General features: G+C 38.4%; 51 protein-coding genes, 1 tRNA gene, 1 pseudogene and 1 riboswitch (1 of these 54 running past the window's edge). Of the genes and pseudogenes, 30 read left to right on the forward strand and 23 right to left on the reverse strand.

Annotation, left to right across the window (positions count from 1 at the left end; genetic code table 11):
- Positions 1–425 precede the first annotated feature (425 nt).
- The 14 genes from JK139_RS10890 to JK139_RS10955 all read left to right on the forward strand — a co-directional run bounded on the left by JK139_RS10890 (position 426) and on the right by JK139_RS10955 (position 13,998).
- Positions 426–1,361: a GDP-L-fucose synthase family protein gene (locus JK139_RS10890; RefSeq protein ID WP_218331293.1), complete on the forward strand. Its 936-nt coding sequence runs from the start codon at positions 426–428 to the stop codon at positions 1,359–1,361.
- Between the two features lie 44 nt (positions 1,362–1,405).
- Positions 1,406–2,473 (forward strand): dTDP-glucose 4,6-dehydratase, encoded by a 1,068-nt coding sequence (rfbB, locus tag JK139_RS10895; RefSeq protein ID WP_074418310.1) that lies wholly within the window; start codon positions 1,406–1,408, stop codon positions 2,471–2,473.
- A gap of 11 nt (positions 2,474–2,484) precedes the next feature.
- Entirely contained in the window at positions 2,485–3,042 is a 558-nt protein-coding gene (gene rfbC / locus JK139_RS10900) for a dTDP-4-dehydrorhamnose 3,5-epimerase (protein WP_074418309.1), read from the forward strand.
- Between the two features lie 121 nt (positions 3,043–3,163).
- Positions 3,164–4,033, forward strand: a complete 870-nt coding sequence (rfbA, locus tag JK139_RS10905; protein ID WP_074418308.1) for a glucose-1-phosphate thymidylyltransferase RfbA — start codon at positions 3,164–3,166, stop codon at positions 4,031–4,033.
- Between the two features lie 81 nt (positions 4,034–4,114).
- Positions 4,115–5,005 carry a MerR family transcriptional regulator gene (locus tag JK139_RS10910; RefSeq protein ID WP_074419372.1) on the forward strand — a complete coding sequence of 297 codons (891 nt, stop codon included), beginning with the start codon at positions 4,115–4,117 and terminating at the stop codon, positions 5,003–5,005.
- 441 nt (positions 5,006–5,446) lie between these two features.
- Positions 5,447–5,947: an RNA polymerase sigma factor gene (locus tag JK139_RS10915; protein ID WP_074419375.1), complete on the forward strand. Its 501-nt coding sequence runs from the start codon at positions 5,447–5,449 to the stop codon at positions 5,945–5,947.
- Positions 5,948–5,972: 25 nt separating this feature from the next.
- On the forward strand, positions 5,973–7,448 hold the full coding sequence (locus tag JK139_RS10920) for a phytoene desaturase family protein (RefSeq protein ID WP_074419371.1): 1,476 nt from the start codon (positions 5,973–5,975) through the stop codon (positions 7,446–7,448).
- Between the two features lie 51 nt (positions 7,449–7,499).
- Positions 7,500–8,336: a phytoene/squalene synthase family protein gene (locus tag JK139_RS10925; RefSeq protein ID WP_074418304.1), complete on the forward strand. Its 837-nt coding sequence runs from the start codon at positions 7,500–7,502 to the stop codon at positions 8,334–8,336.
- An 82-nt stretch (positions 8,337–8,418) separates the two neighbouring features.
- The gene (gene idi / locus JK139_RS10930; RefSeq protein WP_074418303.1) at positions 8,419–8,949 is read left to right on the forward strand and encodes an isopentenyl-diphosphate Delta-isomerase; all 531 of its coding nucleotides are present in this window, start codon (positions 8,419–8,421) and stop codon (positions 8,947–8,949) included.
- 9 nt (positions 8,950–8,958) lie between these two features.
- Entirely contained in the window at positions 8,959–10,467 is a 1,509-nt protein-coding gene (crtD, locus tag JK139_RS10935; RefSeq protein WP_074419370.1) for a 1-hydroxycarotenoid 3,4-desaturase CrtD, read from the forward strand.
- Positions 10,457–11,143 carry a carotenoid biosynthesis protein gene (locus JK139_RS10940; protein WP_074418301.1) on the forward strand — a complete coding sequence of 229 codons (687 nt, stop codon included), beginning with the start codon at positions 10,457–10,459 and terminating at the stop codon, positions 11,141–11,143. Before crtD ends, JK139_RS10940 begins: the two co-directional genes overlap by 11 nt.
- Positions 11,140–11,649, forward strand: a complete 510-nt coding sequence (locus JK139_RS10945) for a sterol desaturase family protein (protein WP_074418300.1) — start codon at positions 11,140–11,142, stop codon at positions 11,647–11,649. The genes JK139_RS10940 and JK139_RS10945 overlap by 4 nt, the downstream gene beginning before the upstream one ends.
- A 6-nt stretch (positions 11,650–11,655) precedes the next feature.
- Positions 11,656–12,819, forward strand: coding sequence for a lycopene cyclase family protein (locus tag JK139_RS10950; protein ID WP_081298665.1), 1,164 nt, complete (start codon positions 11,656–11,658; stop codon positions 12,817–12,819).
- A gap of 165 nt (positions 12,820–12,984) precedes the next feature.
- Positions 12,985–13,998, forward strand: a complete 1,014-nt coding sequence (locus JK139_RS10955) for a YncE family protein (protein ID WP_074419369.1) — start codon at positions 12,985–12,987, stop codon at positions 13,996–13,998.
- A 277-nt stretch (positions 13,999–14,275) separates the two neighbouring features.
- Here the strand turns inward: JK139_RS10955 and hsdR are convergent, their stop codons facing one another.
- From hsdR to JK139_RS11045, 18 genes are all read right to left on the reverse strand, one after another.
- A complete protein-coding gene (gene hsdR, locus JK139_RS10960; RefSeq protein ID WP_218331294.1) occupies positions 14,276–16,735 on the reverse strand; it encodes an EcoAI/FtnUII family type I restriction enzme subunit R in 2,460 nt (819 codons plus the stop codon).
- Between the two features lie 30 nt (positions 16,736–16,765).
- A complete protein-coding gene (locus tag JK139_RS10965; RefSeq protein ID WP_218331295.1) occupies positions 16,766–17,134 on the reverse strand; it encodes a four helix bundle protein in 369 nt (122 codons plus the stop codon).
- Positions 17,135–17,164: 30 nt separating this feature from the next.
- Positions 17,165–18,046 (reverse strand): protein adenylyltransferase Fic, encoded by an 882-nt coding sequence (gene fic / locus JK139_RS15890; protein ID WP_074419366.1) that lies wholly within the window; start codon positions 18,044–18,046, stop codon positions 17,165–17,167.
- A gap of 102 nt (positions 18,047–18,148) precedes the next feature.
- Entirely contained in the window at positions 18,149–19,120 is a 972-nt protein-coding gene (rhuM, locus tag JK139_RS10975; RefSeq protein ID WP_074419365.1) for a RhuM family protein, read from the reverse strand.
- An 11-nt stretch (positions 19,121–19,131) separates the two neighbouring features.
- On the reverse strand, positions 19,132–20,421 hold the full coding sequence (locus JK139_RS10980) for a restriction endonuclease subunit S (RefSeq protein WP_179853199.1): 1,290 nt from the start codon (positions 20,419–20,421) through the stop codon (positions 19,132–19,134).
- Positions 20,418–21,293, reverse strand: a complete 876-nt coding sequence (gene rhuM, locus JK139_RS10985; protein WP_074419364.1) for a RhuM family protein — start codon at positions 21,291–21,293, stop codon at positions 20,418–20,420. Before rhuM (JK139_RS10985) ends, JK139_RS10980 begins: the two co-directional genes overlap by 4 nt.
- Position 21,294: 1 nt before the next feature.
- Positions 21,295–22,749 (reverse strand): type I restriction-modification system subunit M, encoded by a 1,455-nt coding sequence (locus JK139_RS10990; protein WP_074419363.1) that lies wholly within the window; start codon positions 22,747–22,749, stop codon positions 21,295–21,297.
- A 249-nt stretch (positions 22,750–22,998) separates the two neighbouring features.
- Positions 22,999–23,070 (reverse strand) — tRNA-Arg (locus tag JK139_RS10995).
- A 160-nt stretch (positions 23,071–23,230) separates the two neighbouring features.
- A complete protein-coding gene (locus JK139_RS11000) occupies positions 23,231–23,809 on the reverse strand; it encodes a MarC family protein (protein ID WP_075051813.1) in 579 nt (192 codons plus the stop codon).
- Positions 23,810–23,846: 37 nt separating this feature from the next.
- Positions 23,847–24,449, reverse strand: coding sequence for an alpha-ribazole phosphatase (gene cobC, locus JK139_RS11005; RefSeq protein ID WP_218331296.1), 603 nt, complete (start codon positions 24,447–24,449; stop codon positions 23,847–23,849).
- A gap of 9 nt (positions 24,450–24,458) precedes the next feature.
- Positions 24,459–25,235, reverse strand: a complete 777-nt coding sequence (locus JK139_RS11010; RefSeq protein WP_218331297.1) for an adenosylcobinamide-GDP ribazoletransferase — start codon at positions 25,233–25,235, stop codon at positions 24,459–24,461.
- A 22-nt stretch (positions 25,236–25,257) separates the two neighbouring features.
- The gene (gene cobT / locus JK139_RS11015) at positions 25,258–26,970 is read right to left on the reverse strand and encodes a nicotinate-nucleotide--dimethylbenzimidazole phosphoribosyltransferase (RefSeq protein ID WP_228733207.1); all 1,713 of its coding nucleotides are present in this window, start codon (positions 26,968–26,970) and stop codon (positions 25,258–25,260) included.
- The gene (locus JK139_RS11020) at positions 26,957–27,700 is read right to left on the reverse strand and encodes a Dph6-related ATP pyrophosphatase (protein WP_218331298.1); all 744 of its coding nucleotides are present in this window, start codon (positions 27,698–27,700) and stop codon (positions 26,957–26,959) included. The genes cobT and JK139_RS11020 overlap by 14 nt, the downstream gene beginning before the upstream one ends.
- Complete coding sequence (gene cobU / locus JK139_RS11025; protein WP_218331299.1) at positions 27,700–28,215, reverse strand: bifunctional adenosylcobinamide kinase/adenosylcobinamide-phosphate guanylyltransferase; 516 nt, start codon at positions 28,213–28,215, stop codon at positions 27,700–27,702. The genes JK139_RS11020 and cobU overlap by 1 nt, the downstream gene beginning before the upstream one ends.
- Positions 28,212–28,427, reverse strand: a complete 216-nt coding sequence (locus JK139_RS11030; protein WP_068244382.1) for a cysteine-rich CWC family protein — start codon at positions 28,425–28,427, stop codon at positions 28,212–28,214. The genes cobU and JK139_RS11030 overlap by 4 nt, the downstream gene beginning before the upstream one ends.
- A complete protein-coding gene (locus tag JK139_RS11035; RefSeq protein WP_218331300.1) occupies positions 28,414–29,361 on the reverse strand; it encodes an ABC transporter substrate-binding protein in 948 nt (315 codons plus the stop codon). Before JK139_RS11035 ends, JK139_RS11030 begins: the two co-directional genes overlap by 14 nt.
- A 51-nt stretch (positions 29,362–29,412) precedes the next feature.
- A complete protein-coding gene (locus JK139_RS11040; protein ID WP_218331301.1) occupies positions 29,413–30,018 on the reverse strand; it encodes a DUF6580 family putative transport protein in 606 nt (201 codons plus the stop codon).
- Positions 30,019–30,033: 15 nt separating this feature from the next.
- On the reverse strand, positions 30,034–31,968 hold the full coding sequence (locus JK139_RS11045; protein WP_218331302.1) for a TonB-dependent receptor plug domain-containing protein: 1,935 nt from the start codon (positions 31,966–31,968) through the stop codon (positions 30,034–30,036).
- A 133-nt stretch (positions 31,969–32,101) separates the two neighbouring features.
- A riboswitch (cobalamin riboswitch) is annotated at positions 32,102–32,292 on the reverse strand.
- Positions 32,293–32,448: 156 nt separating this feature from the next.
- Between JK139_RS11045 and JK139_RS15895 the strand changes: the two are divergent.
- The 7 genes and pseudogenes from JK139_RS15895 (at position 32,449) to JK139_RS11075 (ending at position 39,937) form a co-directional block, all read left to right on the forward strand.
- Positions 32,449–32,609, forward strand: a pseudogene (locus JK139_RS15895) (TMEM175 family protein).
- Between the two features lie 91 nt (positions 32,610–32,700).
- On the forward strand, positions 32,701–32,982 hold the full coding sequence (locus JK139_RS15550) for a hypothetical protein (RefSeq protein ID WP_228733209.1): 282 nt from the start codon (positions 32,701–32,703) through the stop codon (positions 32,980–32,982).
- A 192-nt stretch (positions 32,983–33,174) separates the two neighbouring features.
- On the forward strand, positions 33,175–34,518 hold the full coding sequence (locus JK139_RS11055; protein ID WP_218331303.1) for an APC family permease: 1,344 nt from the start codon (positions 33,175–33,177) through the stop codon (positions 34,516–34,518).
- Between the two features lie 17 nt (positions 34,519–34,535).
- On the forward strand, positions 34,536–35,723 hold the full coding sequence (locus JK139_RS11060; RefSeq protein ID WP_218331304.1) for a trans-sulfuration enzyme family protein: 1,188 nt from the start codon (positions 34,536–34,538) through the stop codon (positions 35,721–35,723).
- A 205-nt stretch (positions 35,724–35,928) separates the two neighbouring features.
- Positions 35,929–37,392 (forward strand): TolC family protein, encoded by a 1,464-nt coding sequence (locus JK139_RS11065; protein WP_074420490.1) that lies wholly within the window; start codon positions 35,929–35,931, stop codon positions 37,390–37,392.
- 60 nt (positions 37,393–37,452) lie between these two features.
- Positions 37,453–38,811, forward strand: a complete 1,359-nt coding sequence (locus JK139_RS11070) for an efflux RND transporter periplasmic adaptor subunit (protein ID WP_074420491.1) — start codon at positions 37,453–37,455, stop codon at positions 38,809–38,811.
- Positions 38,812–38,926: 115 nt separating this feature from the next.
- A complete protein-coding gene (locus tag JK139_RS11075) occupies positions 38,927–39,937 on the forward strand; it encodes an NAD(P)H-dependent glycerol-3-phosphate dehydrogenase (RefSeq protein ID WP_074421089.1) in 1,011 nt (336 codons plus the stop codon).
- A gap of 8 nt (positions 39,938–39,945) precedes the next feature.
- Here the strand turns inward: JK139_RS11075 and hemW are convergent, their stop codons facing one another.
- On the reverse strand, positions 39,946–41,085 hold the full coding sequence (hemW, locus tag JK139_RS11080) for a radical SAM family heme chaperone HemW (protein ID WP_218331305.1): 1,140 nt from the start codon (positions 41,083–41,085) through the stop codon (positions 39,946–39,948).
- 136 nt (positions 41,086–41,221) lie between these two features.
- Between hemW and JK139_RS11085 the strand changes: the two genes are divergently transcribed.
- The 7 genes from JK139_RS11085 to porN all read left to right on the forward strand — a co-directional run bounded on the left by JK139_RS11085 (position 41,222) and on the right by porN (position 50,368).
- Positions 41,222–42,271: a DUF4271 domain-containing protein gene (locus tag JK139_RS11085; protein ID WP_218331306.1), complete on the forward strand. Its 1,050-nt coding sequence runs from the start codon at positions 41,222–41,224 to the stop codon at positions 42,269–42,271.
- Positions 42,272–42,303: 32 nt separating this feature from the next.
- Positions 42,304–43,107 (forward strand): uroporphyrinogen-III synthase, encoded by an 804-nt coding sequence (locus tag JK139_RS11090; RefSeq protein WP_074421087.1) that lies wholly within the window; start codon positions 42,304–42,306, stop codon positions 43,105–43,107.
- Between the two features lie 113 nt (positions 43,108–43,220).
- Complete coding sequence (locus JK139_RS11095) at positions 43,221–45,266, forward strand: thioredoxin domain-containing protein (protein ID WP_218331307.1); 2,046 nt, start codon at positions 43,221–43,223, stop codon at positions 45,264–45,266.
- Between the two features lie 170 nt (positions 45,267–45,436).
- A complete protein-coding gene (porK, locus tag JK139_RS11100; protein ID WP_074418197.1) occupies positions 45,437–46,729 on the forward strand; it encodes a T9SS ring complex lipoprotein PorK/GldK in 1,293 nt (430 codons plus the stop codon).
- A 124-nt stretch (positions 46,730–46,853) separates the two neighbouring features.
- Entirely contained in the window at positions 46,854–47,621 is a 768-nt protein-coding gene (gene porL / locus JK139_RS11105) for a type IX secretion system motor protein PorL/GldL (protein ID WP_074418198.1), read from the forward strand.
- A 64-nt stretch (positions 47,622–47,685) separates the two neighbouring features.
- Positions 47,686–49,221, forward strand: coding sequence for a type IX secretion system motor protein PorM/GldM (porM, locus tag JK139_RS11110; protein ID WP_074418199.1), 1,536 nt, complete (start codon positions 47,686–47,688; stop codon positions 49,219–49,221).
- 10 nt (positions 49,222–49,231) lie between these two features.
- Positions 49,232–50,368, forward strand: a complete 1,137-nt coding sequence (gene porN, locus JK139_RS11115) for a type IX secretion system ring subunit PorN/GldN (protein ID WP_218331308.1) — start codon at positions 49,232–49,234, stop codon at positions 50,366–50,368.
- Between the two features lie 200 nt (positions 50,369–50,568).
- Here the strand turns inward: porN and uvrC are convergent, their stop codons facing one another.
- The 4 genes from uvrC to JK139_RS11135 all read right to left on the reverse strand — a co-directional run bounded on the left by uvrC (position 50,569) and on the right by JK139_RS11135 (position 55,124).
- Complete coding sequence (uvrC, locus tag JK139_RS11120; RefSeq protein ID WP_218331309.1) at positions 50,569–52,380, reverse strand: excinuclease ABC subunit UvrC; 1,812 nt, start codon at positions 52,378–52,380, stop codon at positions 50,569–50,571.
- A 1-nt stretch (position 52,381) separates the two neighbouring features.
- Positions 52,382–52,975 carry a hypothetical protein gene (locus JK139_RS11125; protein WP_074420825.1) on the reverse strand — a complete coding sequence of 198 codons (594 nt, stop codon included), beginning with the start codon at positions 52,973–52,975 and terminating at the stop codon, positions 52,382–52,384.
- A 74-nt stretch (positions 52,976–53,049) separates the two neighbouring features.
- Positions 53,050–54,534, reverse strand: coding sequence for an outer membrane beta-barrel protein (locus JK139_RS11130; protein WP_074420824.1), 1,485 nt, complete (start codon positions 54,532–54,534; stop codon positions 53,050–53,052).
- Between the two features lie 11 nt (positions 54,535–54,545).
- Positions 54,546–55,124: an RNA polymerase sigma factor gene (locus JK139_RS11135; protein WP_068244327.1), complete on the reverse strand. Its 579-nt coding sequence runs from the start codon at positions 55,122–55,124 to the stop codon at positions 54,546–54,548.
- A 184-nt stretch (positions 55,125–55,308) separates the two neighbouring features.
- On the opposite strand from JK139_RS11135, the gene JK139_RS11140 reads away from it, so the two are divergent.
- Both JK139_RS11140 and JK139_RS11145 read left to right on the forward strand, forming a co-directional pair.
- The gene (locus JK139_RS11140) at positions 55,309–55,668 is read left to right on the forward strand and encodes a hypothetical protein (protein ID WP_074420823.1); all 360 of its coding nucleotides are present in this window, start codon (positions 55,309–55,311) and stop codon (positions 55,666–55,668) included.
- Between the two features lie 30 nt (positions 55,669–55,698).
- Positions 55,699–57,671: the 5' portion of a TonB-dependent receptor gene (locus JK139_RS11145; protein WP_074420822.1), read on the forward strand. 544 nt of this gene lie beyond the right edge of the window; only the first 1,973 of its 2,517 coding nucleotides appear in the window; its start codon is at positions 55,699–55,701; its stop codon lies beyond the right edge, outside the window.

The following is a 57,671-nucleotide window of genomic DNA, read 5'->3' on the forward strand; positions in this document are numbered from 1 at the left end:
AGCAAAAGAAAAATTAGGATGGACCCCCACCTATACATTGGCAGAAATGGTAACTGAAATGGTAGCAGCCGATGTAGCATTGTTTAAACGTGAACAGTTTTTAAAGGAACAGGGTTTTAGGGTGAATAATGAATTTGAATAGGGAGTTGGGTGTTGGTCTTTGGCTGGTTGCAAGGCGTTCATGGCCTGTACGAATGATGGACTGATTTGTGGATGATGCTGAGATTTACCACCCACTCTGTGCCCTTTGCGTAACACTCAGCACTCTTTGTGGTTATATTTTGGCAAGTTGGTCTTTAGTTGTTGGTCTTTGGCGTGTTGGGATTTGGTATATTAGATAGAGAATACAGAAAATAGCGGATGATATCTTGCTAAACAAATCACCGAAACGAAACATATTTATCCAAAACGAATGCAATTATAATATGCATAGTACATCAAAAATTTATGTGGTAGGTCATCGTGGAATGGTAGGTAGTGCCATTGTTCGGGCATTACAGGCGGGCGGGTACATCAACATCATTACCCGTACCTCAAGGGAACTGGATTTGCGAAATCAGCAGGCGGTATTTAATTTTTTTGCGCAGGAAAAGCCGGAATATGTTTTTCTGGCTGCCGCAAAAGTAGGCGGCATTGTAGCCAACAATACCTACCGCGCCCAATTTGTGTATGAGAATTTGATGATAGAAGCCAATATTATTCATGCGGCTTATTTACATGGGGTAACCAAGTTGTTGTTTCTGGGTTCTTCCTGCATTTATCCCAAAATGGCACCACAGCCTTTGAAGGAGGAATATTTATTATCGGGGTATTTAGAGCCAACCAATCAGCCTTATGCCATTGCAAAAATTGCAGGAATAGAAATGTGCGATGCATACCGGGCGCAATATGGCTGCAACTTTATTTCAGCCATGCCCACCAATTTATACGGTCCTAATGATAATTATGATTTAAATACCTCGCATGTTCTGCCGGCATTATTACGCAAATTCATTACCGCTACCCGGAAACAGCAGGCAGAAGTGGTATTGTGGGGAACCGGAACCCCCAAAAGAGAGTTTTTGCATGTAGATGATCTGGCCGATGCCTGTTTGTTTTTAATGCAGCACTATAATGAACCGGGTTTGGTGAATGTAGGCTGGGGAAAAGATATTACCATTGCCGAATTGGCCCATCATATTCAACACATCACCGGTTACAAAGGCAGCATTCGGTTCGATACCTCGAAACCCGATGGTACGCCAAGGAAACTGATGGATGTATCCAAACTGAACCGTCTGGGCTGGAAGGCACATATTTCATTGGAAGAAGGGATTAAAATGGTGTATGCCTTGGTGAAAGACGAGCCATGGGAAGCATAGTTGTATTTTAAAACTGTATTATTTCACGAAAGGATTACAATAGCATGTACACTAAAAATATTATGATTACCGGAGGGGCAGGCTTTATCGGCTCGCATGTGGTGCGCTTATTTGTGACCAAATATCCGGAGTACCGCATCATTAACGCCGATGCGTTGACGTATGCCGGTAATTTAGCCAATCTGAAAGATATAGAACACTACGCCAATTATCAGTTTGAAAAAGTAGATATACTCGATGCGGCTGCTTTAGAGGCATTGTTCACACAATGGGGCATTACCGATGTGATACATCTGGCGGCTGAATCGCATGTAGACCGCTCTATTCTTTCACCCATGGATTTTGTGTACACCAATGTAGTGGGTACGGTTAATTTATTGAATACGGCTAAAAAGCACTGGGTGGCTCATTGGGATAATCATTTGTTTTACCATGTTTCAACCGATGAGGTATTTGGTGCGCTGGGCGAAACCGGGTTGTTCTCTGAAACTACGCCTTATCATCCCAATTCGCCGTATTCGGCCAGTAAAGCCGCTTCCGATCATTTTGTAAGGGCCTATGCCGAAACCTATGGTTTAAATACCATTATTTCCAATTGCTCTAACAACTATGGGCCATATCATTTCCCGGAAAAACTGATTCCATTATTCATTCATAACATTATTCAACGCAAACCCCTTCCCGTTTATGGCGATGGTTTGTATACCCGCGACTGGTTGTATGTAAAAGACCATGCACTCGCTATTGACTTGTTATTCCATAAAGGAAAAATCAATGATACCTATACCATTGGCGGATTTAATGAATGGAAGAATATTGATTTGGTAAAACTACTTTGTAGCCTGATGGATGAAAAGCTGCAACGTGCCCCTGGTGAAAGTGAACAACTGATTACACATATCAAAGACCGCCCCGGGCACGATAGGCGGTATGCTATCGACGCTACTAAAATCAACAAAGAACTAGGCTGGAAGCCTACCGTAACTTTTGAGGAAGGACTGAATGAAACCATTGACTGGTACCTGAACAATGGCGAATGGTTACAACAGGTAACCAGTGGTGCTTATCAGCAGTATTATGAAACCATGTACACTAAACGACACCAACATTAAAACATGGATGTATGAAGACAACGCCTACCCCTTTGCGGGATTGCTATTTGATAGAAAACACTGTGTTTAAAGATGAGCGGGGTTATTTTTTTGAAAGTTTTAATCAGCAAACTTTTTTTAAACAAACCGGTTTAAATATTTGCTTTGTGCAAGACAATCAGTCGGCCTCCTTAAAAGGTGTTTTGCGGGGGCTGCATTTTCAGAAAGGGGCGCAGGCACAGGCCAAATTGGTGCGGGTATTGGAAGGTTCTGTACTGGATGTAGCGGTAGACCTGCGCAAAGATTCACCCAGCTTTGGGCAGTATTTTGCCGTGGAGTTATCGGCCGATAATCATTTGCAGTTGTTTGTGCCCCGTGGCTTTGCCCATGGATTTGTAGTATTGAGTGAACGGGCGGTATTTTTTTATAAATGTGATAATTATTACAACAAAGCGGCAGAAGGGGGCATTCGATACAATGATGTGCAATTGCAGATTGACTGGCAGATACCTGCTGACGCATTGATTATTTCAGAAAAAGACAGGATTTTGCCTATGTGGGAGGATGCGATAGCTACTTGTGGATTTTGAGCAAAGGAATAGTTGCAAACGCCGGATTGTTGTTTCGGTCGTTTAAACAGATGGCAGCAACCAAAATGCAGTTACCATACTCTAAAACCGGAACCATTCTTTACAATAAAATTGTTACAATATGAAAGGTATTGTTTTGGCAGGCGGCAGCGGTACCCGTTTGTACCCCATTACCAAAGGCATTAGCAAACAACTGATGCCGGTGTATGATAAGCCCATGATTTATTATCCGCTTTCTGTTTTAATGCTGGCTGGTATTCGCGAAATTTTAATTATTACTACGCCGGAAGACAGTCCGCAGTTCCAGCGTTTACTCGGCGATGGTAAAGAAATTGGCTGTGCTTTTTCGTATGCCGTGCAGGAAGTGCCCAACGGGTTGGCACAGGCGTTTGTAATAGGTGCCGATTTTATTGGGCAGGATAAAGTAGCATTAGTATTGGGTGATAACATTTTTTACGGATCGGGATTTAGCAAGCTGCTGCAATCATTCAATGATGTGGAAGGTGCCGCAGTATTTGCTTATGAGGTGCAGGATCCGGAAAGGTATGGTGTAGTGGCCTTTGATGCGCAGCAAAAGGCCTTATCGATAGAGGAAAAGCCACAACATCCCAAGTCTAATTACGCCGTCCCCGGCTTATATTTTTATGATAATGAAGTAGTACACATTGCCAAAAACATTGCTCCTTCGCCCCGTGGTGAATATGAAATTACCGATGTAAACCGGGTGTATTTGGAAAAAGGTAAATTACAGGTAGGCATTATGAACAGAGGTACTGCCTGGTTAGATACCGGCACTTTTGATTCGTATAGCGATGCCTGTGAGTTTGTTCGGGTAATTGAAAAAAGACAAAGTAAAAAAATTGGCTGTATAGAAGAAGTAGCCTTTCGGATGGGCTTTATTACAGAAGCTCAGCTGGTAGCCCTGGCAGCCCAATATGCTAAGAGCGGGTATGGCGCCTATTTATTGCAAGTGGCCCGTTCTGCCCGGTAAAAGAAAATCCCGGCCGGAATACTGTTGAATATTTATATTTGAAAAAGTAAACAATTTTTTTTCGGCCTTGTTGTACATACTATGAATGCGTTTACTATAAAAGATTTAGAGAACCTGTCGGGTATTAAAGCGCATACTATCCGTATTTGGGAGCAGCGCTATAATTTTTTAAAGCCACAGCGCACTGAAACCAATATACGATTGTACAGCAATGAGGAACTGCGCACTTTGCTAAACATTGCTTTGTTAAATAAGTACGGTTTTAAAATATCGCATATTGACCGTATGAATCCCGCTGAAATCAACGACAAAATATTGTCGCTGGCACATATTCAGGCACAGCAGGAACGGATAGTGAATGAACTCATTGGTCACATGATTTATCTGAATTTAGAAGAATTTGAGGCAGTATTAGATAATTACATCATGACCAAGGGTATTGAAAAATCCATTACCCAGATTATTTTTCCTTTTTTGGAACGGATTGGTATTCTTTGGTTAACCAATCACATTAATCCGGCGCAGGAACATTTGGTAACCAATGTTATCCGGCAAAAATTAATAGTAGGCATTGAAAGCACACACAGCCATTTACAGCTCAATAAAACTGCCTTATTGTTTTTACCTGAAGGTGAACATCATGAGCTGGGTTTATTGTTCATGTATTATTTAATGAAAAGTAGAGGTGTTAAAATTTATTATTTAGGAGCCAATGTGCCCATTAAAGATATGGCTTATGTAGTTCAGGTAAAGCAACCCAATTTAATGTATACGCATTTAACTTCTGTTACCCATCATTTCAATCTTGAGAAAATGCTGCATCATATTCATAAGGAAATGCCTCAAATACCGGTAATAATATCCGGACAATTGGTGCAGCAGTATAAGAAGAAAGTACCTGACAATATATGTCTTAAAAAATCGCTGACAGAAGTAATGGAATACATTGCTACCATTGGAAAAACTGAGTAATCCTGTTTCCTATAGCACTGAAGGCCATTACCGTTGTAGTGGCTTTTTTATTGCCTGCAACAGCCTAAACAATGCATCTATTATAATGCTGCTGCACCGGCAAACGGTATGGGTTCATTGGCTCTTATTGAAGCGCATACCCATCCAAACAGATATGCAGCACGTATCTATAACCGAAAACATTGGGTACACTGTGTTTGCAGGGTAGCCGGCCATCCAAAAACCGGCATCATGTTGATTTAACAAAACCTTCAAATGGTGCAGCCGTGTTTAAAATGGGTAAATACAGTGTATAACCCGCTCATTCTGTTATACTTAAAAAACCTACTGGAATGGTGCACTGTTTTGTTTTATCTTTTACAAAAAATATTAAACAAAATATTTGGCAGTACGAAAAATATTTGTTTAACTTTACAACATCATAATTTAAACAATCAGGTTATGTCAATAGTAGAATTCAATCAAATGCTGGTTAATAACGCAGAGTTTTTAAAACCCTTTGCCATTACGTTAACCAAAGACAATGAGCAGGCCAAAGACCTGTTTCAGGAAACCCTGTACCGTGCGTTGGCTAATCAGGATAAATACAATGTTGGCACCAACATTAAAGCCTGGTTGTATACCATTATGCGCAATATTTTCATCAATAATTACCGGAGAAAAGCCAAGCAGCAAACCATATTCGATAGCACGCCCAATGAATTTTTATTGAACATCAATCAGGGTGCAGTGAGCAATGATGCACTTTCCAAAATCAATATGAAAGAAGTACAGGCCGCTATTCATCACTTGCCCGAAATCTTTCGCAATCCCTTTATGTTGTATTATGATGGATTTAAATACCACGAAATAGCTGATATATTGCATGAACCGCTGGGTACCATTAAAAGCAGAATACATTTTGCCCGTAAATTATTGAAAGAGCAAATTGAAAGGCATTAATTCGGTGTTATCTTAGTATCCTCTCATGAAGAAAAAAGCACTTGTTATAGGAGCCGGCTTTGCAGGCATGTCGGCCGCCAGTTTTATGGCGCGTTCCGGTTGGGAAGTAACCTTATTGGAAAAGCACAGTGGTCCGGGTGGCAGGGCGCGGCAAATGCACTGCGAAGGGTTTGTGTTTGATATGGGCCCCAGTTGGTATTGGATGCCCGATGTGTTTGAGCGGTATTTTGCTCAGTTTGGTAAAAAGGTAAGCGATTACTATTACTTAGAACGATTAGACCCCTCGTACCGGGTAGTTTGGAAAGATGGCCCGATGGATATTCCTGCCAGCTATCCGGCTTTTCAGGCATTGCTGGAAAGTTTAGAGCCCGGCAGTGCGTCACATTTGGAGGTTTTTTTAGAGGAAGCTGCTTATAAATACAAAGTGGGTATTCAAAAATTAGTACATAAACCCGGCCGCTCGTTGGGCGAGTTTTTAGATAAAGATTTGATATCAGGGCTGTTTAAATTAGATGTGTTTACCAATATGAAACAACATGTTGGCCGTTATTTTAAACATCCCAAAATACGGGAACTCATGGAATTTCCGGTATTGTTTCTGGGAGCACTTCCTGAAAATACACCGGCCTTGTACAGTTTAATGAATTATGCCGACGTAATAGGTGGCACGTGGTATCCACAGCAGGGTGGCATGTATTGCATTGTGCAGGCCATGCATCAGTTGGCCGAATCAATGGGCGTGCAGTTTCATTTTAACGCTGAAGTAAAAGAGATAGTCATTGAAAACGGCATAGCACGCCGCGTTATTACAGATGCCGGAACCTTTGAAGCCGATGTGGTAATAGCAGGGGCCGATTATCATCATGTAGAAACACAATTATTACCCAATGCCTATCGCTCTTATACGCCGGAATATTGGGAGAAACGCGTAATGGCACCCAGTGCCTTGTTGTATTATGTTGGGCTCAATAAAAAATTAAAAGGGATAACACACCACACTTTGTTTTTTGACACTTCTTTTGAAGGGCATGGTCGTGAAATATACAGCACCAAAACATGGCCGGAAGATCCTTTGTTTTATGTATGCGCACCATCTGTTACGGATAATACTGTAGCGCCGGAAGGATATGAAAATTTGTTTATACTGATACCCGTTGCAACGGGTCTGGAAGGCGATAGTTCATCGTTAAGGGAAATGTATTTTAATAAGGTAATAGAAAGAATGGAAAAACACTATTGCCAGTCTTTAAAAGATGCCATTTTGTTTAAAGAAACATTTGCACAATCGGATTTTGTTGAACAATACCATGCTTTTAAAGGGAATGCCTATGGTTTAGCGAACACTTTGTTCCAAACAGCTGTTTTAAAACCATCGTGTCATAGCAAAAAAGTAGCGAATTTATTTTTCACCGGGCAATTAACCGTGCCCGGGCCCGGTGTGCCACCCAGTTTAATTAGTGGCGAAGTGGTGGCAAAAGAAGTGGTAAAAAAATTTGGTTAAATGTTGTTGTGATAAAATCTAAAATTATTATATTAAAAAAAATATTTGTTTATGATGAAACTGTTTCACTCGGTAAGTCAGGAATGCAGCCGCATTACTACACAGCAGTACAGCACTTCTTTCTCCAGTGCCATTAACCTGCTGCACAAAGATTTGCGGGCACCCATTCACAATATTTATGGATTTGTAAGATTTGCCGATGAAATTGTAGATACTTTTCATGACTTTGATAAAGCAACCCTGCTGGCAGAATTTAAACAGCAAACCTATGATGCATTGGAAAGAGGGATCAGTCTGAACCCGATATTACACAGTTTTCAGTTAACCGTACATCAATACCATATTGAACGTGATTTAATTGATGCTTTTTTATACAGCATGGAAATGGATTTAACCCGGCAATGTTACGACCGTACCGGTTATGAAGAATACATTTATGGCAGCGCCGAAGTAGTGGGTTTAATGTGCTTACATGTATTTTGTGATGGAAACAAAACATTGTATGCGCAATTGAAACCGGCAGCCAGGAAATTAGGGGCTGCTTTTCAAAAGGTAAATTTTCTGCGCGATGTAAAGGCCGATTATGAAGGGTTAGACCGCATCTATTTTCCCGGATGTGATTTCAAAAATTTCAGTGCTTTGCAGAAAGCGGCCATTGAGGCCGATATTCAGGATGATTTTGATGCTGCCTATCAGGGTATTCTGCAACTGCCCATGAAAGCCCGTTTTGGGGTATATGTAGCATACAAATATTACCTCTCCCTGTTCAAAAAAATTAAGCAAACTGCACCACATAGAATTATGCAGGAACGCATTCGCATACCCGATTATGGCAAAATGGTTATTTTAGCAAAGGCCGGAATACGCGGTCAGTTTAACCTGTTATAATATTCGATATAACTGTATACAATTTGCGATGTTTTTGTATACAAATCGATATCATTCATGCTAAAAATGTAATAGTGCTCCTATGGAATCTGTAATGTTGGTCAATACAAAAGATGAAGTCATTGGGGTGATGGAAAAAATGGAAGCCCACCGGAAAGGTTTGCTGCATCGTGCGTTCAGTATATTTATTTTTAATACAAAAGGAGAATTGTTATTGCAGCAAAGAGCATTGCAGAAATACCATAGTGCGGGTTTGTGGACCAATACCTGTTGCAGCCATCCCCGACCCGGTGAAAGTATTATAGTTGCCGCAGAAAGAAGATTGAGTGAAGAGATGGGATTTACCACGCCTTTGCATAAAATATTTGATTTTGTATATCGTGCTCCTTTTGAAAATGGATTAACCGAACATGAATTTGATCATGTACTGGTGGGTTATTATGATGCAGCAATAGAACCCTGCAATACTGAAGTGCACCATTTTCGTTATGCTGCTATGGGTGCCATTCAGCATGAATTAACCATCAATGCTCAGTTGTATACCACCTGGTTTCAGATCGCTTTTCCAAAAGTATATGCCTGGTGGCAAATGCAACCGGCATTTTCTTTTTAAATTTGTTACATGCAGCAACAGCCCTCCGTAATTATTATTGGTGCAGGTGTAGCAGGTTTAGCGGCTGCCATTCGATTGGCTGTGGCAGGTTATCCGGTACAGGTATTTGAAAAAAACAGTTATCCCGGTGGCAAGCTGAGTTATTTTGAACTGGATGGCTATCATTTTGATGCAGGCCCCAGTTTGTTTACCCAACCTGCCAATATTGAAGCTTTATTTGAATTGGCCGGTGAACCCATCCATGACTATTTTCAATACCGTAGTATGCCGGTGGCCTGTCGTTATTTTTATGAAGATGGCACTAAAGTAGTGGCTTATACCAATATCAGCCAGTTTGCCGCAGAAGCAGAGCAAATGCTTGGTGAGCCTGCGGCCAATATTGCGCATTATTTAAAAGATGCTTCCAACTTGTACAACAAGGTGGGTACGCTATTTTTAAATTATTCGTTACATCAACCGGCTGTTTTTTTTCAAAAAAAAATCATTACTGCTTTAGCAGCAATTCGCTTCAAACATCTTTTTAAAAGTTTACACCAACTGAACAAACAATATTTCCGGCAGGAGAAAACGGCACAGTTATTTAACCGATATGCTACCTATAATGGCAGTAACCCATACCGGGCACCGGGTATGTTAAGTGTAATACCACATTTAGAAATGAATGAAGGCACTTTTTATCCTGAAGGAGGCATGATTGCCATTACCCATGCATTGCATCACCTTGCTTTGAAGAAAGGTGTGCAGTTTCATTTTAATGCCCCTGTTGAAAGCATTATCCACGAAGATGGACGGATAAAAGGTATTTACAGCAAGGGTGTACCGTACATGGCCAATCTGGTAGTGAGCAATGTTGATACTTATTTCACCTATCGCTATTTATTAAAAGACGAAAAGACAGCAGCAAAAATTGACCGGCAGGAGCGGAGTAGCAGTGCTCTGATATTTTATTGGGGTATTGCAAAGAGTTTTCCTGAATTAGATCTGCACAATATATTTTTCAGTAACAATTATGCCGCTGAGTTTGCTGCCATATTCAATGAAAAAAAGCTGTACCCCGATCCAACCGTATACATCAACATTACGGCCAAATGTGAACCCGGCATACAGGCACCTGCCGATAAGGAAAACTGGTTTGTAATGATCAATGTGCCTGCTGCAACACGTAAAGATATGGCTGTCATGCAACAACAGGCCCGAGCCGCCATCATTAACAAATTAAACCGGATGTTACATACCGATATTGCCCCCTTGATAGAGGCAGAAGCCATATTAGATCCGGTGCAAATTGAATCTATAACCGGATCGTATAAAGGTGCTTTATATGGCACCAGCAGCAACAGCAAATGGGCTGCTTTTTTGAGGCATCCCAATTTCAGTAAAACCATCAAAGGATTATACTTTGTGGGGGGCAGTGTACACCCGGGTGGAGGTATACCCTTATGTTTGCAAAGCGCTAAAATTATGAGTGGATTAGCCATTCCTTATTTGAAAAAAATCAGCACCCGGGATGACAGATAAACAAATAGAAAATGGGTCGGTATTTATTGCATTGCTGGTGCATGTAAGTGGTGCTATCGGTATATTGTTTACCGGTTACAAACATTGGTTTGTGGCATTCACTCCACTCAATTTGTTGTTGATGTTGTTTTTGTTAATCGCCAATCAGCGCAAACGCAACAAGGCTTTTTGGATGTACGCAGCCCTGTGCTTTGCAATTGGAATGGTAACAGAAATGATTGGTGTACATACCGGCTGGTTATTTGGTGATTATGTGTATGGCAAAGTAATGGGCATTCAATTAGCCGGTGTACCATTACTAATTGGGGTCTATTGGTTTGTGGTGGTATTTTGCAGTGGTACCATTATGCGATTTGTGATAGAACGCCTGTTCAGGGTTTTTACCTATATGCACGGATTTTTCGACCGGAGGTCGGTACGCATTGTAATGGTGATAGATGGTGCCATTTTAGCCATGTGCTTTGATTTAATCATGGAGCCTACTGCCATTAAATTAGGTTTTTGGCATTGGGATGCAATAAAGGTACCCGTGTATAATTATCTCTGCTGGTTTCTTGTCAGTGCCGGTTTATTAACAGTTTTTCAATACATGGATTTTTATAAAAAGAACCATTTCGCTGTACATTTGTTCATTATTCAAGCCCTGTTTTTTTTGGTGTTAAGTCTTTATTTATGATGTTAGCTATTTATATATTTGTTACAATTGCTACTTTTTGTGTGATGGAAGGCATTACCTGGTTAACCCATAAATATGTTATGCATGGTTTTTTATGGTACCTGCATGAAGACCACCACCAAAAAGGGAAAGGTTTTTTTGAAAAGAATGATGCCTTCTTCCTCATATTTGCCGTACCCAGTTGGTTGTGTATTATGCTGGGTTTACAGCATGTCAATTATTTTGCCGCTGCCATTGGTTTTGGCATTGCTTTATATGGGCTGGCTTATTTTCTGGTGCATGAAGTAATTATACACCAGCGGTTTAAGTGGTTTACGCGCAGCAATAACAAGTATGTTAAAGCCATTCGCTGGGCGCATAAAATGCACCACAAACATTTGGAGAAAGAAGAAGGCGAAAGTTTTGGGATGTTGATTGTTGCCAAAAAATATTGGGATAAAGTAAAACGCGATGAACAAATTCAGCAATCGCAAAACAATACAATGATTCCCTCACATCATCAATAGAAATATTTGCCCCTGCAATTTGATTATATTATTACCGGTGCCGGTTGTGCCGGGTTAAGTTTATTAATGCGCTTGCTGCAAGAGCCTGCCATGCAACAAAAAAAAATTCTGGTGATTGACAAGGATGCTAAAAAAAATAATGACCGTACCTGGTGTTTCTGGGAAGCATCACCCGGATTATTTGAGCCAATTGTTCACCACAGATGGGAGCAGCTTCGGTTTGTGGCACCTGCTGTTGATACTAATTTTTCAATTACACCTTACCAATACAAAATGATTCGTGGCATTGATTTCTACGAGTATGTGCTGCAGCAAAGCGCCGGATTTGACAATGTTCAATTGGTATATGCAACGGTACAGGCATTGCGTAATGAAAACAATGGCGTAACTGTTGTAACTGATCATGGCACATATACCGGAGAGTATGTGTTTAACAGTATTGTAAATGCCGGCAACTGGCCACCTGATGATTTTAAAGGATATTTTTTATGGCAGCATTTTAAAGGAAAACTAATAGAAACCAACCAACCGGTTTTTGATCCGAGTATGGCTACTTTTATGGATTTTACCGTAAGTCAGCACAACGGCACCACATTTATGTATGTATTGCCATTTACTTCAAATACCGCATTGGTAGAATACACTTTATTTACCAAACAACTTTTAGCATACGAAGTATACGATGCGGCCATTGATACTTACTTGCAGGAAAAATATGGAGTTGGCAATGGATATCATGTATTGCATGAGGAATTTGGGAAAATACCTATGACCAATTATCATTTTACCCCAAAAGAAGGGCACATTATTCATATAGGTATTGCCGGCGGACAGGCTAAGGGCAGCAGTGGCTATGCTTTTTATTTTATACAGCAACAAACGGAAGCCATTGTAAAAAGTCTGTTGCAGTTTGGGCAACCTAAACTCAGCATTTCTTTGCAACAGCGAAAATTCAGGTGGTTTGACAGTGTGTTATTACGCGTATTGCAAAAACAATTATTACCCGGCCATGAGGTATTTGCCGCTATTTTTAAACAGAACGCACCTGACACCATACTAAGGTTTCTGAATAATGAAAGTAGTATTAATGAAGACATCCAGATTATGCGCAGTGTACCTATGTGCATATTTTTACCGGCGGCACTGCACACGGTTTTTTTTCGAAGATAGAAAAGCCCGTTTACAATGTCCAAGACACAACTACAGATTTGCTACAAAATGTACCCATAATTTTGATTGGACACCCCATAAATTCTTATTCTATATTACTGCGCATTCATTGTTGCCATATTTCATGACCGCAATGAAACAACTTTTTTTAATAAAAATTACAATATGAAATCAATTATCACTTATTGTTGCCTACTCCTGGTAAGTATAATGACTGCCCAAGTCTGTATAGCCCAATCCGGCTATCACCTCAGCGGCCATTTTCCGATTGCCAGTACAGGTTGGTGGGACTACATAACAGTAGATGCCGCTTCGAATAAATTATACGTATCGCATGGTACACAGGTGAATATTCTCGATAAAAATACCGGCGATTCATTGGGTGTTATTCCCAATACGAAGGGCGTTCACGGTATTGCACTGGTACATGGGTTGGGGAAAGGATATATCAGCAATGGCGGTAGTAACAATGTAACTGTATTCAATTTATCGAATAATCAAGTAATTGGCCAGATTGCCACTGGTGAAAATCCGGATGCCATTTTTTATGATGGCTATTCCAAAAAAATCATTACTTGTAATGGTAGAAGTAAAGATTTGTCGATGATAGACCCGGCAGCAGATAAAGTAGTGGGCACCATTGCAGTAGGCGGCAAACCCGAAACTGCAGTGAGCGATGGTAAAGGGAAAATATTTGTAAATATTGAAGATAAAAGTGAAATAGTGGTGATTGATATTAAGAAAATGGCTGTAATAGCCCATTGGCCAATTGCTCCGGGAGAATCACCTACTGGTTTAGTGATAGATGTACACACCAACCGATTATTTGCCGGTTGTGAAAAACGATTAATGGTAGTAGATGCCAACAATGGGAAGATAGTAGCTGATTTGCCAATAGGGGATGGATGTGATGGCGTGGTGTTTGACCCTGCTTTGCATTATATCTGCACTTCGAATGGATCGGGCACTATGACGGTAATAAAAGAACTATCTAAAGACAAATATGAAGTGGTGGAAAATGTACCTACTAAGCGTGGTGCCAGAACCAGTTGCGTGGATGAAGCAACGCATACCATTTATATGCCTACCGCTAATTTTGAGCCCATGCAACCGGGTGAAAAAGGACGCCCTAAAATGATAGCAGGTTCGTTTCAGGTTCTTAAAATTGTGCATGAATAAGCATCAATTGGGTATGAATGCAATGGGTAAGGTAGGATACCTGTATTGAAAAAAACTAAAGTGTAGGAAATGTTGTGGCCTCGCCAGAACTCATTTTGATGTTACTAAATACTTCTGAAGCATGGAATAAGGCCTTCATTTAGAGGGAGCTTAAAAGTTTATATGAATTTGTATTTATTTTTTTGAAGAGTTTCTCTAATTCACATTATATTTAATTTTAAATATATATTAAAATGTCTTGGAAATATCTTAGGTTAAATATTAAATGAGTAATCTCCTATGCAATTCTCTTCTGATACAAAAATTGTTGAAACTCGATGAAAAGCCTACTAATGTTAGTCACATCACCCAAAATTTCTTTCGCATCTTCTAATGATTGATACTTGTTTGTCAGCAAGATAGGTAGTTTTTCTTGGTCGAGTTCGTCAACGCCTGTTTCAACGTATTTGCTCAACACGAAAGTGATAAACTCTTTTTGTTTGTCGTTGAGTAAGGCAAAAATGGTCGCTTCGGCTGCTTTAGCTCTGGCTTCTCTTGTCATTGCGATATAGTCGCCATTGAAAACGTATTCCAACACATCATACAAGTCGCTTTTTTCCATATCTACCAACTTTTGCAAAGTCAGTAAATCGTTTTTTGGAAAACCTGCTGCATCTAAATTCTCCAATAAACCTTTTCGGGTAATTGGATTGCTCCAAAGTTTCCGCAATTCTTCTTCGTCTTTGAAAAGTTTAGGCAACTCACCAAACAGGTTATTCAAAAACTCTTCTGCTGAAATGGGTTTGCCGTCTGCACTCCAAAACGAAGTAGAAACCATATGTTTGATTTCCCTTTCTTTTCCGTTTCGCAGTTTGATTTTTATTTTCTGTTTGCGTTCTGTTTCAGTCGGTTCTTTTGGTTCTCTTGGTTTATACTCGCCCTTTGCTTCTTTTACACTGCTTGGTTCTTCTCTAATTGGCTCTCCGTCCCATTCGGGGTCTGAAAAGTGTTTGTAAGCATCTACAAAATCGTAAATGGTGAAAAACTCTTTGCCGTCAGACAATCGTGTGCCACGACCTACGATTTGTTTAAACTCAATCATTGAGTTAACGGGACGAAGCAACACGATATTTCGAATGTTTCTTGCATCTACACCCGTGGAAAGTTTTTGCGAAGTGGTCAGTATAGTTGGTATTGTCTTTTCGTTATCCTGAAATTCTCTCAACAATCTTTCGCCTTCTTCTCCGTCATTGGCTGTAACACGAACACAATAAAATGGGTCTTTACTTTTGGCGTTTTGGTTTACCAAATCTCTTATCAATGCTGCATGTCCTTGATTGGCACAAAATATAATTGCCTTTTCGTTTTGGTTGGCTTCATCTAAAAAGATATTTACTCTTTTGGCTTCTCTTTCTATAATTTCAATGGTGCGGTTAAAGTCTTTTTCTTCATAGAGTTTGCCATCTTCAATTTCGCCTTCCACAATGGTATCATCAGAAGTGTAGCAGTAATCGTCCAGCGTGGTTTTAATGCGTTTTACTTTGAATGGTGTTAAGAAACCGTCATTGATGCCTTCTTTCAGCGAATAGATGTAAACTGGTTCGCCAAAGTAGCGGTAAGTGTCCACATTGTCTTTTCGTTTGGGTGTGGCTGTTAAACCCAATTGCACTGCCGGACTGAAATATTCTAAAATACTCCGCCAATTGCTTTCGTCATTTGCTCCGCCACGGTGGCACTCGTCAATAATGATAAAATCAAAATAATCCTTCGGATATAATTGAAAATTGAAAGTGGAAAATTGAGAATTATTTTCACTGTCCGGGTCATTTTCCATTTTCAATTCTCCATTTTCCATTGGTGAAGTCATAAAGGTTTGAAAAATGGTAAAGAAAATGCTGCCGTTGGTGGGCACTTTTCCGTTTTTCTTTATCTCGTTGGGTTTTATACGCACCAATGCGTCTTCAGGAAATGCAGAAAACGAATTGTAGGCTTGGTCGGCTAATATATTTCTGTCGGCTAAAAATAAAATTCTCGGTCTTCGGTATAATGGAGAATTGACAGTTGAAAGCTGAAAATTGTCTTTTTCATAGCCTTCATTTTCCATTTTCCATTTTCCATTTTCAATTACTGAAAGATTCCAACGGGTTTGAAACAGTTTCCACGCAATTTGAAAAGCGATGGCTGTTTTTCCCGTTCCTGTGGCAAGGGTGAGTAAAATTCTGTCTTTGCCTTGTGCAATGGCTTCAACTACCCTTTGCACTGCTATTTCCTGATAGTAGCGAAGTTGCCAGGTGCCGCTTTTATCTTCAAACGGCACATTCGCAAACTTTTCTCGCCATTCATTTTCAATTGTCAATTGTCCATTTTCAATTGAATAAGTTTTATTCCAAAGTTGTTCGGGGCTTAGAAAATCTGTTACCAAACCTTCTTCGCCTGATTTCATACAGATTTGGTAAATGGCTTTTCCGTTGGTGCTGTATGTGGTTTCTAATTGAAGTTTTTCCGCATATTTTTTGGCTTGCATTACACCTTCGCCCACTTCTAATTCATCACTTTTGGCTTCAACTACTGCCAATTTGATTCCTTTGTAAACCAACACATAATCGGCAGTTTCTCTTTTGCCCCTGCCACCACCTGTTTGAATTTTACCTGCTGTAATGTTGTATTCACGAAGGACTTTAGAGCCTTCCACAACGCCCCAACCACAAGCCTTTAGCTTGGGGTCTATGAGTTCTGCTCTTGTTTCTGCCTCATTCATAATTGAAAATGGATAATTGAAAGTTGAAAATTATTTGCCATTGTTTTGTTTAGAAGTTTTAACGATGCTTGCTAAAAGCTTAATAAGTTCTGAACTATCAGAATGAATAGATTGAAAACTTCTTTCGTCTAAATAATCGCTATCTTTTAACAGCATTAACCAATATTCTGTTTCGTTGGCTTCTTTTAAAGCTATATTCATTTTGTTGATAAAGTCTGCTTTTGACTGGGCGTGTTCAGCTTCTTTAACTAAAGCACCTATTGCAGTTCCGCTTCTCAATATTTGTTTTGACAACACATACTCTTTCTGTTCCGCTAACAAATGCTTGTATAATTTTATAATCCGCAATGCAAACACATACGATTTGTTCATTACGATATTTTCTTTCTTTTCCATCATTTTCAACTTTCCATTTTCAATTATCAATTTTCAATTGTTCTCCTCGTAGTAATAGGAATAGTCAATTCCTTTCATAAACATTTCTCTGCTATCTATTTCGGTGGTTAAAGCGTTTTTGAGTAGTTTTTTCAAAGCACTACTGTTTACAGGACTTTTTACCATTGCGTTCATATATTCAGCTTTCCCGATTTTACTCCAATCCACGCATTTTTTCAGACGTTTTTTCAATATCAGGTCTAACCAAATTCGGGTGCTTCTGCCATTGCCTTCCATAAATGGGTGAGCAACATTCATCTCTACATATTTGGCTACTATTTCATCAAAAGTGTTTTCAGGCATTTCATCTATTTGCTTTAGTGTATCTTCAAGAAAACGAGCCATTGCAAATTGAAAACCACCTTTTGAAATATTTTTCTGCCTGATTTGCCCTGCAAAGTCATACAAACCGCCAAATAAGTAGCCGTGTATTTGCTGCAATCCTTTAGTGGTACCTACTTCTATGCTGTTGATAAATGAACTGTCAAATAAGGCATACGCTTTGGTTTTACTTTTTCCGTCAATACTTTCATCACTGTAGGTAAACCATTCAATAAACCGGTTTGCCTTTTTGCCTGGAAACTCTTTACCCAAGGCAATAATACCGTTGTAATCAAGCATATCAGACAAGCGTTTTTTGCCATCAGGAGCGAGTAATTTCAACTGGGTAGTGGCACTAACCACTTCACTGCCGTCTTTCTTTAGCTTGGCTTTCAGGTATTTCCAATAGTTGCGGGTTTTGGCATAATCGTTCTGGTCGGTAAGCACGGCAACAATATCCAATACCGAAAACCACCACTTAGCGTTTTCTTCGTCCCATAAGGCACGTACTTCCCGGTCGTCAAAAAATCGTATGGATATTTTTGTGCTGCTCATTTACTTTTTTAATTGAGGTTTATTGTCCATTTAATAACGCCCCAACAACAAGCTTTTAGCTTTGGGTCTATGAGTTCTGCTCTATTTTCTGCTTCGTTCATATTAGTCTCTAATTAGGTTAATGATTAGTTGTATCATTAGTTCTTTTTCTTCGGGGGCACTTTGCGCTACCAACAAAGCAATGGCTGTAAGTGCATTGTCGTTCACTTTTAATTCACCTGTTTGTTTGAAACGGTGTTTATTCTTCTCTAAAAACCAGATAAATAGAAATGCTCCGATGCGTTTATTACCATCGTTGAAAGAATGATTCTTGATAACAAAATACAGCAAATGAGCCGCCTGCTCTTCTATGCTTGGATATAAGTAATGCCCGCCAAAAGTTTGTACAATGCTTTCTAACGAACTTTTGAAACCATTGTCTTTCTCCTTTCCAAACAAGTCCGTTGCCTCTTTTTTTCCCATGAGTTGCTTTTTCAACGCTGTTATGGCGGTTATGGCTTCTTCGTACCTAATTGCATAGGTAATGTTTTCATTTAAGTTGCTTGTTTGTAGATTGCGGCTGTCATATTGATTGAGCAATACAAAACTTTTGGTGTAATGGCTCAAAATGTCCAACAGCCCTTTGGCTTCGTGCAATTGCAAGGTTTCCGCTTTGCCTGATTGTTCAATCAGTTGCACCATTTTTCCCAATTCTTCCAATCGTTTTTGATTAATGGCATAGCCCTTTACCAAATAATCTTTCAGGCGTTGGGTTGCCCATTGGCGGAATTGTGTGCCTCTTACTGATTTTACTCTATATCCTACTGAAATAATCACATCCAGATTGTAATATTCTATCTTGCGTGTTACGTTCCGTTTACCTTCTTTTTGAACCGTCAAGGATTCCTTGACAGTTGCCTTTCTGTTTAATTCCTTCTCTCTAAAGCAGTTATTAATATGCAGGCTTATGTTTTGCTTGGTTTGGTTGAACAATTTAGCCATTTGCCTTTGGTTGAGCCAAACGGTATCACCATCAAACTGAACTTCTACTTCAGTTTTTTTATCAGCAGTTGTATATATGACTATTTCATTCATTATCCATTGATTTATGCTATTTGTGCAACTTTTACACTATCCATTTTCAACTCTCCTGCAAATGCTTTCTGCAAGATTGATTTTTTCAGTTCTTCCAAATCATCAATTTTCTTTTGATATAACCCTCCCAACTTTTGCGTTTCGGTTCGCAGGGCATCTAATTGGCGGACGATAGGTTGTTGGTCTTTGAGTGATGGATAAGGAGTAAGAATTTTTCTTAAATCGCCAATATTGATTTGCATTAATGCTGCACCATAGGTTTTTGCTCTAATTTGCTTTTGGACATAGTTTGAAATGAGCAAATAATATCCAAATTCCTGATTGATAATTTTTGAATTGAAACGAATAGGAACAATGCCCCTTGTCACGTTGGCATCTTTCAATTCTGGGGTAGCAATTGAAACTACTCCAGTTGTTCCCCGAACACATAAAAACAATTCATCTCCAATTAATTTTGTTCTCTTGTAACCATCAGCCAATTTTGGGTCAATTTTTTTTAATCCTTCAACTTTTATGTATCTGCTTGTTAAGTCAGTTGGTCTGATTACTGGCAAACCATTTTCAAATTCTTCACCAGGTTGAACTATTCCGTAAGAAAGGGTGCAATTTTCGTCTGCTAATTCTTCTAACATTTTTTCTTCCCAACCATCACCCTTTTTCTCAAACACCCCCTGCAAATAGCTTTCAAAAAGTTCTTTCGCGTTTTTGAGGTTTTGTTCGGCATTGGCTTTTGCCTTGGCTATGGCGGCAAAGGCTTCATCTAAAATGGAAACAATGCGTTGTTGTTCGGGGAGTGGGGGAAGGGGGATTTCAATTCCGGCAAGTGCTTTTGTTGAAAGCTCTTTAAAAGTTGCTCCAGTTCCTAAACTATCAAGTAAATCAACATTCTTTTTCAAGAAATAATATAAAAACCAAGTGTCAAGTTTTTTGCTCGGCACAATTCCACGACAACCTTGATTGGTGCTCATCGGAACTTCATTTATTGCCAAGTGTCCGATTGGTGCTCTCGTTGAAAGTATTACTGAGTATTCAGGAAACAACTTTGCAGAAGATTTCTCTAAACCTAACCTTGAGATTTTTCTAGGAGTATTATTAACTGTTGGTTTCGTTAGCTTTCCTAAATCCGCAGGAGTAATCCAATGAATATCACCGTCCCAATATTCTGCAATATTGGTTTTTGGAGTTCCACCATTTAGAATTTCTGAAACTTCCCCCAACTTCTTTATTTCCCAGGTTCGACTTGGCGCACCTGCCTTTGTTTTTTGTGGTCCTTCTTGGGACTTGAGCTTGTCGAAAGTCATATCATTTCCAAAATTGAGTTTAAAATACTTTCTACCGATTTGGCTTCCAGTTTCGAAAAAGCAAACCATTTTTTACCTAAATCTTTGAGTGAAGCTCCCAAATGATACACTTCTTTGTTGTCAACAATTAAAAAACGGTCATGGCTATGGGTAAAGGTTTTTAGTTCAAAGTTTTCGTATTGTGCTTTGGCTTTCTGCACGTCCAGTTGTAATTGTTTAGTGATGGTTTTGGTGAGCAGCAGCACGTTTACCCCCTTTTTCTTTTTTGCCAAATGGGTGAGGGTGGTTTCATCTATGTAATTGTCTATCAATACTATGCTTTGCTTTGCCGATCGGATAATTTTTGATGCCAGCTCATAAGCATCAAACACCTGCCCATCAAAAAATACACCTTGGGTAGGAATAAGGTGCGTATTTATTTGCAGCTCAATTTGGTTAACTTTTTCTGAAATAGCTTCCACATTGTCTTCCATTCTGTTCATTCGATTGTTTAGGGCATAGCCTTTTAACAAGTAATCCTTGAGAACTCTGGTTGCCCAAATGCGAAATTGGGTAGCTCGGACAGAATTTACCCTATAACCCACAGATAATACGGCATCTATATTGTAATACTTCACTTTGGACTTTTGTGTTTTGCCTTTAATGGCACCGTGAGGGGTGGTATGTTCCAAAATGGAACTAACCACATTTTCGTCTAATTCGCCCGATTTAAAAATATTTCCTAAATGTTTGGTAATGGCGGGTCGTTGCGTGCCAAATAAATCAGCAATTTGCTGTTGGGTTAGCCAAATGGTTTCCGTTTTTTCATCAATCCTAACTTCAATATGCTCGGCAAGTGCATCGGGCCGGTATAATACAATTTCGTCTTTCATATTAGATCAGACTTTTAATAGATTCCAAAATCTCCGCACTTTCTTCATCCAATGCTTTCATTTCTTCCAAAATGGCTTGCGGTTGGCGTAGCGTAATTTCTTCTTTTTTGTTCGGGTTTTTTACGCTTAAATCAAAAGTGCTTTGGTCTATGGCTGCCACATTTACCGTCCAAGAGTTTTCGCTATCGGCAAAGGTTTTTTGCAGTTCAATAAACTCCGCCAAATCGTTTTCGTTGAGTGGGTTTGTCTTGCCTAAATTGCGGTCGAGGTTCAATTGGTAAAACCAAACCTTTTGCGTGGGTTTTCCTTTTTCAAAAAACAACACAACGGTTTTTACACCTGCACCGGTAAAAGTGCCACCGGGCAAATCCAACACGGTGTGCAAGTTGCAGTTTTTCAACAAGGTTTTGCGTATGGCAACAGTGGCATTGTCGGTATTGCTTAAAAATGTGTTTTTGATTACTACACCCGCCTTGCCACCTGCTTTCAAAATTTTAATAAAGTGCTGCAAAAAGAGTGAAGCGGTTTCGCCTGTTTTTATCGGAAAGTTTTGTTGCACTTCAGCACGTTCCTTTCCACCAAATGGTGGATTGGCAAGCACCACATCATAGCGGTCTTTTTCCTGTATGTCGGCAAGGTTTTCGGCAAGCGTGTTGGTGTGTATGATGTTAGGACCTTCCACACCGTGCAATATCATATTCATTACACCCAATATGTAAGCCAGCGATTTTTTCTCCTTGCCGTAAAAGGTTTTCTTTTGAAGTATCTCGGTTTCTTTGGTGGAAAGCGATTTGTGTGACTTGAGATAATTGAACGCTTCGCACAGGAAGCCAGCAGAGCCACAAGCACCATCATAAATTTTGTCGCCAATTTTAGGGGCAACCACTTTTACAATGGTCGTAATGAGCGGACGAGGCGTGTAGTATTCGCCACCGTTACGCCCAGCGTTGCCCATATTTTTAATCTTGTCTTCATAGAGGTGGCTCATTTCGTGCTTTTCTGCGTGGGTGCGGAAACGCAACTGGTCAATGAGGTTAATCACTTCCCGTAAGTTGTAACCGCTTTGGATTCGGTTTTTCAGTTCGCTGAAAATTTCGCCAATCTTATATTCAATGGTGTCGGCACTTTCGGCACTTTGCTTAAACTTTTTGAGGTAGTTAAAGAGTTTGCCATTTACAAAGTCGGTGAGGTCGTCACCTGTCAAAGCGTTGTGGTGGTCGAGTTTACCGTCCTTGTTTTTAGGTGCAGCCCAGGTTGTCCAGCGATATTCTTTGTCAATAATAGGCGTGTATGCCTTTCCTGTAAGTTCGGCTGCTGTGGCACGGTCTTTCTCTAAGTCGTCCAAATACTTGAGAAACAGAATCCAACTGGTTTGCTCCACATAATCCAATTCACTACCGCAACCAGCGTCTTTGTGAAGTATATCGTCAATATTTTTAAAGGTTTGTTCAAACATTCTACTTGCATATTTAATCTTTCAAATATAAAACAAGTAGGCAAAAAAACGCTCGTTTATTTGGGTGGGGGTATTAAGGGGTTAAGGCAGGATATTTATAATTTTTTCTTGTTTAATTTTTTGGGGAGAGGTCAAAATTTGTTTTGAGGTATTGTTAAGGATTGGCTCAGTGTCATAATAAATCGTCCCTTCTTTGTACCCTGATTTTGTATATTTACAGCTAAAATAAGGGTTTCAAAGGGTAGATTGTGGCCTCGCCAGGAATCGAACCTGGATCTGGAGCTTCGGAAACTCTTATACTATCCATTGTACTACGAGGCCTGTAGTTGTTCGGCCGCAAAAATAAATGTTTCGGCTATTGAAACGTCAATAATTCTGATAAACTGTTGCGGTGATACCCAAAGCTGCGCTATGAACAGAACGTACAAGGGTGCGACGCAACGGAAGCTCAATAGCATAGCCAAAGCCGGTAACAAAAGTATTATTTGCCGAATGCCCCAATATTGCTGCTGAATATTTTTACGGCAATGGCCAATAATATTACCCCAAAAAATTTGCGAACAGCCAACAGGCCTGCTTTTCCGAGGGCATGCTCAATCCATTTCAATGATTTAAGTACAATATACACGATGACCAGGTTAATGAGGATGCCTGCTAAAATATAACCCTGTTGAAAGTTGGCTTTGAGCGACATGATGGTAGTAAGGGTTCCGCTTCCGGCAATGATGGGAAATGCAATGGGAACCACAGTGCCCGAGGCAGCATCGGCATCGCCTTTAAATATTTCGTGGCCCAATACCATTTCCAAACCTAATAAAAAGATAACGATGGACCCACCCACTGCAAAAGAGCGGATATCTAAACCGAGAATACTTAAAAACTGTTGGCCCACCAATAAAAACAAAATCATTAAGCCGCCCGAAACCAGTGTGGCTTTGGACGAACGAATATCGCCCATTTTGTCTTTTAAAGAAATGAGCAGTGGAATGGAGCCTACAATATCAATCACCGCAAACAAGGTAAATGTTACGGTAATGAGCTGGTCGAAATGAATCGTCATTCGGTTAGGTTTTTGCTAAGGTACAATCAAAAAACGATTAAGCAGGTCTGTGTTGTTCTGTTTGTGTTGGTTGTGGATTGTAACAATATTGCCAGCTGCTTTGATTGTTTTGTAAGGTAAGTTGAATGATGCAACCATATGGTATATTAAAAATTTCGAATGATTTTTGCAAGGGTGTTTGGGTAAGATAGGATAAAATACTTCTGATTACACCACCGTGGGTAATGATGGCCAAAGGATAGTTTGGGTTGGATGTAATATGCTGAAAACATTTTGATATTCTTTCATGGAACTGTATATAGCTTTCACCATTTGGGAAGGGGCAATTTACAAAATCGAACATCCAGGTATTGAGTTCTTCCTTTGGAATATCATCCCAAAATTTCATTTCCCATTGGCCACAGTTTATTTCCATTAATTCAGGTATGTATTGAGTGGGCACATCCGGAAACAATTTTTTAGCCAATAATTTGCAACGTTGTAAGGGGCTGCTGTATACCTTAAAACTAAGTGGTGGAATAAATTTTGCAAGGGTTGCTGCTTCTTCAGCAAAAGTATGGGATAGTTCAATGTCAGTTTGACCATAACAGGTTCCTTTTGGTATAGAAGGTGTGGTATGACGTATTAAATAAATGATCATTTTATATATTTAATGCAGGTGGTTAACTATGATCAAAACAGCAATATAGAAAACAACTTCAGTAGCCTGCTGGGTGGCGCCCAAACAATCGCCTGTATAACCGCCTATCCATTTTTTAAAATATGTGTCAGCCCGCCATGTTACCCATAACATGGGCACTAATGTAACAAGCCAAATGCCGGGAAGAAAACAAAATGGAATTAAGGCTCCTGCAATAGCAATTGCTATTTCAATAACGGTTAATTTTCTATTAGCCAATGGTTTTGATTTACTGGTATCTGTATCCTGTACATAACTACTTGTTTGCATGATAACAATGGCCATAAACCTGCTGGCAGCATGTGCGCATGGAAAAAGCAGTAAAAAGTATTTGCTATGAATTTGAGGACTAATTTCAACCAATAGCAAATACTTCAATGCCAATACTCCTGTTAAGCCGGTTACTCCAAAAGTACCCAGCCTGCTGTCTTTCATAATTTGTAAAATTTTTTCTTTTGTCCAGCCTCCGCCAAATGCATCACAGCAATCTGCAAAGCCGTCTTCATGAAAAGCACCTGTAGTTAAAATACCTGTTAACATAGAAAAAGCAATGGCAAGATGTGCAGACAGCAGCAGGCTGAAAACATAATATGCAGTTGCAGTAATGCAACCAACCAAGAGACCCACCCAGGTAAAATAGCGAGCCGACTGTTGCAGTAAATTTTGGTTGTGGTTAATATTTTTTGGAACCGGTAATCGGGTAAAAAACATTAATGCAGTAAAAAAAAATTGTATTTGCTTCTTCATGTATACAAATAAAAAATTTAATTTAGTTGGAAGGTCCGTTGATTTGAAAGGAATCGGTATCATTCATTTCATTCAGCATAGCAATAGCCGACTGGATTAAGGGAAGGGCTAATGCTGCACCGGTTCCCTCACCTAAACGTAATTCTAATTGCAACAATGGTTGTAATTGCAGATAGGCTAACATTTGCTGATGACCTTTTTCGTTGCTAAGATGTGATGCTATGCAATAATCTGTAACATTTGGCTGTAATTTTTTTGCTACAAGCAATGCTGCTGTTGTAATAAATCCATCAGCAATAATCACCATTTTTTCCGCAGCCGCCTGCAAGTAAGCGCCTGTTAACATGGCAATTTCAAATCCTCCAATTAGTTGTAAAAGTTGTAAAGGGTCGATATTGTTATGATGGAGGTGGTATTGATGAGCCACTTTTTCCAATACTTTCAATTTTTTTTGATATTGGTCATTATTTGTGCCAGTGCCTCTTCCCACACATGCTGCTAAAGGAATATTTAATAAGCCATGCATAATAAGTGCTGCCGATGAACTATTGCCAATGCCCATTTCGCCAAGGGCAATTGTATTGCATTGCTGTTGTTTTAGTTGGAGAATATACTCCCTCCCTTTTTGTAAACAGGTTACCAACTCGTCTTTGGTCATTGCAGGTACTTCCAAATAATTTTTAGTACCCATATTTATTTTGCTCACTGTAAAATTGGGATATGCTAAATCCTCATTTTTCCAAACGCAATTGATACCTGCATCAACAATGGTAAGTTTTAAGTTGTTTTGCCTGCAAAAAACATTAATGGCTGCACCACCTTGTAAAAAGTTGCGAACCATTTGTTGTGTAACTACCTGCGGATATGGATTTACCAGTCCGGTTGCAGCAATACCATGATCAGCCGCAAAAATAATCATGTTCGGATTTTTTATTTCCGGAGCAGTTGTTTCCAGTATACATCCAACTTTAACTGCAATGGACTCTAATATACCCAATGCACCTACGGGTTTGGTTTTGCCATTTGTTTTTTTGATGAGTGCTTCTTTGAGCAAAGTATTGTTTGTTCCGGCAATTTTACTGAATTGAAAGTTTGCAGCATTACTTGCAGTAGGATATAACTGTTTAATTTCTTTTACTTCCGAATTTTTTGATTTGGACTTCCAGCCATCTTTTTGCAGCATGGGTTGTTGTCCATAATCGGTTGCCGGTTTCCCAATACAAAAATATCCCAATGGGTATTCATGCGCCGGTATATTCAGTAAATTTTTAAATGCCGTAAAATTTAGAATAGATACCCAACCGAGTGAAAATCCATCTTCAGTTAATGATAACCATAGGTTTTGTAAAGCACAAACACTGCTCCATTGCAGGGTATCGGCAGTGCCTGAAATGCCAATGGTAAATTTTTCCAGTACACTATAATCAGTTGTAATAATTAATCCAACGGGCGATTCTTTAATTGCTTCCAGTTTTAATTTTTTGTACTGTTGTAACAGAGCAGTGTTGTGTAAAAGTTCTGCTTCAACTTTTTGGTTTTCGCTTTGAAATAGTTCGTGAATAGCATTCTTGATATGCTGCTCTAATAGCAAATAGTATTTGGTGGCTTCACTTAATCCAACAGATGGAGCCATGTGTGCTGCCCGCAGTGCTTTTTCTAATACCATATCCGGAACAACATCATTGGTAAAATGCCGGGTATCTCTTCTTTTATTGAATACATCAAATAGTTCCATGGTTAGCAGGAATTAAATCGCAGAACCAAAAGCCCATCTGGTTTTGTTGATGATTTTGTGATGAACAGGGGTTACTTGCATTGTTAGGTGCGTTGTAGGTCCGCAATACTTTTTCGCCAATGGTAAACGGGATGGGTTGCCTAAAAATAGGGCCATTGAAAACGAAGCTGTGGAATTCACCGTTTTCGCCACATGGGTCAACATTTGCGGGAAGGTCTTTCAGAAAATCATGATCAATGATTCTGCCTGCAAAACTTTCATCTAACAGTTCTGCCTTTGTGCAAACGATAATAGATTGAAAGCCGAGATCAATAAACTCATGCACCAATTCAATAGTGTTGCGTTTCCATAAAGGGAAATGTGCCTGAAAGCCGGCTGCTGCTATTTTTTCTTCCCTGTAGTTGCGCAGATCTTCTAAAAATATATCGCCAAAAATGGAGTGGGTATACCCTTGTGCTTTGAATTGTTGCATGGTATTGGTGAGCAGTCTGTTATAGATATCCATATCAGGTTGTTCTGGCAGTAATAATTTTACTAACGGTATGCCAATGGCGGCAGCCTGTTGTTCTAACAATATACTTCTAACACCGTGCATAGACACCCGATTATAAGTTTGATTTACAGAGGTAAGTAATGCGCCAACCTGCCATTCAGTATTTTGAAAAACTTTATAAAGTGCCAATGCACTGTCTTTGCCGCCACTCCAGTTAAAAACAGATAGATGTGCCATTATTGATTTGTTTCTTTTATGATTACAGGAATACCACTCACCATAAAAATCACTTTATCGGCCAGTGAGGCAACGAATTGGTTAGCCCAGCCTTGTAAATCCGTGAATTTTCTGCCAATGGTCGTTTCTGCGTGAACACCCATTCCAATTTCATTGCTTACAATGATAAAAGTACCCGGCATTTGATGGATGGCTATTATTTCTTTTTTAAATTCTATTAGTGCTGTATCAATATTGTTTTGGTTTTTGATAAAAAAATTGGTAAGCCATAGCGTAATGCAATCTATTACTGCAACTGTTTCCTGAATAGGCAGTTTGCTCACTTCAAATTCTTCTTCATAACTCATCCATTCTTTTCCTCTGTTATTTTTATGGTGTTGAATTCTTTCGGTGAAATCATCTCCCCAGTCCTTAGCCGTGGCAACATAAACCGGGCTGTTGCTCATATTTAATGCCAGATTTTGCGCATAATTACTTTTGCCACTCCTGGCTCCACCGGTTATTAAAATAATCATGGTAAAAAATATTTTTCTTTAAATAAAATATATTTGTTTTTTAGTGCCAATAAACATGCTTTGCAAAGGCAATCGCTGTAACGGTTTTCAATGAAAGATCTTTCCGCATCTGTTAATGTAATTTCAGTGCAGTGGCAATGGGTTATATCGCCCACTTTACATTCAAAAGGTTGCTGGCAGCGGGCGCATAATTTTTCTTCATGGTGTGGCATAAGCAAAGGTTTGGGGATAAAGCTGAAGATATTTATGTTGCAATGATGCAGGAATCTGAAATAATTGGGGATGAAATAATGCTGCCAGCAAGGCAATACCGTTAACAAGTGTTCCGGCACTGGGTTGGGTAAACAAATCAAAATCGGCCAGATAAACTTGCCGGTTTTGTACTGCTTTTAAACCATTCCATTCCGGAAATTGAGTTAAAAGATGTATTTCTTCTTTTGCACGATGAATGGAAAAGCCACAGGGTGCAATGATGATAATTTCCGGATTGTAACGTACAATTTTGCTCCAGGGGGTAACAATGGAATCGCCACCGGGATGGCTGAGCATGTCTATGCCACCGGCCATGGCTATCTGGTAAGGAATCCAATGTCCGCAATTATAAATGGGTTGTATCCATTCCAACAATGCCACGGTTTTAAGCGGCATTTGGTGCTGACGAAGTTTATCTAAAATATGGTTTGTGGTTTGTTGCAGTTGTGCCAGGTACTGATATGCTTTTTCTTCTTTACCTATGGCAGTAGCAATAGTGATGGCAGTTTGATACACATCCTGCAGTGTTTGCGGTGTTAAGGCAATTAACTGTGGTTGCTTCTTCAATCGGGCAATGGCAGCGGCAGTGCAGGCCGTATCAATCTGACATACTTCACAAACATCCTGTGTAAAAATAATATCGGGTTCTATTTGTTGGAGTAAATCTTCATCCACATAATACAAGCTTTTTCCCGATGCTTTCGCAGCAGAAAAAATAGTATCAATTTCAGTGCTGCTTAAATGGTTGTCTTCTAAAACACAGCGAACCACTTTGGGTTTTTGAGAAAGGGCAGGTTCAGGACATTCGAAGGTAATACCATAGAGCATATGGTCGAGGCCCATATCATATATCATTTGTGTGGCGGCCGGCAAAAAGGAAACAATTTTTAGCATAGTATGGGTTTAAGAAAAAACAGGGCTACTGCAGCAAGCCCTGTACGTTTATTATTTTGAAACCGCATGCACTGATAAGGCCGGATATTTTTTTTGCAGCCATTCAAAACTGCCGTAAAAAATGGCGCCGTATACAATATTGGCTACCAGCATATTCCTTAAAAAGGGTAAAGCCTGAACATAACATTGAACAAACCCATCCCAATTGCGCTGTAAGCGTTGGCCGTTTCTGATATCTAATCCACCAAACCACCAAACGGGTAAGTCTGTAATAATCCAGTGTGCCAGTGCAGCCGCAAATGCCGCGGTGATTACCGTACTCATTTTTACATGCTTAATCAATGTGCCTATTAAAACAATTACTGCAAATGCAAGATAAGTGTATATCCATCCTTTGTACAGCAACCCGTTACCGTAACCTGCATAAATGGTATGCATCATTATCACATCACTAAAAAAAAGAGCACCTAAAGGAAATGCATATTTTTTCCAGGGCTGATTGAAATAAGTACCACCAAATAGCCCCATGGCACCAATGGGCGTAAAATTGGCCAAAGGCGATAGGGTACTGCCGGCATTCCAAATACGCAAAGCAGCGGCTAATAAAATAAACAACAATACAATTGCTGTTGCCGGATTGAATTTTTGAATAGACATAACGATTGTTTTAATTTAAAAGTTAAAATAAGCCCCTGTCATCATATTAAAGCGTTTGCTGTTATAGCCTACAATATCAAAATATTGTTGGTCGGTAATATTGTTGAGCGAAGTAAACAGGCGAATTTGTTTGTTAACCCGGTAGCTGATAAAACAGTCAACAGTATAATAAGCGGGCTGTAAATCAGGTCCAATATCATAAGGCCCTTTTAAACGAGTACCTACGTATTTAAAGGCCGGTGCAATGGTAAAGCCTTTTACGGGCGAAAGGGTAAGTACACTGTTCATCACAAAATTAGGACGTCGGAACAGGTTGTTTACACTAACACCATTTTGAATGCCATGCCCGTCAATATAGGTAAGATTATTACTCCAGGTGCCAATTGTACCAATTTGTGTATTGCTTTCTACTTCAAAGCCATAGTCGTGTTGTTGGTCGCGATTGATGTAGTAGCTGTTGTAATTGGCATCGGTATAAAAAATAATCAGGTTTTTGGTATCTCTTTTAAATGCAGCAAGGCGCAGGCTCATTTTTTTATCTGTGCTTTGGGTTTGGAGTCCAATTTCATAAGTAGTACTGCTTTCAGGTTTTAAATTTTTGTTGCCATAAGCGCTATACAATTGATACAACGAAGGAATATTATAGCCTGATGAAATGTTAATAAATAACTTGGTATTTTCATCAATTACAAATGAGGGATTAAGGGTATAAGTTGCATTGTTACCATAAATGGAATGGTGGTTAACGCGGCCACCGGCTTCAAAATTAAACCCATGAATATTCAGCAACAGCAAAGAGGCATACGCCGAAAGCTGGTTAACATTGGCGCTGTCTTGTCCCAGTTCAGAAGTGTAGGGTCCGTAAGGTCCGGTACTAAAATAGCTTTGGCTGGTGTTTTGATGTTGGTACTGAATACCCGAAACCAGGCGAATATGTTTTTGGAAACGGATACTGCCAAAGGTTTCTAACGTAGTGGTATTGCCGTTATATTGCTGGTTCGAATAATTGTAATAAGGGCTCGAAACATAAGTGCTGTCGTTTACATAATGGCGGTTGGTTTGCTGGTAACTTCCCTGTAAAATCCAGTTTACTTTTTTGTGTTGAAAATCTAATGCCAGTCCACCCAAATTATTTTTATTGTTAAGGGTATAATCTTTTTCATCGGTAAAAGCACCGGCAGGTAAATCGGTTTGGTAATGGCTAAAATTGCCAAACGCTTTTGCTGTTAATGAAGGCGAAAAATGGTAACGGGTTTCAGCCATTACGCTGCTTTGCTCAAAACCATCTTTTTTAAAGTTCTGCTTACCCGTACTATCATAAGCAGCAGGGAAACCGGCGCTTTTAATGTAGTTGTACTGCACCAAATAATCCCATTTTTTAAGCGAGCCGCTAATGCCGGCACCACTATTGAAAGTGTTATAAGTGCCATAAGATGCGTTGGCATTCAGGGCCATTTTCTTTTTGGCTTCTTTTTTTAGAAAAATTTGAATAACACCTGCAACGGCATTGCTGCCCCATAAAGTACTTTGTCCGCCTTTCAGAATTTCAATACGTTCTACCTGGTCTAAAGGAATATTATTCAGGTCGAATGAATTGTTGATTTGTGAGGGGTCGTACACCGGCACTCCGTCAATCACAATTAACATATTGCCTCCAGAAGCACCACGGAAGTACAAATCTAAATTAGTACCCAATGCATTGTTGCTGCCATTAATAAAAAAACCTGCCTGTGTATTCAACAATGCAGCTAAACTGCTGCCTGCATGGTTTTGAATGGTTTTTTGATCAATTACGGTTACAATTTTACCCGTTTCTGATTCTTTAATAGGTGTTTTAGAAGCGGTTACTACCACCTCGTTTAACTGGCGGGTGGCCATAGAGTCTTGTTGTGCAAAAGCTGCATAGCCCAAAGCTATGGATGTAAGAAGGAGCGTTAATTTTTTGCTCATTGTTGATTGTTTTTAAAATGAAACAATGAGCTTTCAGGAAAACAAAAAAACGGAGAAATATAATCGACTGCTGCAGACAGTCTTTTACATTCCATGCTTTTCACCCGAAAGCCGTGAATGACAAACTCATTTTTCAATGAGGCTGTATCTGGCAGGTCTTCTGGCTTGGGGCTTTAGCACCTTCCCATTCCGTTTTAGGAACAGTGGTTGTTATCGCTTTCTCTTTTACTGAGGCCCTTACAGCTACGGGGATAGCACCGGAATTACACCGGTTTCCCTTTTAATCCTTCTATCACAATGCATACCGTTGAAAGAATGGCTTGCAATGCAATAAAAAGAACCAAATACAAGGCAAAAATAGTAATTGCTTTGAATTGTACATTTTTTATTTAATTTCATTTTTTCACCGAATGATTCACCATGGGAAAAGGAAGATTGGAAGCTTTTAGCGATGGCGTAATAGCCATAATTATTACCATAATGGTGTTAGAGTTTAAAGTGCCACATACTGCTACATTTAGTGCATTACAAGCAATATGGCCGGTATTGCTAAGTTATATTTGAGTTTTATTTATATTGGAATTTACTGGAGTAACCACCACCATTTATTTAATGCAAAGTGTTGCGCTTGTAAACGGTAAAATATTATTGAAAATTTGTATTTGTTTTTTTGGTTGTCATTGGTACCATTTGTGTCGGGATGGATGGTGAAATCATTTTGAAAGTTTACCGGTGGTATTGTATGGCTTTGTGTTATTAATGAATGCCATTGCTTACTTTATTTTGGTTCGTACGTTAATTGCATTGCATGGAAAAGAGGCTGCTTTAGCTGCAGTCATAAACAATGATGTTAAGGGAAAAGTTTCAGTTTATATTTATATTATTGCCATTGCAGTTGGATTTTGGAATGCCTGGGTGGCTTTGTTTTTATATGGGGTAGTAGCTGTTATTTGGATTGTGCCGGACAGGCGTATTGAAAAAAGAATCATCTCAACTTCTAAACCAATATATTGAGCTGTTTTTTGAACAGATATGTGCCATTGCTTATTGCCGGAAAATGATGCTTTATGTTCAATTCATGGGTCGGTTTTTAGGGTGGTATCTATCCTGCTATTTATGCATGGATAGAAAGTGGCCTATAGAATGAACAGCTTTTTCTGTGTTTCATTGATTTCTTTACTATATTGAGTGCCATACTTTAGCAACATGCAGGGAAAACAACAACTGAATTTGTTTAGCTTTACCATGATTGTAGTAGGGCTGGTAATTGGAATGGGTATTTTCAGAACCGCCGCTACTTCTGCCAAGGATGCCATTACGCCATCTGTTTATTTTACTGCATGGATATTGGGTGGATTGATAGCTTTTTGTGGTGCTTTAACATATGCGGAAATAGGTAGCCGTTACCCGGTTACCGGCGGGTATTATAAAATATTTTCAGTAGCCTATCATCCTAGTATTGCCTTTGCCATTAACTGTATCATTTTAATCAGCAATGCTGCATCACTAAGTGGCGTTGCATTAATAGGAAGTGGTTATATTACAAAATTGTTTCCCGGTCATCAGTGGACGGATATTGATAAAGCCATTATCAGTGCCGGGGCTATTTTAGTGTTTTATGGTATTAATTTAATGGGTTTGCGTATGAGTGCAAAGGCTCAAAATATTTTAATGCTAATTAAAATAGGAATGATAGTGGTACTCATTGCGGCCTTGTTTTTTCCATATCATCAGGCAGTAGCAACAGCAAGTGTTATGGCTGATAGCACTCCACATATGAGCTGGATTCAAAGTTTAGGGATTAGTCTCATAGCTGTATCGTTTACTTATGGAGGCTATCAGCAAACCATCAATTTTGGTAATGAAATCAACAAGCCGGCCCAAAATATGCCCCGTGGTATTTTTATGGGCATTACCATCATTATTGTATTGTACTTATTGGTAAACCTGAGTTATTATCGGGTTATCGGTTTTCATCAGATGAAAAATGAAACAGAAATTGCTTATGTGTTAATTCAAAATGTATTTGGCATTCGAGGTGCTGAAATTTTTTCATTCTTTTTGTTTGTGGGTGTTCTTTCTTATGTAAATGCCTTATTGCTTAGCAATCCAAGAGTCATGTATGCAATGAGTGATGAAGGTTCATTGCCTAAAGCATTTGCTGTTCAAAATAATAAAAATCAGGTGTTAACTGTTTCTTTAACGGTATTTGCTGCAATGTGTATTGTAATTTTATTCTTTGCCCAAACCTTTGAAAGAATTTTAAATTTCACTATTTTTTTAGATTCGTTTGGTATGGTGGGTTCCAGTGCTACCATTTTTATTTTAAGAAGAAAAACAAAACACTTAGATGGCACCGGAATATATAAAATGAAATTATATCCATTACTGCCGCTTATTTTTATTGCTGCCTATGTGTTTGTTTGTATCAGCATTATTATTCACAGTCCTGATACAGCGCTGGTTGGTATTTTGGTATTGGCTGGATTTATTGCATTGTATTTTCTGTTTCATAAAAAACAACAAAACCGAAAAGAAACCATTATTTAAATATTTATTGAATTGCTATGGAAGATACTTATTCTTTATCATACATTTTAAATGAGCTGGGCGAAGATAATGAGGCCTACTTCAGGGCGGTGGCTCCACCCATTGTGCAAACTTCTAATTTTTCCTTTAAAACGGTGGCGGATTTGCGTGAAGCTTTTGCTGATGAATACAATACCTGGCTCTATAGCCGTGGGTTAAATCCCACAGTTAAAATGCTGACACAAAAACTAGCTGCATTAGATGGTGCGGAAGATTGTTTGGTGTTTAACAGTGGTGCTGCAGCTATTTTTGCAGCAGTGCTGGCCAATGTAAAATCAGGTAGTCATATTGTAAGTGTAGCAGGTGTGTATACCTGGGCAAGAAAAATGTTTGAAGAAATTTTACCCCGTTTTGGTGTTACGCATTCCTATATTGATGGAACAGCTATTGTAAATTGGGAAAATGCACTACAGCCCAATACCACATTGTTTTATTTAGAATCGCCCAATAGCTGGACGTATGAACTGCAGGACATTCGTGCTGTTGCAGCATTGGCAAAACGGCACAACATTGTTACCGTTATCGACAACAGTTATTGTACACCCGTTTATCAGCAACCCATTGCAATGGGTATTGATATTAGCCTGCAATCGGCTACTAAATACATTAGCGGACATAGCGATGTGGTAGCAGGTGTTTTAAGTAGTAACAGCGCAATGATTCAACGCATTTTTAATAGTGAATATATGAATATAGGCAGTGGTATACAGCCCTTTAATGCCTGGTTGTTAATTCGCGGCCTTAGAACATTGCCCATGCGGTTAGCGCATATTACACAAACCACGAAACAGGTTATTGGTTATTTAAAAAAGGAGCCCATGGTTGAATCGGTTATCTTTCCGTTCGACAGCAGTTTTCCGCAGTTTGAATTGGCGCAGCAACAAATGAAAGGCGCCTGTGGCTTGTGTACCCTTGTTTTAAAGCCGGTAGCGCTTGAAACAATAGAATTATTTTGTAATGCCCTGCAACATATTAAAATGGCGGTTAGCTGGGGTGGTTATGAAAGTTTAATCATTCCCCGTTGCGCCGGTATGCCAAAAAATGAATACAACAAAATGAACCCCAATCACCGAATGCTTCGTTTGTATATTGGATTAGAAGAAGCCAATTATTTGGTGGCCGATTTACAACAGGCCTTTCTAAAAGCCGTTGCTCCTGCTCAATAAACCATTTATCTAAAATTTCGGAGTGCCTGAACTATTCTGTTATTTTTGTAATAAGATGTTTGATTGAAGATAGTTTTTGGTTAACGGGGGGCTAAACAATTTGAAGGAGGTATGGAATGCAGTTTTCCGAAACATCCATATAAAATAGAGAATCAGGCATCTAACTGGTATGGGAATGTTTTTTAATGGACACAAACGATAATGCATGAAATATTTTTTGGTGATTAGTTTTTCCTTACTCTTCTTGTATAGCAATGCGCAAAACAAAGAAGACAAGTGGAGTTTGCAGCGATGCGTAGAATATGCCATGAAAAACAATATTTCTGTAAAACAGGCTGATGTGCAGGCCAGACTGGCTGCATTGCAGGTACAGCAGGCTAAATTATTTCAAATACCCACCGTTTCGTTAGGAACGGGTGTTGGGGTGCAATTTGGCCGGTCAATTGACAGAACCACCAATATTTACACCAATACACAGGCTTTGTATCAAAATATACAAGCCAATAGCAATGTAACTTTATACAATTGGAATCGATTGAAGAGCAATGTTTCTGCCGCTCAATTCAGTGCACAGGCGGCTTTGGCCGATGTAGAAAAAGCATCGAACGATGCGGCATTAAATGTGGCTACCTATTATTTACAGGTATTAAGTGCCAATGAGCAAATTAATATTAGTAAGGTACAAATTCAACAAACGCAAACGCAGTTAGATATTACTAAAAAGCAGGTAGATGCAGGTGCATTGCCTGAGTTGAACCAAATTGAACTAGAGGCACAATTAGCCAATGATAGTAGCAATTACATTGCTGCTAAAACCACTTTTTTACAAAGCGTTTTACAATTGAAAGCAGTATTGAATTTGGATGCTGCTGCACCCTTTGAAGTAGATACACCAGATGTTTCAACGATACCATTAGAATCCTTTGCAGATTTACAACCCGAAGTTGTGTATGCTTTAGCTTTGAATAATCAGCCTTTACAAAAGGGTAACGCCTTTCGGTTAAAGGCTGCACAAAAAAATATTCAGGTAGCCAAAGCAGCTTTATATCCTACGCTTGGGTTTGGCCTAAGTTTAGGTACCAACTTTTATAATTCTTTTAATCAGATTGATGGGTACACTTTCAATGGGTATTCACCAATAACCGGTGCAGAGCCTATTGTAAAAATTGGTACCAATACCTATTATGTGCAAAGTCCAAATATTTCTATTACTCAGTCTAAAAGAAACTTTGGACAGTTGTGGCAGGGATGGAGTAATCAAATTACCAACAACTTTGGTCAGGGGTTGGGTTTAAGTTTAAGTATTCCTGTTTTTAACAATGGGCAAAGCAAAATTGCATACCAGCAATCCAAGCTCAATTACAAAAACACACAGTTGCAAAATGAACAGGCAAATTTTACCTTAAAAAACAATATTTATACAGCATACAGCAACGCAGAGTCTGCTTTCGAAAAATTTACTGCCGGTAAAAAAAGCGTAATGAGTGCTCAGAAGGCTTACGATTTTGCATTAAAACGTTATGAAATTGGTATGTTGGGTACGGTTGATTTAATTACCAATCAAAATAATTTACTGAAAGCCAAATTGCAACAGGTAGCCAATGAGTATGATTATATTTTCAAAATGAAATTATTAGAATTTTATAAAGGCATGGGTTTAAAATTATAAGCAACGAAATATTTCAACAAGACATCCAACATCTCAATCAACATATAATAAAAAAATATTATGAATAAAAAATTATTTTGGACCATCATTATATTGGTTATACTACTCGGTGGTTTATGGGGATTAAAAGCTGCCGGCATTATTGGTAAAGATGAAGGCATTAAGGTTTCTGCCGAAAAGGCCGAGAACAGAACCATTATTGAAAGTGTAAATGCCAGTGGTAAAATTTATCCGGAAGTGGAAGTGAAAATTAGTCCTGATATTAGTGGGGAAGTGGTTGCACTCAATGTAAATGAAGGTGACACCGTAAAGAAAGGCCAGGAATTGGCAAAAATTTATGCCGACATATATGTTACACAGCGCGATCAGGTGGCTGCGGTAGTAGCACAGGCACAGGCACAGGTGGCCAATTCACAGGCAAACCTGGCAGGCTTAAAAGCAACCGTTGAACAAACTGAGGCAAATTTTAATCGCCAAAAAAAATTGTTAGATGACAAAGTAATCAGCCGACAGGAATTTGAAACAGCCCAGCAAGCGTATCGCGCTGCTGAAGCCAATTACAATGCAGCACTTCAAAATATTATTGCCAATAAAGCCAATATTAAAAATGCACAGGCACAGTTGGCAAAAGCCAATGAAGATTTATCGCGTACCATTATTACCGCCCCCATGAGTGGTGTTATCAGTTTAATGAGTATTAAAAAGGGCGAACGTGTGGCCGGTAACAGTTTTAATGTAGGTACTGAAATGATGCGGATTGCTGATTTAAGCAGTATTGTTGCACAAGTAGATGTAGGTGAAAATGATATCCCCAAAATTAAAATTGGTGATACTGCTTTAGTGGAGGTAGATGCTTACAACGACAGGAAATTTAAAGGGGTTGTTTATAAAATAGCAAACCCCGTTACCAATGCATCTTCAACTACTACTTCAACCGATGTTACCAATTACAAAGTACACATTCGTTTGTTGCAGGATAGTTATAAAGATTTAATTGTAAAAGGCCGTTTCCCCTTCCGGCCCGGTATGAGTGCCAGTGCCGATATACAAACCAAAACTGCCAGTAATGTGTTAAGTGTACCATTGAATGCAGTGACTACCCGCGATATGAATGCCGATTCCACATCTAATAAAAAAACGGCAACTTCTAATAATAATAGTGATGCTACTGTTAATAATAATACCCCAAATGATAATACCCGGGAAGTAGTTTTTGTAATACAGAAAGATGGTACCGTTAAAATGGTACCCGTTAAAACCGGTATTCAGGATTTAAACTATATTCAAATAACCAATGGTTTAAAATTAGGTGATGAAGTGGTAACAGGGCCCTATGCAACCGTGAGTAAATTATTGAAAGACAAAGACAAGGTATTGGTTACCCCTAAAGATAAATTGTATGAAGTGAAAGCAAATTGAGTTTTGCTGTATCAATTTTTTTATCCGGTTGCAGTTCTGTAGCCGGTTTTTTATGTTGTAATTGCAGGGATCAACTCTTTGTATTGTATGTTTGTTCAATCGAAAAAATACAAGTATGCAAATAGGTATTGTAGGAAGCGGAAGTTGGGCAACAGCTTTAGCCAAAATTTTAACCGATAACCAAAACAAAATTTATTGGTGGATTAGAAATGAAAAAACCATTGCTGTAATGCAGCAACGCAAACACAATCCGCATTATTTAAGCAATGCTTATTTTAATCCGGAATTGTTGCATTTGTCAGCTTCCATACATGAAGTTGTGAATACAAGCGAAGTAATTGTAGTGGCCATCCCATCTGCATTTGTTGCTGCTGCATTCACTGATTTGCCTGCTCATGCATTGCAGGGAAAAAAAATTATTTCGGCTATCAAAGGTATTTTGCCTGAAGGGAATTATTTGTTTCATGAGTATTTGTCAGAAAAATTTCAATTCCCAATATCTGATTATTATACATTATTAGGCCCCTGCCATGCCGAAGAAGTTGCGGCTGAAAAGCTCTCCTATCTTACCTTTTCCGGTATGGATACAACAATGACGCAGCAATTGGCCAATTATTTTAAAACAGAATACATCAATACCGGGGTTAATAGTGATATTATAGGTGTGCAATATGCAGCAGTATTAAAAAATATTTATGCGTTGGGTGCCGGTATTGCGCATGGATTAGAATATGGCGATAATTTTTTAAGCGTATATATTGCCAACTGTTCTCATGAAATGAGTCATTTTTTATCGGTAGTTACTGCCAACTATTTACCCGATAAAAAAAATCATACCACTAACTATGCTGCATCCGTTTATTTGGGCGATTTATTGGTAACCTGTTATTCACTGTTTAGCCGCAACCGTACTTTTGGAAATATGATTGGCAAGGGTTATAGCGTAAAGTCGGCTCAGCTGGAATTGAATATGGTTGCTGAAGGCTATAATGCTGCAAAGTGTATGGTTACCATCAACCGGCAATTTAAAACATCTATTCCCATTGCTTCAGTTATCTATGCCATTTTATGGGAAAATTTATCACCGGAAGAAGGGTTTAAAAAAATTGAAAGCTATTTAATTTAATGCTGTAATTAAGCATTTACTTCAAATAAATCAGCAGCAATACCATCGGCAAACAACATTCCTTTTTTTGTTAAACGAATTTGTTCTTTTTGTGGCTGCCATTCCATGAAGCCCTGGTATAACCATTTTTGAGCAGCTCGTATTAATCGTAATTTGTTTGTTTCAGTCCAGTTATCATCAAGTGTTGACAAAGTGAGGCCTTCTCTGGTACGTAAGGCAATCATAATTTGTTCATTTCTTTTTTGAACGGGTGTAAGCACTTCTGTTTCTGCAGGAATCTTTCCTTTTTGAATGCTTTGTATATATAATGTGTTGTTTGCAATATTCCATTGCCGCAATGTGCCATTATACGAATGTGCTGATGGGCCCAATCCAACATAAGGTATCCCTTTCCAATAGCTACTGTTGTGTTTACTTTCATAGGCTGGTTTGGAAAAATTAGAAACTTCATATTGTTCAAAACCTGCTTCCGGTAACCATTGCATTAACAATTCAAATTGTTTGGCCTGAACAGCAGCATCAATATTTTCTTTTGATTTGTTTTCAATGGAATGATGCAGGGCTGTTTTGGGTTCAATGGTTAATGCATAACAGGAAAGATGCTGAATAGGTAGTGTTATGGCTTTATTTATGTTTTCTTTCCAGGCTTCTTCTGTTAAGCCGGGTATACCATATATTAAATCAATACTAATATTATAAAACCCGGCAGTATAGGCTTGTTGAATGGCTTGTACGGCAGCTGTTGCATTGTGCGAACGGTTCATCCATACTAAATCAGCATCCCGAAAAGATTGAACACCCATGCTTAATCGGTTGATGCCTGCACTGCGCCATTGCACCAAAGCTTCCGGAGTGCAATCATCTGGGTTCACTTCTAAGGTAATTTCTGCATCAGCGGCAAGGGTATACTGTTGTTGTATGGTTTCCAACAAAAACAAAAGCTGTTCAATGGTTAGCAATGAAGGGGTTCCTCCTCCAAAATAGAGTGTATCAACTATCTGTTGCTTTAAAAACTGATTTTGTAATTCCGCTTCTTGTGCAATAGCATGTACCATTTCGGGTATCTGTTTTTTTGCAACTGAAAAATGAAAATTGCAATAATTGCAAGCCTGTTTACAAAATGGTATATGCACATAAATGCCTGCCATGGGTAATATTGTATCAATTAAAATGTAAAGTTACAGGTATGAACTACTGTAATAGACAACATTGCCCGGTAAAATAACTACTCAAAAATTCATAAATCTGATTAACAGGTAAGGCTTATCACTATTTTTGCGCATCATGAAGTGGATTGCCATTGCTTTGTTGGGTTTCTTTTTTGCACTAATGCCAGGGTTTTCTGCGGCACAGACTGATTCTGGCCATCAGTTGCCGGTTCAGCAAGCTGAAAAAAGCACATTGCCACAGTTGCAAAAAAAAATTACCACCACCCAGCCTGCATTAGAAAGTACAATGGTACAACCGTTGATAAAAAAAATAAGGCCCGTGGTTAGGAAAGACAGCGTTGTGCTTAAAACCGACAGTATTAAAAATGTAACTGATTCGGCTTTAAATATCGTTGTGCCAGTACCTGTAGTTGTAAAAAGCAATTTGGATACCAGCACTTACGCCCAATGGCTTCCTGTTTCAACCCTGCCATTTCTGAAAGCACCTGTTTATCAAATAACCAGGTTCAAAGAGTCGGGTGGCAAAGATGAATTGTTTTATGTTTTGTGTGGCGTGTTATTCTATTTAGGGTTATTGCGTCAATTGTTTCCTAAATATTTTGATAATTTATTTGCTTATTTTTTTCAAACCACCTACCGGCAAAAACAAATGCGGGAACAATTAATTCAGGGGCAATTGTCATCATTGCTTTATAATATTCTGTTTTTTTTGAATGGCGGATTATATATTGCGCTGATTGCACAATATTTTTCCATTCATATTTTTTCATTCTGGTTGTTGGTGCTGTACAGCAGTGTTCTGCTGGCTATTATATATGGGGGTAAATTTTTAATTCTTTCGGCTGCCGGATGGATTTTTAACGTAAAACAGGCTGCATCGGGTTACAATTTTATTGTTTTTTTAATCAATAAAGTGGCAGCCATTTTCTTAATTCCGGTTATTTGGCTAATTGCATTTTCGGCTAAACCCTATGCTTCATTTGCGTTACAGTTTAGTTTTTTCCTACTGGCATTTTTATGGTTGTATCGTTTTATCATTAGTTTATCTACTCTTCGGCGTGAGCTTAAAATAAGCAGCTTACATTTTTTCCTGTACATTTGCGCCGTAGAAATAATACCTGTATTGTGCATGTACAGGCTAATGTTCCAATATTTAGACAAATAGTTTTTAATTTTGTATTCACTTAGTACAACAGCATGGTAAAAAAAGCAACTAAAAATTCGAACGTTGTTAGCAGTAAACCGGTAAAAAAAATTTTAATTGCCCAGCCAAGACCGGAAAGTGAGAAATCGCCCTATTTCGACATCGAAAGAAAATATAATGTGCAATTTGTTTTTGAGCCGTTTATATGTTTAGAAGGAATTACTGCCAAAGAATTTCGAAAACAAAAAATTGATATTGCTGCTTACACTGCCATTATTTTTACCAGCCGCCATGCCATTGATCATTTTTTTCGTATATGCGAGGAAATGAAGGTTTCTATTAGTCAGGATACCAAGTATTTCTGCATTACCGAGGCAGTAGCCCTCTATCTTCAAAAATTTATTTTATACAGAAAACGGAAGGTTTTTTATGGTGCTGATGGTACCAATAAGAGCTTATTTTCTGTGATTAACAAACATAAAGAAAATGAAAATTTCTTATATGTTTGCAGTGAAAATCAGCAGGATAATGAGATTGTAAACTGGTTAAAAACCAATAAGTGTGAATACCAGTTAGGCTTTATGTATCGCAGTATTAGTAACAACATCAAACCCCTTTTTACAAACAATGATATTGATATGGTTTGTTTGTTTACGCCCAGTGCGGTGCGATCAATTTTCGATAACTTTCCCGATTTTCATCAAAATGGTACACTCATTGGTGCTTTTGGTGGCAATACGGCCAAAGCAGTGGAAGAAGCAGGTCTTACATTAAATATTAAAGCACCCGATATACATATTCCCAGTATGACTGCTGCCATTGAACATTTTTTAGCATCCAATCAACCGGTAAAATAGCATTGAAGCGTTGTTGATTCATTTAAAAATTTTCCCTAAATCACATATCAAAAGCCCTTTTGTTTGCAGAAGGATTTTTTCTTTTCTGTAATTTGCCGGTAATATTCACAAATATGCAACATGCCAATCGGTTAATACACGAAACCAGTCCGTATTTATTGCAACATGCGCATAATCCGGTAAACTGGTATCCTTGGGGCGAAGCGGCCCTTGCTGCAGCAAAACAAAACAATAAGCCCATTTTGGTGAGCATTGGTTATGCTGCCTGCCACTGGTGTCATGTAATGGAAAAAGAAAGTTTTGAAAATGAATATACGGCTGCTTTAATGAACGAATATTTTATTAATATAAAAATAGACCGTGAAGAACGTCCGGATTTAGACCATATATATATGGATGCCGTACAAACCTTAACAGGCAGCGGCGGCTGGCCATTGAATGTTTTTTTAACACCAGATGCAAAGCCATTTTTTGGCGGAACCTATTTCCCGCCTGAACGGGCATATAACAGAATGAGTTGGAATGAAGTGTTGGTGGCTGTACACAAAACGTTTACAGAAAGAAGGGCAGAGGTGGAGCAACAGGCCGAAACCCTAACGCAACATATTCACGTTTCCAATCAGTTTGGCATATCAGAGCTGCAACAGCAAATGGATGGATTGCAAAAAGAAATGGGTATCACAATTACCCAAAACATATTGCGGTTAGCCGATACCAAATGGGGTGGTTTTGGGAAAGCGCCTAAATTTCCACAAACCATGGTGATACGGAATTTATTACGTGATTATCATCACAACGGCAATGAACAGGCACTGCAGCAGGCATTATTGAGTATTGATAAAATGCTGCAAGGTGGTATCTATGATCAGATTGGTGGTGGTTTTGCACGATATAGTACCGATGCAGAATGGCTGGTGCCCCATTTTGAAAAAATGTTGTACGATAATGCACTTTTGGTTGAGGTATTGTCAGAAGCTTTCCAAATCACCCTAAAAAACAACTATCAGGTAGCTATAGCTGAAACCATTGAATGGCTGCAAAGAGATTTAATGCATGAAAATGGCGGCTTTTACAGTGCATTGGATGCAGATAGTGAAGGGATAGAAGGCAAATATTATGTATGGCAAAAAGCTGAAATAGAACAAATTTTGGGTGATGATGCACCGCTCTTCTGTGCATATTATGGAATTTCAGATGCAGGTAATTGGGAGCATAGCAATATTTTATGGATACAGGAGCCCACAGAAGTTTTTGCAGAAAAACAAGGTATTCAGCCCGATGCTTTCAACCTCATGCTTGAAAATTGCAAGGTTGTATTACGAAAAGAGCGGTCAAAAAGAGTTGCGCCCGGGTTAGATGATAAAATTTTACTCGGTTGGAATGCATTGATGAATAACGCATTAGGAAAAGCATACGCTGCCACGGGCATTGAAAGTTATCGGGATTTGGCAATTCAGAACATGCAATTTCTTGAAACAAATTTCAATATAAATGGCATTTGGTATCATAGCTGGAAGTCGAATCAGGCTGGAATACCCGCATTTTTAGATGATAAGGCTTTTTTAATTCAAGCCTATATTACTTTGCAGGAAATTACTGGTAATGCTGATTATTTGGAAAAAGCAAAAACACTTTGTAATCATGTAATAGCCGATTACTCTGACGAAGAACAACTCTATTTTTATTTTACACCACAGTATCAAAAAGATATTATTGTAAGAAAAAAAGAACTATATGATGGTGCCATACCCAGTGCCAATGCAATAATGGCTTTTAACTTGTGGTATCTGTCAATCATCTTTCATCAACCAGAATGGGCAGCGCGAAGCAGGCAAATGATTTCAGGCCTTCAAAAAGTTATTGTTGAGTATCCAACGTCATTTGGTTACTGGGCATTGGTAGTACAACATTTTATTTATCCCAATAAAGAAGTGGTTTTTACCGGAAATGAGGCAACAGACTATATTGCTCCTTTTTTAAAAAAGTACTATCCCAATAAAATTTTTCAGGCTTCAATAAAATTTAATGAAGGCTTCCCTTTGTTAATAGGTAAAGAATTTAACTGTAAATCAATGTTTCATGTTTGTGAAAATTATGCCTGCCAAAATCCTCAGTCCAATTTTTCAAATTTTTTTTCTGAATTTCAATTAAACCATTAATTTGCACTCTCCCTGTTTATCCCTCCCGGAAAATAAAGTTAGTAAAAAGAACGTTAAGTAAATGCATCGTTGAACTTTACTCGAACTAAAATTTAAATTAAAGCTAATTTTACAAAGTAGCATGTGTGCTACTTATTGCTATATATTTGTCAATATTCTATCAAGAAATTATGAAGAAGTACCATTATAGTATTTTGCTGGTGTCGTTGGTATCGGTGGGGTTTACTGCCTGTTTCAAAGGGAAAAGTAAAAATCCGCTGGATGATGGCCAGTTACATGGAGTAGCGCCGGGCGCCGGAAAAAGTATGGGAAAACCGAGAGGAATGGTTTACATTCCACCAGGAACCTTTCACATGGGCCCCAGTGATGAAGATATTAATTTTAATTATACCGCCCGTAACAGACAGGTATCTATTCCGGGCTTTTGGATGGATGCTACAGAGATAACCAATAATGATTATCGGCAGTTTGTATATTGGGTGCGTGACTCACTTGCCGCAAAAGAGTTGGGTTACTATAAATCATCTGCCGGTGCTACCGGTGGTGATTCTGCCATAGCCATTGACTGGAACAAAGCGCGTACCATTAAATATGATGCCTCAAATCTGGAAAAATTAGGCAACAAGCTCATTCTTGCGCCGGATAACAGATTATATGGCAAGCCGGATATTGACCCCAACAAATTGTTGTATCAGGTAGAAACTTTTAATTTATTTGAAGCTGCCAAAAGAGAAAATGCCGGGCAGCCACGCAGTAAATTTATTGTGCGTTATCAGGTTCCCATTTATCCGGACACCCTGGTATGGATGCGTGATTTTTCCTATTCCTACAATGAACCGATGACTAAAAGATATTTTGCACATCCTGCTTTTGGTAACTACCCTGTAGTAGGTGTTAACTGGAAACAGGCCGTTGCATTTTGCCACTGGCGCACCCATATACAAAATGCTGCTTTGGAAAGAAAAAAGATGGCTGTTGAAAGCGATTACCGATTACCAAGCGAAGCAGAATGGGAATATGCAGCCCGCGGTGGCAGAACCAATTCAATGTACCCCTGGGGGAACTATTATATCCGCAACAAAAAAGGATGTCTGTTGGCCAACTTTAAACCCGGCCGTGGTAATTATGCTGAAGATGGTGGTTTCTATACAGTTCGGGTAGATGCATACTGGCCCAATGATTACGGTTTATACAATATGGCAGGAAATGTTGCTGAATGGACCAATTCCTATTTCAACGAAAGTGCCTATAATTTTATGTCTGATATGAGTCCGGATGTACGCTATGAAGCTAAAGATTCTGATCCTCCATTAATGCGCAGAAAAGTAGTAAGAGGTGGAAGCTGGAAAGATGTAGGTTATTTCCTGCAAACCAGTACCCGCACATTCGAATACCAGGATAGTGCAAAATCTTATATAGGATTCAGGTGTGTAATTGACTTAGCTCCAAGAATGAAAAAATAGAACCCTAAAATCAGCACATTTCATTGATTAAAACTTTAATAAACTTTACGGATACAACAGGCGATGCAATCGCAGGTAGTATTCTATTAACCCAAACCCAGTAAAAATTTAAATTCTCCTAATTATGGCAGCAAAAATTCCTCCTCAGGTAAGTAAATGGTTCGATGTTGGTGTTTCTGTTGGTGCAGCAGTAGTTATCTTCGGTGCATTGCAGAAAATTTTACACACTCCAATTGCAGATGTAATGTTGAAAGTAGGTTTAACTACAGAGGCATTAATCTTTTTAGGATATGGTATACTTTATGTAATATTTCCTTATATGGATGATCATGAAGTGCATATTCCCGGAGCAAAAGTTCCTGCCGGAAACCCGGCTTTACAAACCATGGAAAAAATGTTATTGGAAGCTGATATCACACCCGCTAACCTGAGTAAACTGAGTGCAGGTTTTCAGAAATTGGGATCTACTGTTGAAAAAATGGGCGAAATTGGCGATGTAGTAAAATCTACCGGCGATTTTAGCGCAAAAGCAAAAGAAGCTGCAGGTGCTTTGGGTACTATTACCGGTGCCGTTAGTCAAACCACTGCTTCATTATCTTCTTTTAATGCAGCGGCAGAAAATACCAAACAATTTCATACTCAGGTGCAGTTGCTGACCAAAAATCTTACTTCTTTAAATACAATATATGAGTTGGAATTGCAGGAAAGCAATAACCATTTAAAAGTGTTGAATCAATTCTATGGTAAACTAGCGCAAACTTCTGAAGCCATGAACAATTCTGCCGGTGATGCAATGAAGGCAAAAGAGCAAATTGCCATACTGGCCAATAACTTAGGTAAGTTAAATCAGGTATATGGTAATATGTTAACTGCCATGCAGGGCAGACCATAATTCATACAATGCTGATTGATTGCAACCCTATTCATATAAAATTTATATAAACTGCAGATAAATTATGGCATTACCTAAGGAGCCACGGCAAAAAATGATTAACCTGATGTATTTGGTATTAACGGCACTGTTAGCACTGAATGTATCTTCTGAAATATTGAATGCATTTAAGACGGTGAACAATAGTTTAGGTACTTCAAATGAAGTAATTGAACAGAAAAATCAAACCCTTTTTAAATCATTTCAGGAAAAATTAAATCAGGCCGATACAAAAGAAAAAGCAGCCATTTGGTGGCCAAAAGCTGAAAAAGCAAAGCAATTATCCGAAAACATGTATGTTTACATTGAATCATTAAAAGATTCTTTAAAAAGAGCTTCCGGATATAACCCACCAAAAGATACTACTTTTAAAGAAGACGATTTAGAAGCTTCTTCACGATTAATGGTTGAAGAAAAGAAGGGAAATGAATTACAGCAAAAGCTAATTCAGTTTAAAAAAGATCTGCTGGCTATTGATACCGGATTTGCTATGCAATATGCGGCTACTTTGCCCTTAGATGTTTCTATTCCTAAAACAGCAACTTCTGATGCTGCAAAAAAAGATTGGGCATATGCTTATTTTAATATGACACCTACTATTGCAGGTATTACTATTTTAAGTAAATTCCAAAATGACGTGAAGAACTCTGAAGCCCGTGCAGTGGAATATTTCCACAATAAAATCGGGGAGGTGAAAATGGTGTTTGACACGTATGTGCCTTTAATAGGCCAAAGTGCACAATATTTAATGCCCGGACAGGAGTTGGATGTTACTGCCGGTATTGGGGCATTTAATAAAGAATCAAGACCCTCCATATCCATTGACGGTGCCAGTGTTCCGTTACAGCCCGATGGTACTGGATTGTATAAAACAACAGTAGGTGGTCCGGGTTCTTATGTAAAAAAATTACATATCAGTTATTTCAACCAGGCAACCGGTAAGCAAGAAACAAAAGATGTTGATATAAAATATACCGTAGGTTCACCAACAGGTGCCAATGTAAGTGCTGATGCTACCCGGGTATTGTATATTGGTGTAGCTAACCCACTAACCGTTATTGGTGGTGCAGGGGTAGGTGATGAAAGAGTAAGTGTTTCTATAAGTCAGGGTTCTTTAACCAAGACCGGCCCCGGTCATTATGAAGCACAGGTAACTACACCCGGCGAAGCAACTGTTACCGTGAATGATGGAAAAAATATAACACCTTTTAAATTCAGGGTAAAAACCATACCCGATCCCGTTGCCAAAGTTGGTAACAGTAAAGGTGGTAGAATGGCTTTGAATGAATTTAAAGCAATGGCTGGTGTGCGGGCAGATTTGGAAAACTTTATTTTTGAAAATTTAAAATACAATGTGTTAAGTTATACTTTTATCGCGACGGGTAAAGCTTTTGCCGAGCGGCCAGGAATTTCTGTAAACAATGGCGCTGTTTTTAATAGTGAAACTCGTGCTTTAATTGAAAAATTAGGACCCAACTCTACTGTTTTAATTGATATGATTAAAGTAGAAGGACCGAATGGAACTACCTCATTACCGCCCATTTCATTCTATTTATATTAAATTTTTGATTATGAAAAAAACCAGCATTCAAATTTTTGTGTGGATTGTTGCAGTAACTGTGCTGATGTTTGAAAGCAATGCTGCGTTGGCGCAGGCAAAAAAGCGAACTGCCAAAAGAAATACAACGCCACCTACACAGCAACCGGCCAATAATGCTGCCAATCCGTATTTGCAGAATAATAATTCTAATACGAATAGCAACAACCCTTATTTGTCGGGCAATCCAAATAATGCACCCGCTGCAAACAGTAACACAAATGCCAATGCAAATACACCAAAGCCTCAAAATGGCTGTAGGGAATATGTAAATATGCCCAGCAGCAGTGAAGGTGGTTTATTTGATACGGTAAAGGTTTCGCTTCGCCCGGACGATCCTACACGCAATTACGAAATGGTGCGTGATAAAACCCCTTTGGCTTATGATTTTATTCGGGAAGATGATGCTGTTTTTAAAGAAAGGGTTTGGAGTGAAATTGACATCAGGGAAAAAATGAATCAGGTATTTGGATACGCCTCTAATGAAGACAATGGCAACCAGCGTTTAATTTCAATTATTGTGCAGGCTGTGATGAATGGGGATGTTACCGCTTTTGATGCAAATGATGATCGTTTTACCACACCACTGAGCAAAGCGGATTTTATGAAAACTTTTGGCGGTGGCATTGATACTATTCAAAGAAGGAATATTGATGGTCAGCCAACCGGTGTTTGTGAAATCAGACAACGGCAGATAGTTGCAGATTCCATCTACAAATTCAGAATTAAGGAAGATTATATTTTTGATAAAGAAGCTTCCAGATTGGTGCGTCGTATTATTGGTATTGCACCCATGATGAAAAGATATTTATCGGATGGTACCACAGTTGGTAATGATTTGTATCCTTTGTTCTGGGTTTATTACCCTGATATTCGTGCAACTTTTGCTAAAGTGCAGGTGTACAATCCAAAAAATAATGGCGCCAGAATGAGTTGGGATGATTTGTTTGAAAGCCACATGTACAGCAGTTATATTGTTAAAACAACTATGGATAACTTCAAAAATCAGTATTTTAAAGATTATATTAAAGACCCCCTATTCCGTTTACTGGCCGGCGAAAAAGTTAAGGAAAAGATATTTAATTATGAACAGGATTTGTGGGCTTATTAAGCATTGCTGGGGCTTGTTTTAACTTGGTATTAAATTTGTTTTATAATTTCAGTAGAATTTTTTTTTTAAAAATTATTGTTATTTAAAAACTAATCTGTACCTTTATCTCGGTTTTTCATAGGATATTGGATTTTAAAGACGGGGCTGGATTTTTATCCTGGCCCTTTTTTTATGCCATTACTTTTCCCAAATTGATATTATTATTGCCTGGCGGAATTAAAATAACGTATCACTAATTCGGCTTTTGCGGGGCCAACAACTGCAGCAATAGCAGATTTATCTTTCGTTTGCAGGTTTTTGATAGATTTAAAATGCTTTAAGAGGGTATCTGCCGTGGTTTTACCAATGCCGGGAATCTGCTCTAATTCATTTTTAAAAGCACCCGCCGAACGTTTATTCCGGTGAAAAGTAATACCAAAGCGATGCACTTCATCTCTAATTCTCCGAATCAGTAGCAAGCTGTCACTATCCCAGGGTAATTTTAAGGAACGGTTATCGCCCGGAAAAAATATTTCTTCCTCATTTTTGGCTAAACCCACCACATTCATGCTACCCAAAAGGCCCAATTCATCCAACGCTTCTAAAGCAGCATTTAATTGGCCTTTTCCACCATCAATAATCACCAATTGTGGCAGTGATTGGTTTTCTTCTTTCAAACGTTTATACCTCCTGTAAACTACCTCTTTCATGGTTGCAAAATCATTGATGCCCTGAACGGTTTTTACATTAAAGTGCCTGTAATCTTTTTTACTGGGTAAGCCGTTTTTAAAACAAACCATTGCAGAAACCGGATAACTACCCTGAAAATTCGAGTTATCAAAACATTCTATATGTATCGGTGTTTCCTGTAAATGCAAATAATTTTTTACTTCTTCTAAAACCTGCATCAAATCTGCGTCTGATTTAGTAGTAATATGCAGTGTTTTTTTCTTCCTGAGCTCTTCTTTAAAATAGCTTACATTTTTTATGGATAATTCTAATAATTTTTTCTTGTCGCCCACCTTGGGAACTGTGATGGTGATATCCGGTTCGGGGTAATCCATCTCAAAAGGCACCACCATTTCTTTAGCAGTACTGTTAAAAGTTTTTCTTATATCTAAAATTACCATCGGCAGTACCTCCGCTTCGGTTTCTTCTAATTGTATATCAATTTTTCTGGTATGCGTTTGTACAATGGTACCATGGTTTACCATCAGGTAATTGATGAATGCAACATGTCCTTCCTTCTCAATTGAGAAGACATCAATATTGGTAAGGTGTTTACTTACAATCACTGATTTTGCCTGATAGTTTTCAAGATATTCCATTTTACTTTTAACCGCTGCCGCTTTTTCAAAAGCTAAATTTGCTGCATGTAACTGCATTTCAAGTTTTAAGCGGTTCATTACCGAACTTAAATTACCTTTTAAAATTTCTCTGATTTGCTGAATGCCGGTGTTATAATCGCTATCCGTTTGTAAACCCTCACAAGGGCCTTTACAATTACCCAAATGATACTCTAAGCATACTTTAAATTTATGCTTTTGAATATTGTTTGCAGTTAATGCCAGTTTGCAGGTTCTTAAAGGAATGTATTGTTTAATAAAATGCAATAATTCCCGAACACGCCCTACAGAACTGAATGGTCCCAGATATTCTGAGCCATCGTTTAATTTTTGACGTGTTAAAAATACTCTGGGAAATGGTTCTTTTTTAATAACAATATATGGATACGTTTTGTCATCTTTTAAATTAATATTATACTTGGGTTGATATTGTTTAATCAGTGCATTTTCCAATAAAAATGCATCCTGTTCCGAATCAACAATGGTAAACTCAATACTTTCAATTCGCTTAACTAATTCAAATGTTTTATAGCCGGTAAAAGTTTTTGAAAAATAAGAGCTTACTCTTTTGTGCAAGTCTTTTGCTTTTCCTACATATAAAAGTTGATGCGATACATCATAATATTTGTATATGCCCGGTTTATGCGGTATGGTATGGGCAATGAGTTGAAAAGCAGCAGCAGTCATATCAATGTTTCCAGTTTACAAATATTTTGTTTTTGTTAATTACAGAATCTTTCAATAAGTATTCTTTATTGATTGTAAAATAATTGGTAGGTTTCCAGTGTAAAGCCTCATCTATGGTAGTATCTGCGCGATGCAGTATTTTGTGTATAAAAATATTTTTCAATTTGTTATTAGCGTCATTTAATAAAATAATTACTGATTTAATGGGGAATGTATCATCTTGTGCGGCTGGTGCATAGGTAAAACTATAACTGTTGGTTGATAAATCATGAAATACAGATTCATTGAGTAAAGGTTTTAGTGCAGGGCTATTAATATCAGCATCCAAAAAGGGTTGGGCTAAATGTTCAAATTCCTTAGCATAAATAACTGAAGAGTCTTTTTTTCCTGCATTATTCGTTTCTATTTTGTACATAAAATACGGCGTGCTATTTACATCGTTTATTTCTTCAGTTAATATTTCTTTTATTGGAAAATAAGTACCGGTATCTTTTACCGGTTGTGTGGTTGTTGCTGCCTTTTGTTGGTTACTATGGCAGCCTGAACAGCAAACAGTTACTGCAATGGGTACTAATATAAAAAGCAAATACTTCATGCTACAAAAGTATTTGAAACACTTGTAACCGCATTGTATAAACTTATTTGCTGATGATTTATACTTGAAAAAAATTAACGAATGGGCTGGGTAAACCCAATTTTTAAACCATAATCCCATCTAAATTCTTTAATGGGGTACAAATCGTTATAGGTAGGAAAATGTTGATACCGTACCTGCGGCCCAATAAACCAGGTTCTGTTTGCGGTTTTATAGGTAACATTCAACTCAATCCCTGTATTGGCATTCCACTTTCTGAAAAAGGGAGCTCCATTGGTATAATATTTATAATCGGTTGAAAGCAAATACACGTTTTTGTTAAGAGTAAGGGTAGGTTGAAAACTGATACCTGCATCTACACCAATTTTTTTATCGGGAAAGAAACTCCATTGAACACCAATGGGGATAGATATTTGGTATAGTTTATTATCTAATTTGGCAGATTGAAAGCCGCCTGCATTGCTATAACTGGAAAGCATATTTACAGAATCTAACTGATGGTTACGTACGTATGCAATGGTTGCAATATTATAGGGCGACCAATATGCATCAATATAATACTGCCGAACATTAAATTGTAAGCCGGTTTTTATTTGCAGGTTTTTATTTAAACGGTATAAAATAGCACCACCCGCTTCCATGCCAATGGCAGGTTTGTGGTGTACTGCTGCATTAATGTTGCCATTTACTGAATTGTTGGTATTGTTAACCGGACTGTTTAATGCGAAGGTGCTCAATAATGTTGCATAATTTAATCTTTCCTGATTGTCAACTAAATTTCGGTAGCTGATGGAAGGTGTAATATATAATTGGTAAGAAAATCTTGGAATTTTAGCAGTAGTTTTTAATAAATTTTTTGAAGTATTATAAGCTGATTTGTTCAGCACATTATTGAAACCACTGATTTTGTTTTTCTGATCTAACCATGCAAAATTAGGATACAATATCAGGCTGTTGTTGCCGGAATAATAAGTAGTGTTACCTGAAGGATAGGTATTGTTTTTAATGCTTTCTGTATTCATCAATTCAACCGGTTCACCATTACCGTTAATATGTTTGCTGATGATGGAAATATTTTGAATACCTTTATTGAAGTGGCGGCTACTCACAATAATCTCGTTACCGGCAGTAATGTTATTGGATGTATTTACAAATGCATAGTACGTATTGTGCTGCGGTTTATTGATGTGGTGAAGTTTATTGATGGTTTTATTGGTAATAGCAGTAGGATTAATGGTTTGCTCTAATAAATTATTTTTATTGGCATCAGCGTGTATATTGCTATTGTCGGGTGTATTGGCATCAATCATTTGAACGTTACCAATGGGTGCAAGGGGCTTTATCAAAATATTTTTAGGCGGGTAATTGTAAATGGTAGTAGCCGTTAATGCAACAATAATAAAAATAGCAATAAATGTTAATGCTTTCCAGGAACCCGTACCATGCAATTCTGTACGAATATTTTCCCATACATGCTCAGATGGGTACATGCGGTGTTGTTTCACCTCATCTTGCAAGAATTGTTCAAATTCATCATGTATATGAAAATTGTTTTCCATCGTTCCTGCACTTATTTACTAAATGCTGCCAGCCAGTTGTACTCTTCCTTCGGGCTGTCAACAATTTTCTTCTTAATTAAAATAGTTTCCAACATAGTTTTGGCTCTTGTGTACTGACTTCTGCTGGTACTTTCTTCTATATCCAGCATTTCGGCTATTTCCTTATGGCTAAAGCCTTCTAAGGCATATAAGTTTAATACGGTTCTGTATCCCACGGGTAAAAGTCTGATACATTCTATAATTTGTTTTCCCTGCAATATGGAAGGGATGGTTTCATCTTTGGTATGCAAATGTGTTGCCTGCGACAATTCAACACTTTCATTAAATTTTTTATTCTTTTTTAAAAAATTAATGCAGGTGTGTACCATAATTCTTCTAATCCAGCCTTCAAATGCACCACGGTTTTGAAAAGTATTCATTTGTGTAAACACTTTTATAAAACCTTCCTGTAACATATCTTCCGCATCCTGTCTGTTATGTGCAAACCGATAACACACCGATAGCATTTTAGGGCTATATCTGTTATACAACTCACGTTGTGCAATGGGGTCATTGTACATACATCCAGTTATTATTGCCTGTTCAGTCATTACGGGATAAATAGTTACCCTTAAATATAGGACATTTTGAAATTTTAAATGCTGCTTGGCATTTTTTTTCTTTTGAGCGGCACATAGTATTTAACCGTTTATCATTTTTTTTCAAAATTCAAGCTGCTATAGCTTGTAATTTCTGAGTAGAAAGTTACATTTGCAACACTGTAACAAAAATTATTTGAAAAATAGGGGAAACATACAATCCTTTACCGCCGCTTTTCTTTTGTTGGTTATGTTGTTGGCTATAATGCCCAAACAATGGCTGCATTATTGGTTGGCACAACATACCGATATACCTGCCAGTGTTGCAATACCTAAAAACGGGCCTGTTATTCATGCAGTTGGTTATAGTTGCGATGTAAATAATATGGTGGTGGTATTGCCTTTTATGGGCGAACAAATAAATGTAATAATTACCCTGCCGGTTAGTTTTATCAATGCAACTACCATTTTATCTGAAAATATATTTTCATCAGGCCATCACACTTTTGCAACACGCGGGCCTCCTTCTGCCGTCAATAACTTCATCTGGTTGTAATTTAATTATTTATTTAACTAATGTAATTTTATGTTGAAAAAGTTATTACTGGCTTTGCCATTATATAGTATTTTATTTATTTTATTACCACAATTTGCAATTGCATGGGATGGGAATGAAGATTTGGAGCAGGTGGTTTTACATGGAAAAGTATTAGACGCACAAACGCAAAAACCATTAGTTGGCGCCACTGTAAGTATTCCTGATTTAAAATTGGGTGTTATTACAGATGATAAAGGTGAATATCAAATAAAGGGCTTGCCCGTTGGTAATTTTTTGATAGAAGTAAAATATGTAGGTTATGCAACTGCTACAAAAAATGTTGCATTGAAAGGTACTATAACGGCTAATTTCAGTTTGCTGGAAAGTGCTACTGAAATTGGCGAAGTAGTAGTAACGGGTACTTCAAAAGCAACACAAATTAAAAGAAGCCCGGTACCTATTGTAACCATTAATCATAGTTACCTGCTCAGTAATAGTGCCACCAATGCTATTGATGCAATAGCAAAAATACCTGGTGTAAGAACTGTTACTACCGGACCCAATGTTTCAAAACCTATTATCAGAGGATTGGGGTACAATAGAATTTTAACCTTATATGATGGTGTGCGACAAGAAGGCCAGCAATGGGGCGATGAACATGGTATTGAAATAGATCAGTTTAGTGTTGACAGGGTTGAAGTAATAAAAGGTCCTGCCAGTTTATCATATGGTTCAGATGCGCTTGCCGGCGTGGTCAATCTTATTCCTACACAACCAGCACCCGAAGGAAAAATGATTGGAGAGGTTTTGTTGAATTACCAAACCAACAATAAGTTTATAGGTGGTTCGGCAATGTTAGGTGCCACTAAGAATGGTTTTGAATGGATGGCTCGTGTTTCGCACAAACAAGCCGTGGATTATCAAAACAAAGTAGATGGCAGAGTGTTTGGAACGGCTTTTCGCGAAACTGATGCAAATGCTTCATTGGGTCTGCATCGTAAATGGGGTTACTCACACCTGAATTTAGTTTTGTTTGATGACTTGCAGGAAATACCCGATGGAAGCCGCGATAGTGCCACTTGGAAGTTTACCAGGCAAATTACTGAAATTGATACGGTACGACAAATTGTTTCTAACCATGATTTAAATAGTTATGCCATTGAAAAATTACACCAACATGTGCAACATGCCCGCATTTACTGGAGTAATAATTTTATTTTGGGTGAAAGCAGGTTAGATGTGAATTTGGGTTTTCAGAACAGCAGGCGCAGAGAGTACAGCCATCCTGAACTATTTACTATCCCTGGTCTTGATTTGCAACTGCAAACTTACACCTATGATGTAAAATATCATTTTCCTTCTTTAGACAATTGGGATATCACCGCAGGTGTAAATGGAATGTACCAGAACAATACCGTTACTAACGGTACCGAATTTGTGATACCCAATTACCATCAATTCGATATCGGAGGGTTTATTTTGGGTAAAAAAACATTTGGCAATTTAGATATTGCCGGAGGTGCAAGAATAGATGGCAGAACATTTGATAATCAAAAATTGTTCACTAATGTAAATCCTGTTACAGGGTTTGATATGGCGGTGAATGGCACAGATACAATTGGTGCACAAAAAATATTTTCTAATTATAAGCATAATTTTTCAGGGTTTTCCGGAAGCATAGGGGCAACCTATAATTTTTCTGAGAAATTTTCAGTAAAGGTGAATTTAGCTCGTGGTTATCGTGCACCCAATATTGCTGAACTATCTGCTAATGGTGTGCATCCGGGTACTAACATTTATCAAATAGGTAGTGATCAGTTAAAGCCTGAGTTTAGTTTACAGCAGGATGTTGGTTTGGTGTATTCTTCAAAATATGCCGTTATTCAGTTAAGTGTATTCAATAATACCATTAACAATTATATCTACAATCAGAAATTATTGGGCGCCAATGGCCAGGACTCCGTTTTGGTTCAGGGTAATCAGACATTTAAATTTGTTGCATCCAAAGCAAATTTGTGGGG

Origin of the sequence: Hydrotalea lipotrueae, from assembly GCF_019249625.1 — a bacterium.
Taxonomy (GTDB): domain Bacteria; phylum Bacteroidota; class Bacteroidia; order Chitinophagales; family Chitinophagaceae; genus Hydrotalea; species Hydrotalea flava.

Bases quoted from the DNA above. Each gene is read 5' to 3' on its own strand.
- porK (WP_074418197.1), top strand. From the start codon at position 45,437: ATGAAGAAGTACCATTATAGTATTTTGCTGGTGTCGTTGGTATCGGTG.
- cobU (WP_218331299.1), bottom strand. From the start codon at position 28,215: ATGATTATTTTAATAACCGGTGGAGCCAGGAGTGGCAAAAGTAATTAT.
- JK139_RS11065 (WP_074420490.1), top strand. From the start codon at position 35,929: ATGAAATATTTTTTGGTGATTAGTTTTTCCTTACTCTTCTTGTATAGC.
- porL (WP_074418198.1), top strand. From the start codon at position 46,854: ATGGCAGCAAAAATTCCTCCTCAGGTAAGTAAATGGTTCGATGTTGGT.
- JK139_RS10940 (WP_074418301.1), top strand. From the start codon at position 10,457: ATGACAGATAAACAAATAGAAAATGGGTCGGTATTTATTGCATTGCTG.
- hemW (WP_218331305.1), bottom strand. From the start codon at position 41,085: ATGGCAGGCATTTATGTGCATATACCATTTTGTAAACAGGCTTGCAAT.
- JK139_RS10980 (WP_179853199.1), bottom strand. From the start codon at position 20,421: ATGACTTTCGACAAGCTCAAGTCCCAAGAAGGACCACAAAAAACAAAG.
- rfbC (WP_074418309.1), top strand. From the start codon at position 2,485: ATGAAGACAACGCCTACCCCTTTGCGGGATTGCTATTTGATAGAAAAC.
- JK139_RS10990 (WP_074419363.1), bottom strand. From the start codon at position 22,749: ATGTTTGAACAAACCTTTAAAAATATTGACGATATACTTCACAAAGAC.
- JK139_RS11055 (WP_218331303.1), top strand. From the start codon at position 33,175: ATGCAGGGAAAACAACAACTGAATTTGTTTAGCTTTACCATGATTGTA.
- JK139_RS10925 (WP_074418304.1), top strand. From the start codon at position 7,500: ATGATGAAACTGTTTCACTCGGTAAGTCAGGAATGCAGCCGCATTACT.
- JK139_RS11135 (WP_068244327.1), bottom strand. From the start codon at position 55,124: ATGACTGAACAGGCAATAATAACTGGATGTATGTACAATGACCCCATT.
- porN (WP_218331308.1), top strand. From the start codon at position 49,232: ATGAAAAAAACCAGCATTCAAATTTTTGTGTGGATTGTTGCAGTAACT.
- JK139_RS11130 (WP_074420824.1), bottom strand. From the start codon at position 54,534: ATGGAAAACAATTTTCATATACATGATGAATTTGAACAATTCTTGCAA.
- JK139_RS10920 (WP_074419371.1), top strand. From the start codon at position 5,973: ATGAAGAAAAAAGCACTTGTTATAGGAGCCGGCTTTGCAGGCATGTCG.
- JK139_RS11125 (WP_074420825.1), bottom strand. From the start codon at position 52,975: ATGAAGTATTTGCTTTTTATATTAGTACCCATTGCAGTAACTGTTTGC.
- rfbB (WP_074418310.1), top strand. From the start codon at position 1,406: ATGTACACTAAAAATATTATGATTACCGGAGGGGCAGGCTTTATCGGC.
- JK139_RS11035 (WP_218331300.1), bottom strand. From the start codon at position 29,361: ATGCTAAAAATTGTTTCCTTTTTGCCGGCCGCCACACAAATGATATAT.
- JK139_RS11020 (WP_218331298.1), bottom strand. From the start codon at position 27,700: ATGGCACATCTATCTGTTTTTAACTGGAGTGGCGGCAAAGACAGTGCA.
- idi (WP_074418303.1), top strand. From the start codon at position 8,419: ATGGAATCTGTAATGTTGGTCAATACAAAAGATGAAGTCATTGGGGTG.
- JK139_RS11040 (WP_218331301.1), bottom strand. From the start codon at position 30,018: ATGTCTATTCAAAAATTCAATCCGGCAACAGCAATTGTATTGTTGTTT.
- JK139_RS10955 (WP_074419369.1), top strand. From the start codon at position 12,985: ATGAAATCAATTATCACTTATTGTTGCCTACTCCTGGTAAGTATAATG.
- JK139_RS10965 (WP_218331295.1), bottom strand. From the start codon at position 17,134: ATGATGGAAAAGAAAGAAAATATCGTAATGAACAAATCGTATGTGTTT.
- JK139_RS11030 (WP_068244382.1), bottom strand. From the start codon at position 28,427: ATGCCACACCATGAAGAAAAATTATGCGCCCGCTGCCAGCAACCTTTT.
- JK139_RS11000 (WP_075051813.1), bottom strand. From the start codon at position 23,809: ATGACGATTCATTTCGACCAGCTCATTACCGTAACATTTACCTTGTTT.
- uvrC (WP_218331309.1), bottom strand. From the start codon at position 52,380: ATGACTGCTGCTGCTTTTCAACTCATTGCCCATACCATACCGCATAAA.
- JK139_RS10910 (WP_074419372.1), top strand. From the start codon at position 4,115: ATGAATGCGTTTACTATAAAAGATTTAGAGAACCTGTCGGGTATTAAA.
- JK139_RS11045 (WP_218331302.1), bottom strand. From the start codon at position 31,968: ATGAGCAAAAAATTAACGCTCCTTCTTACATCCATAGCTTTGGGCTAT.
- JK139_RS11075 (WP_074421089.1), top strand. From the start codon at position 38,927: ATGCAAATAGGTATTGTAGGAAGCGGAAGTTGGGCAACAGCTTTAGCC.
- JK139_RS11010 (WP_218331297.1), bottom strand. From the start codon at position 25,235: ATGAAGAAGCAAATACAATTTTTTTTTACTGCATTAATGTTTTTTACC.
- JK139_RS10890 (WP_218331293.1), top strand. From the start codon at position 426: ATGCATAGTACATCAAAAATTTATGTGGTAGGTCATCGTGGAATGGTA.
- porM (WP_074418199.1), top strand. From the start codon at position 47,686: ATGGCATTACCTAAGGAGCCACGGCAAAAAATGATTAACCTGATGTAT.
- cobT (WP_228733207.1), bottom strand. From the start codon at position 26,970: ATGGAACTATTTGATGTATTCAATAAAAGAAGAGATACCCGGCATTTT.
- JK139_RS11060 (WP_218331304.1), top strand. From the start codon at position 34,536: ATGGAAGATACTTATTCTTTATCATACATTTTAAATGAGCTGGGCGAA.
- rhuM (WP_074419364.1), bottom strand. From the start codon at position 21,293: ATGAAAGACGAAATTGTATTATACCGGCCCGATGCACTTGCCGAGCAT.
- cobC (WP_218331296.1), bottom strand. From the start codon at position 24,449: ATGATCATTTATTTAATACGTCATACCACACCTTCTATACCAAAAGGA.
- JK139_RS11085 (WP_218331306.1), top strand. From the start codon at position 41,222: ATGAAGTGGATTGCCATTGCTTTGTTGGGTTTCTTTTTTGCACTAATG.
- hsdR (WP_218331294.1), bottom strand. From the start codon at position 16,735: ATGAATGAGGCAGAAACAAGAGCAGAACTCATAGACCCCAAGCTAAAG.
- rhuM (WP_074419365.1), bottom strand. From the start codon at position 19,120: ATGAATGAAATAGTCATATATACAACTGCTGATAAAAAAACTGAAGTA.
- JK139_RS11090 (WP_074421087.1), top strand. From the start codon at position 42,304: ATGGTAAAAAAAGCAACTAAAAATTCGAACGTTGTTAGCAGTAAACCG.
- JK139_RS10945 (WP_074418300.1), top strand. From the start codon at position 11,140: ATGATGTTAGCTATTTATATATTTGTTACAATTGCTACTTTTTGTGTG.
- crtD (WP_074419370.1), top strand. From the start codon at position 8,959: ATGCAGCAACAGCCCTCCGTAATTATTATTGGTGCAGGTGTAGCAGGT.
- JK139_RS11095 (WP_218331307.1), top strand. From the start codon at position 43,221: ATGCAACATGCCAATCGGTTAATACACGAAACCAGTCCGTATTTATTG.
- fic (WP_074419366.1), bottom strand. From the start codon at position 18,046: ATGAGCAGCACAAAAATATCCATACGATTTTTTGACGACCGGGAAGTA.
- rfbA (WP_074418308.1), top strand. From the start codon at position 3,164: ATGAAAGGTATTGTTTTGGCAGGCGGCAGCGGTACCCGTTTGTACCCC.
- JK139_RS10915 (WP_074419375.1), top strand. From the start codon at position 5,447: ATGTCAATAGTAGAATTCAATCAAATGCTGGTTAATAACGCAGAGTTT.
- JK139_RS11070 (WP_074420491.1), top strand. From the start codon at position 37,453: ATGAATAAAAAATTATTTTGGACCATCATTATATTGGTTATACTACTC.